This window comes from Shigella flexneri 2a str. 301 (genome assembly GCF_000006925.2).
Taxonomy (GTDB): Bacteria; Pseudomonadota; Gammaproteobacteria; order Enterobacterales; family Enterobacteriaceae; genus ECMA0423.
Genome location: NC_004337.2, coordinates 1,929,503 through 1,986,506 on the forward strand (window position 1 = coordinate 1,929,503; position 57,004 = coordinate 1,986,506).

58 protein-coding genes, 4 tRNA genes, 5 pseudogenes and 13 other annotated features (2 of these 80 cut by a window edge) are annotated in these 57,004 nt (G+C 51.0%); of the genes and pseudogenes, 21 read left to right on the top strand and 46 right to left on the bottom strand.

From position 1 onward, the window contains the following. The 8 genes from SF1889 to SF1896 all read right to left on the bottom strand — a co-directional run. Positions 1–1,962 carry the 5' portion of a tail length tape measure protein gene (locus SF1889; RefSeq protein ID NP_707737.1) on the bottom strand. The gene continues 1,080 nt to the left of window position 1, outside the view, so only the first 1,962 of its 3,042 coding nucleotides appear in the window; its start codon is at positions 1,960–1,962; its stop codon lies beyond the left edge, outside the window. Further along, complete coding sequence (locus SF1890) at positions 1,934–2,209, bottom strand: prophage CP-933K tail protein (protein NP_707738.2); 276 nt, start codon at positions 2,207–2,209, stop codon at positions 1,934–1,936. Before SF1890 ends, SF1889 begins: the two co-directional genes overlap by 29 nt. Before the next feature lie 62 nt (positions 2,210–2,271). Next, positions 2,272–2,658 (bottom strand): prophage CP-933K tail protein, encoded by a 387-nt coding sequence (locus tag SF1891; RefSeq protein ID NP_707739.2) that lies wholly within the window; start codon positions 2,656–2,658, stop codon positions 2,272–2,274. Positions 2,659–2,716: 58 nt separating this feature from the next. Beyond that, positions 2,717–3,457 (bottom strand): prophage CP-933K tail protein, encoded by a 741-nt coding sequence (locus SF1892; protein ID NP_707740.2) that lies wholly within the window; start codon positions 3,455–3,457, stop codon positions 2,717–2,719. Between the two features lie 10 nt (positions 3,458–3,467). Continuing rightward, positions 3,468–3,869 (bottom strand): prophage CP-933K tail protein, encoded by a 402-nt coding sequence (locus tag SF1893; RefSeq protein NP_707741.1) that lies wholly within the window; start codon positions 3,867–3,869, stop codon positions 3,468–3,470. Then, a complete protein-coding gene (locus tag SF1894; RefSeq protein ID NP_707742.1) occupies positions 3,866–4,456 on the bottom strand; it encodes a prophage CP-933K tail protein in 591 nt (196 codons plus the stop codon). The genes SF1893 and SF1894 overlap by 4 nt, the downstream gene beginning before the upstream one ends. Beyond that, positions 4,443–4,814 (bottom strand): tail attachment protein, encoded by a 372-nt coding sequence (locus tag SF1895; protein ID NP_707743.1) that lies wholly within the window; start codon positions 4,812–4,814, stop codon positions 4,443–4,445. Before SF1895 ends, SF1894 begins: the two co-directional genes overlap by 14 nt. 11 nt (positions 4,815–4,825) lie before the next feature. Further along, positions 4,826–5,227: a DNA-packaging protein gene (locus SF1896; RefSeq protein NP_707744.1), complete on the bottom strand. Its 402-nt coding sequence runs from the start codon at positions 5,225–5,227 to the stop codon at positions 4,826–4,828. A gap of 117 nt (positions 5,228–5,344) precedes the next feature. Then, positions 5,345–6,718: a mobile genetic element, on the bottom strand. Between SF1896 and SF1897 the strand changes: the two genes are divergently transcribed. Next, positions 5,491–6,687 carry an insertion sequence element ISSfl2 transposase gene (locus SF1897; RefSeq protein ID NP_707745.1) on the top strand — a complete coding sequence of 399 codons (1,197 nt, stop codon included), beginning with the start codon at positions 5,491–5,493 and terminating at the stop codon, positions 6,685–6,687. It overlaps the preceding feature by 1,197 nt. 668 nt (positions 6,719–7,386) lie before the next feature. On the opposite strand, the gene SF4470 is transcribed toward SF1897, so the two are convergent. The 6 genes from SF4470 to SF1899 all read right to left on the bottom strand — a co-directional run bounded on the left by SF4470 (position 7,387) and on the right by SF1899 (position 8,918). Then, positions 7,387–7,461: transfer RNA gene (locus SF4470), tRNA-Gly, on the bottom strand. A gap of 3 nt (positions 7,462–7,464) precedes the next feature. Next, positions 7,465–7,540, bottom strand: a tRNA-Thr gene (locus SF4471). 2 nt (positions 7,541–7,542) lie between these two features. Beyond that, a tRNA-Arg gene (locus tag SF4472) sits at positions 7,543–7,619 on the bottom strand. A 1-nt stretch (position 7,620) separates the two neighbouring features. Beyond that, a tRNA-Met gene (locus tag SF4473) sits at positions 7,621–7,696 on the bottom strand. A gap of 176 nt (positions 7,697–7,872) precedes the next feature. Continuing rightward, positions 7,873–8,562 carry a Q antiterminator encoded by prophage CP-933P gene (locus SF1898; RefSeq protein NP_707746.2) on the bottom strand — a complete coding sequence of 230 codons (690 nt, stop codon included), beginning with the start codon at positions 8,560–8,562 and terminating at the stop codon, positions 7,873–7,875. Next, the gene (locus SF1899; RefSeq protein ID NP_707747.1) at positions 8,559–8,918 is read right to left on the bottom strand and encodes a crossover junction endodeoxyribonuclease; all 360 of its coding nucleotides are present in this window, start codon (positions 8,916–8,918) and stop codon (positions 8,559–8,561) included. Before SF1899 ends, SF1898 begins: the two co-directional genes overlap by 4 nt. A gap of 139 nt (positions 8,919–9,057) precedes the next feature. Beyond that, positions 9,058–10,320, top strand: a mobile genetic element. Between SF1899 and SF1900 the strand changes: the two genes are divergently transcribed. Next, complete coding sequence (locus tag SF1900; RefSeq protein ID NP_707748.1) at positions 9,122–9,424, top strand: insertion sequence element IS600 transposase; 303 nt, start codon at positions 9,122–9,124, stop codon at positions 9,422–9,424. It overlaps the preceding feature by 303 nt. Further along, positions 9,460–10,278 (top strand): insertion sequence element IS600 protein, encoded by an 819-nt coding sequence (locus tag SF1901; RefSeq protein NP_707749.1) that lies wholly within the window; start codon positions 9,460–9,462, stop codon positions 10,276–10,278. Its footprint lies within the feature at positions 9,058–10,320. Before the next feature lie 455 nt (positions 10,321–10,775). Next, positions 10,776–11,539 (bottom strand) — a mobile genetic element. On the opposite strand, the gene insB (SF1902) is transcribed toward SF1901, so the two are convergent. Beyond that, the gene (insB, locus tag SF1902; RefSeq protein ID NP_707750.2) at positions 10,791–11,294 is read right to left on the bottom strand and encodes an insertion element IS1 protein InsB; all 504 of its coding nucleotides are present in this window, start codon (positions 11,292–11,294) and stop codon (positions 10,791–10,793) included. Its footprint overlaps the feature before it by 504 nt. Before the next feature lie 34 nt (positions 11,540–11,573). Here insB (SF1902) and SF1904 point away from each other — a divergent pair. The 4 genes from SF1904 to SF1906a all read left to right on the top strand — a co-directional run bounded on the left by SF1904 (position 11,574) and on the right by SF1906a (position 14,126). Further along, a complete protein-coding gene (locus tag SF1904; RefSeq protein NP_707752.1) occupies positions 11,574–12,401 on the top strand; it encodes a serine protease in 828 nt (275 codons plus the stop codon). A 43-nt stretch (positions 12,402–12,444) separates the two neighbouring features. Continuing rightward, complete coding sequence (locus tag SF1905) at positions 12,445–13,194, top strand: bacteriophage protein (protein NP_707753.2); 750 nt, start codon at positions 12,445–12,447, stop codon at positions 13,192–13,194. Further along, positions 13,191–13,760 (top strand): bacteriophage protein, encoded by a 570-nt coding sequence (locus SF1906; protein NP_707754.1) that lies wholly within the window; start codon positions 13,191–13,193, stop codon positions 13,758–13,760. Before SF1905 ends, SF1906 begins: the two co-directional genes overlap by 4 nt. Before the next feature lie 123 nt (positions 13,761–13,883). Next, a complete protein-coding gene (locus tag SF1906a; RefSeq protein YP_008439258.1) occupies positions 13,884–14,126 on the top strand; it encodes a hypothetical protein in 243 nt (80 codons plus the stop codon). Positions 14,127–14,448: 322 nt separating this feature from the next. Beyond that, positions 14,449–15,697: a mobile genetic element, on the bottom strand. Here the strand turns inward: SF1906a and SF1907 are convergent. Next, complete coding sequence (locus SF1907; RefSeq protein ID NP_707755.1) at positions 14,457–15,296, bottom strand: insertion sequence element IS911 integrase core domain-containing protein; 840 nt, start codon at positions 15,294–15,296, stop codon at positions 14,457–14,459. Its footprint overlaps the feature before it by 840 nt. Next, positions 15,323–15,661 (bottom strand): insertion sequence element IS911 transposase InsN, encoded by a 339-nt coding sequence (locus SF1908; protein NP_707756.1) that lies wholly within the window; start codon positions 15,659–15,661, stop codon positions 15,323–15,325. Its footprint lies within the feature at positions 14,449–15,697. A 166-nt stretch (positions 15,698–15,863) precedes the next feature. Further along, positions 15,864–16,205: a sequence feature (Similar to Escherichia coli K12 conserved hypothetical protein gi: 1788175 (273 aa). BLAST with identity of 99% in 114 aa. This CDS has been truncated. The sequence has been checked and is believed to be correct.), on the top strand. Between SF1908 and yecE the strand changes: the two are divergent. From yecE to yecP, 4 genes and pseudogenes are all read left to right on the top strand, one after another. Continuing rightward, a pseudogene (gene yecE, locus SF1909) lies at positions 15,864–16,205 on the top strand. (Overlaps the previous feature by 342 nt.) Before the next feature lie 52 nt (positions 16,206–16,257). Next, the gene (yecN, locus tag SF1910; protein NP_707757.2) at positions 16,258–16,653 is read left to right on the top strand and encodes a hypothetical protein; all 396 of its coding nucleotides are present in this window, start codon (positions 16,258–16,260) and stop codon (positions 16,651–16,653) included. Positions 16,654–16,693: 40 nt separating this feature from the next. Beyond that, a complete protein-coding gene (gene yecO / locus SF1911; RefSeq protein ID NP_707758.1) occupies positions 16,694–17,437 on the top strand; it encodes a tRNA cmo(5)U34 methyltransferase in 744 nt (247 codons plus the stop codon). After that, on the top strand, positions 17,434–18,405 hold the full coding sequence (yecP, locus tag SF1912; RefSeq protein ID NP_707759.1) for a tRNA mo(5)U34 methyltransferase: 972 nt from the start codon (positions 17,434–17,436) through the stop codon (positions 18,403–18,405). The genes yecO and yecP overlap by 4 nt, the downstream gene beginning before the upstream one ends. A 164-nt stretch (positions 18,406–18,569) precedes the next feature. Here yecP and bisZ read toward each other — a convergent pair whose 3' ends face one another. The 4 genes from bisZ to yecM all read right to left on the bottom strand — a co-directional run bounded on the left by bisZ (position 18,570) and on the right by yecM (position 23,838). Continuing rightward, a complete protein-coding gene (gene bisZ, locus SF1913) occupies positions 18,570–20,999 on the bottom strand; it encodes a biotin sulfoxide reductase (protein ID NP_707760.2) in 2,430 nt (809 codons plus the stop codon). Between the two features lie 24 nt (positions 21,000–21,023). Beyond that, positions 21,024–22,124: a cytochrome C-type protein gene (gene yecK / locus SF1914; RefSeq protein NP_707761.2), complete on the bottom strand. Its 1,101-nt coding sequence runs from the start codon at positions 22,122–22,124 to the stop codon at positions 21,024–21,026. 387 nt (positions 22,125–22,511) lie between these two features. Continuing rightward, entirely contained in the window at positions 22,512–23,258 is a 747-nt protein-coding gene (gene cutC / locus SF1915) for a copper homeostasis protein (RefSeq protein ID NP_707762.3), read from the bottom strand. A gap of 13 nt (positions 23,259–23,271) precedes the next feature. Beyond that, positions 23,272–23,838: a hypothetical protein gene (yecM, locus tag SF1916; protein NP_707763.2), complete on the bottom strand. Its 567-nt coding sequence runs from the start codon at positions 23,836–23,838 to the stop codon at positions 23,272–23,274. Between the two features lie 215 nt (positions 23,839–24,053). Here yecM and argS point away from each other — a divergent pair, with 215 nt between their 5' ends. Together argS and yecT are read left to right on the top strand one after the other, a co-directional pair. After that, entirely contained in the window at positions 24,054–25,787 is a 1,734-nt protein-coding gene (argS, locus tag SF1917; protein NP_707764.1) for an arginyl-tRNA synthetase, read from the top strand. 176 nt (positions 25,788–25,963) lie between these two features. Then, positions 25,964–26,452, top strand: a complete 489-nt coding sequence (gene yecT, locus SF1918; protein NP_707765.1) for a hypothetical protein — start codon at positions 25,964–25,966, stop codon at positions 26,450–26,452. A gap of 177 nt (positions 26,453–26,629) precedes the next feature. Beyond that, positions 26,630–27,060, bottom strand: a mobile genetic element (partial). Here the strand turns inward: yecT and SF1919 are convergent. The 7 genes and pseudogenes from SF1919 to SF1926 form a co-directional block, all read right to left on the bottom strand. Then, positions 26,672–27,544, bottom strand: a pseudogene (locus SF1919). (Overlaps the previous feature by 389 nt.) Then, positions 27,061–27,921, bottom strand: a mobile genetic element (partial). (Overlaps the previous pseudogene by 484 nt.) Next, on the bottom strand, positions 27,541–27,867 hold the full coding sequence (locus tag SF1921; protein ID NP_707768.1) for an insertion sequence element IS629 protein: 327 nt from the start codon (positions 27,865–27,867) through the stop codon (positions 27,541–27,543). Its footprint overlaps the feature before it by 327 nt. The pseudogene SF1919 and the gene SF1921 overlap by 4 nt, the downstream one beginning before the upstream one ends. After that, positions 27,919–28,257 (bottom strand): flagellar protein FlhE, encoded by a 339-nt coding sequence (gene flhE / locus SF1922; RefSeq protein ID NP_707769.2) that lies wholly within the window; start codon positions 28,255–28,257, stop codon positions 27,919–27,921. Before the next feature lies 1 nt (position 28,258). After that, positions 28,259–30,334: a sequence feature (Similar to Escherichia coli K12 flagellar biosynthesis; possible export of flagellar proteins gi: 1788187 (693 aa). BLAST with identity of 99% in 691 aa. This CDS contains an in-frame stop codon. The sequence has been checked and is believed to be correct.), on the bottom strand. Continuing rightward, positions 28,259–30,334, bottom strand: a pseudogene (gene flhA / locus SF1923). Its footprint overlaps the feature before it by 2,076 nt. Next, positions 30,281–31,474: a flagellar biosynthesis protein FlhB gene (gene flhB / locus SF1924; RefSeq protein NP_707770.1), complete on the bottom strand. Its 1,194-nt coding sequence runs from the start codon at positions 31,472–31,474 to the stop codon at positions 30,281–30,283. The pseudogene flhA and the gene flhB overlap by 54 nt, the downstream one beginning before the upstream one ends. Before the next feature lie 620 nt (positions 31,475–32,094). Next, positions 32,095–33,343, bottom strand: a mobile genetic element. Then, on the bottom strand, positions 32,103–32,942 hold the full coding sequence (locus SF1925; RefSeq protein ID NP_707771.1) for an insertion sequence element IS911 integrase core domain-containing protein: 840 nt from the start codon (positions 32,940–32,942) through the stop codon (positions 32,103–32,105). Its footprint overlaps the feature before it by 840 nt. Continuing rightward, positions 32,969–33,307 (bottom strand): insertion sequence element IS911 transposase InsN, encoded by a 339-nt coding sequence (locus SF1926; protein NP_707772.1) that lies wholly within the window; start codon positions 33,305–33,307, stop codon positions 32,969–32,971. Its footprint lies within the feature at positions 32,095–33,343. Before the next feature lie 68 nt (positions 33,344–33,411). Here SF1926 and SF1927 point away from each other — a divergent pair. Together SF1927 and SF1928 are read left to right on the top strand one after the other, a co-directional pair. After that, on the top strand, positions 33,412–33,807 hold the full coding sequence (locus tag SF1927; RefSeq protein NP_707773.1) for a hypothetical protein: 396 nt from the start codon (positions 33,412–33,414) through the stop codon (positions 33,805–33,807). Continuing rightward, positions 33,795–35,058, top strand: a mobile genetic element. It overlaps the preceding gene by 13 nt. Beyond that, the gene (locus SF1928) at positions 34,197–35,015 is read left to right on the top strand and encodes an insertion sequence element IS600 protein (protein NP_707774.1); all 819 of its coding nucleotides are present in this window, start codon (positions 34,197–34,199) and stop codon (positions 35,013–35,015) included. (Overlaps the previous feature by 819 nt.) Positions 35,059–35,518: 460 nt before the next feature. Here the strand turns inward: SF1928 and cheZ are convergent. The 11 genes from cheZ to flhC all read right to left on the bottom strand — a co-directional run bounded on the left by cheZ (position 35,519) and on the right by flhC (position 46,970). Then, positions 35,519–36,163, bottom strand: a complete 645-nt coding sequence (gene cheZ, locus SF1930; protein ID NP_707776.2) for a chemotaxis regulator CheZ — start codon at positions 36,161–36,163, stop codon at positions 35,519–35,521. A 10-nt stretch (positions 36,164–36,173) separates the two neighbouring features. Next, positions 36,174–36,563, bottom strand: a complete 390-nt coding sequence (gene cheY / locus SF1931; protein ID NP_707777.1) for a chemotaxis regulatory protein CheY — start codon at positions 36,561–36,563, stop codon at positions 36,174–36,176. Positions 36,564–36,577: 14 nt separating this feature from the next. Then, on the bottom strand, positions 36,578–37,627 hold the full coding sequence (gene cheB, locus SF1932; protein NP_707778.1) for a chemotaxis-specific methylesterase: 1,050 nt from the start codon (positions 37,625–37,627) through the stop codon (positions 36,578–36,580). 2 nt (positions 37,628–37,629) lie between these two features. Further along, complete coding sequence (gene cheR, locus SF1933) at positions 37,630–38,490, bottom strand: chemotaxis methyltransferase CheR (RefSeq protein NP_707779.1); 861 nt, start codon at positions 38,488–38,490, stop codon at positions 37,630–37,632. 18 nt (positions 38,491–38,508) lie between these two features. Beyond that, positions 38,509–40,110, bottom strand: coding sequence for a methyl-accepting protein IV (gene tap, locus SF1934; protein NP_707780.2), 1,602 nt, complete (start codon positions 40,108–40,110; stop codon positions 38,509–38,511). Positions 40,111–40,155: 45 nt separating this feature from the next. After that, positions 40,156–41,817 (bottom strand): methyl-accepting chemotaxis protein II, encoded by a 1,662-nt coding sequence (gene tar, locus SF1935; RefSeq protein ID NP_707781.2) that lies wholly within the window; start codon positions 41,815–41,817, stop codon positions 40,156–40,158. Between the two features lie 144 nt (positions 41,818–41,961). Beyond that, positions 41,962–42,465, bottom strand: a complete 504-nt coding sequence (gene cheW / locus SF1936) for a purine-binding chemotaxis protein (RefSeq protein NP_707782.1) — start codon at positions 42,463–42,465, stop codon at positions 41,962–41,964. Positions 42,466–42,485: 20 nt separating this feature from the next. Continuing rightward, positions 42,486–44,450 (bottom strand): chemotaxis protein CheA, encoded by a 1,965-nt coding sequence (cheA, locus tag SF1937; protein ID NP_707783.2) that lies wholly within the window; start codon positions 44,448–44,450, stop codon positions 42,486–42,488. A gap of 4 nt (positions 44,451–44,454) precedes the next feature. Beyond that, positions 44,455–45,381 (bottom strand): flagellar motor protein MotB, encoded by a 927-nt coding sequence (gene motB, locus SF1938; RefSeq protein NP_707784.1) that lies wholly within the window; start codon positions 45,379–45,381, stop codon positions 44,455–44,457. Then, entirely contained in the window at positions 45,378–46,265 is an 888-nt protein-coding gene (gene motA / locus SF1939) for a flagellar motor protein MotA (protein NP_707785.1), read from the bottom strand. Before motA ends, motB begins: the two co-directional genes overlap by 4 nt. Positions 46,266–46,391: 126 nt before the next feature. Next, a complete protein-coding gene (flhC, locus tag SF1940) occupies positions 46,392–46,970 on the bottom strand; it encodes a transcriptional activator FlhC (protein NP_707786.1) in 579 nt (192 codons plus the stop codon). Positions 46,971–47,177: 207 nt separating this feature from the next. Beyond that, positions 47,178–47,945 (top strand) — a mobile genetic element. Here flhC and insA point away from each other — a divergent pair. Next, on the top strand, positions 47,233–47,508 hold the full coding sequence (gene insA / locus SF1941) for an insertion element IS1 protein InsA (protein ID NP_707787.1): 276 nt from the start codon (positions 47,233–47,235) through the stop codon (positions 47,506–47,508). It overlaps the preceding feature by 276 nt. Further along, on the top strand, positions 47,535–47,930 hold the full coding sequence (gene insB, locus SF1942; RefSeq protein NP_707788.1) for an insertion element IS1 protein InsB: 396 nt from the start codon (positions 47,535–47,537) through the stop codon (positions 47,928–47,930). Its footprint lies within the feature at positions 47,178–47,945. Positions 47,946–47,948: 3 nt before the next feature. Then, positions 47,949–48,393 (bottom strand) — a sequence feature (Similar to Escherichia coli K12 trehalose-6-phosphate synthase gi: 1788206 (475 aa). BLAST with identity of 97% in 148 aa. This CDS has been truncated. The sequence has been checked and is believed to be correct.). On the opposite strand, the pseudogene otsA reads toward insB (SF1942), so the two are convergent. From otsA to araF, 5 genes and pseudogenes are all read right to left on the bottom strand, one after another. Further along, a pseudogene (otsA, locus tag SF1943) lies at positions 47,949–48,393 on the bottom strand. Its footprint overlaps the feature before it by 445 nt. After that, complete coding sequence (otsB, locus tag SF1944; RefSeq protein ID NP_707789.2) at positions 48,368–49,168, bottom strand: trehalose-6-phosphate phosphatase; 801 nt, start codon at positions 49,166–49,168, stop codon at positions 48,368–48,370. The pseudogene otsA and the gene otsB overlap by 26 nt, the downstream one beginning before the upstream one ends. Before the next feature lie 166 nt (positions 49,169–49,334). Further along, on the bottom strand, positions 49,335–50,324 hold the full coding sequence (araH, locus tag SF1945) for an L-arabinose transporter permease (protein ID NP_707790.1): 990 nt from the start codon (positions 50,322–50,324) through the stop codon (positions 49,335–49,337). 11 nt (positions 50,325–50,335) lie between these two features. After that, the gene (gene araG / locus SF1946) at positions 50,336–51,850 is read right to left on the bottom strand and encodes an L-arabinose transporter ATP-binding protein (protein ID NP_707791.2); all 1,515 of its coding nucleotides are present in this window, start codon (positions 51,848–51,850) and stop codon (positions 50,336–50,338) included. Positions 51,851–51,919: 69 nt separating this feature from the next. Next, positions 51,920–52,909, bottom strand: a sequence feature (Similar to Escherichia coli K12 L-arabinose-binding periplasmic protein gi: 1788211 (330 aa). BLAST with identity of 97% in 329 aa. This CDS contains an in-frame stop codon. The sequence has been checked and is believed to be correct.). Next, positions 51,920–52,909 (bottom strand): annotated as a pseudogene (gene araF, locus SF1947). It overlaps the preceding feature by 990 nt. A 796-nt stretch (positions 52,910–53,705) precedes the next feature. On the opposite strand from araF, the gene yecI reads away from it, so the two are divergent. After that, positions 53,706–54,209, top strand: coding sequence for a ferritin (gene yecI / locus SF1948; protein ID NP_707792.1), 504 nt, complete (start codon positions 53,706–53,708; stop codon positions 54,207–54,209). A 79-nt stretch (positions 54,210–54,288) separates the two neighbouring features. On the opposite strand, the gene SF1950a is transcribed toward yecI, so the two are convergent. Then, positions 54,289–54,540 carry a hypothetical protein gene (locus SF1950a; RefSeq protein ID YP_008439259.1) on the bottom strand — a complete coding sequence of 84 codons (252 nt, stop codon included), beginning with the start codon at positions 54,538–54,540 and terminating at the stop codon, positions 54,289–54,291. 463 nt (positions 54,541–55,003) lie between these two features. On the opposite strand from SF1950a, the gene SF1950 reads away from it, so the two are divergent. Both SF1950 and ftn read left to right on the top strand, forming a co-directional pair. Next, complete coding sequence (locus SF1950) at positions 55,004–55,327, top strand: hypothetical protein (RefSeq protein ID NP_707794.1); 324 nt, start codon at positions 55,004–55,006, stop codon at positions 55,325–55,327. A 170-nt stretch (positions 55,328–55,497) separates the two neighbouring features. Beyond that, entirely contained in the window at positions 55,498–55,995 is a 498-nt protein-coding gene (gene ftn, locus SF1951) for a ferritin (RefSeq protein NP_707795.2), read from the top strand. Between the two features lie 36 nt (positions 55,996–56,031). Here ftn and yecH read toward each other — a convergent pair whose 3' ends face one another. Next, complete coding sequence (yecH, locus tag SF1952; protein NP_707796.1) at positions 56,032–56,271, bottom strand: hypothetical protein; 240 nt, start codon at positions 56,269–56,271, stop codon at positions 56,032–56,034. Positions 56,272–56,460: 189 nt separating this feature from the next. Here yecH and tyrP point away from each other — a divergent pair, with 189 nt between their 5' ends. Continuing rightward, positions 56,461–57,004, top strand: the beginning of a protein-coding gene (gene tyrP, locus SF1953) for a tyrosine transporter TyrP (RefSeq protein NP_707797.1). It continues 668 nt past the right edge of the window; the window shows 544 of its 1,212 coding nt (coding positions 1–544); it begins with the start codon at positions 56,461–56,463; the stop codon falls past the right edge of the window.

Sequence of the window (57,004 nt, forward strand, 5' to 3'; positions counted from 1 at the left end):
CTGTTTATGCGCTTCAGTCATCCTTTCAGTGGCAATGCCTGCTGACTGTCTGGCAGCAGCAATCTGCCCTTCCACCTGTGCCTGCTGCTGACTGTACTGCAGCAATAACCGGGTGGCCTCATCATTACGGGTTGCCCGTGTATTTTTCTTAATGGCTTTTTCGTAACGTTCATTTTCACGCTGTATCGCCGCATCCCTGACAGCCTGGTCGGCGTACTGCATGGCATTAATACGCGCAATTTCCCGCTGATGTCGTGCAGCTTCCGTTTCATTCATCCGGTTCAGCGCGGCATTTTCAGCATTCCGGCGTTTCTGTTGCTCCTGGTAATTCCGTTCTGCCTGCGCTTTTGCATCCTGCAAATCCTTCCGGCGTTTTTTCTCCTGAAGATCGTTAAGACGCTGCTGATCGTACTCCACCTGTGTGGAGGCGTTTGTCCACGGATATTTTTTCGCGCGCTGAATTTTTTCCTGTAACGCATCAATCTGCGCATCCAGCGAGTCTTCACGACCAATATTCATGGCCGCATCCCAGAACTGCTTCCACCAGTCAGACAAGGTTTGCAGCGTACTACCCAGCGCATTGAGATTATTATCAATATCAGATGTGCGTTTACCGGTTTCCTCTGCCAGCGCAGACATGGCGATCCGGGCCGCATCACTGGACCGCCCCTGCTCCCCAAGGACGCGTATCTGCTCAAGCTGAGTGGCATTCAAAAAATGCAGCGCATTGTCCAGCGCCTTCGCGGCATTTACAGGATCATCCTTCAGCCGCTTAAACTGATTTATGGTATCGCTGACCGACTGGCCAACCGATCGCTCCATCTGTGCGGCAGCTTTCGCCACCATACCAATATCGTTTCCATGAAATGCCCCACTGCCCACCACCTGTGCCAGCGCACCGGCTGCCGCATGTTGCGTGATACCATTCCCGGATATGGCCCGGCTGAGTTTCCACAACTGCCCGACAGTGACACCGGCATAATGTCCCGTCAGCGCCAGCTGACGGTTAAATTTCTCGCCCTCCTTCCGGCCGTCATGCCAGGCTTTACCCAGACCCAGGACCGCCGCGACAAGTCCGCCAATAACGCCGCCAGTCATCATGCCTTTCGGCGACATCAGTGCGCCTGTCCATCCGGCACGGTTAGCCAGCGTTATCCCGGATCCCCTCAGCGCACCAAAATTGCCTCGCGCCATCTGACTGATTAACACCCCCAGCTCCCGCCGGGCTGCCGCACTTTTCAGCCCCAGCGAATGTGTGGCTTTTCCTGCCCGCTCCATTTTGCGGATATACACTTCTGCAGCACTGCTTACCCCCAGCTGAGCCGCCCTGGCGCGAAGCAACTCAGAAGACGACAGATTCTGGCGGGTTGCCTGCTCTTTAAGCTGGCGGATAAACGCCGCTTTCTGCCGGGTGGCCTGTTCCTCTGCCTGCGTCAGGGCACGGGTTTTCGCCGTGATCTCCGAAATCAGCGCCAGATAATCCTGCTGACCAACCCCGCCACTGTTTCTGGCCTGTCGGATCTGCTGCTGAATACGCTGTAATTCCTGAAGCCCCGCACCGGCCTGTTTCACACTGTCAATCTGGCGATAAAAGGCGGCAGCCGCTTTATCCTGCGCCTCCGCCAGTGCCCTGGCCTGCGCCTGTTCCTCGCGCATTTTCTGATTCAGGGCATCCACGCGCAGACGGGTTTGTTCCACCTCACGGGCCATGCGTTCATGAGCCCGTGCATTCTTCTCCACCGTCTGCGCATGGGCTGATGCTGCTGTTGCAGCCGAAGAAGCCGCCTGCATTGTCTGCCGGGCCGCCTGAGTCTGACGCTCCATAAAACGCTGCATACGGGCAGAAGACCGTTCTGCATCGCTGGCTGCACCATTCAGAAGGTTTTTGATACGGGGAATTTCATTTTTAAACTCTGCCGCATCAATCCCCAAATCAATGACCAGGTTGGCTATCTGGTCCATAACGCACACCTCCGGAAATACCTTCCCCAAGATGCATCAGTTCTTCGTCCGTTCGCTCCGGTATCCCGTTCTCTTCCGGTAAAAGGCTGAAATCAGCCACCGCAGCATCGCTGCTGCCGGACACCATTCTCACGATCAATGCCTTCAGCGAGGCAAACTGCGCATCCATCCACACATCACTGAAGCTCTGCATCCGGAAATAATCGCCCCACTCACCAAGCTCAGTGGCCGACATATCCGACAGCATCCGCCGCCAGTCTGCCCGCCGGAACTCCCGGGCAAGCCGCATGACAAACTGCATTTCCCGCGTCAGGACTTTTCCGGCGTCAGCGCCTCATGATCATCATCCCCGGCATTCTCAATGGTCCCCATACCGCTCAGCGACAGAACCCTCTCCGCCCCCGCGCCCAGCGCATCATACGACCATGTTGTCATAATGGATGCGCAAAGCGTCTCAACATCCTGAGACTGCTCAGCATTCCACAGTGAGCGGGAAACCAGCCAGGCATTGATATCCATTCCCATACGCAGAAAAGCAATCTGTCGTTCAGCCTCCGGCAGTTCTCCCTCCTGTGCATCAAACTTTGCCGTTCGCTGCTGAACAAACGTCAGATATTCAATTCTCTGCAGCCCGGACAGCTCACTGAGCACCACGGACTGTTTTTCATAATTAAACGTATCCTGTTTCAGAAACATCATGTTCTCCGGATGCAAAAAGCCCCGGATAACCGGGGCAATGATGAGTATCGTCCTGTTATGGTGCGCTGACGGTCACCGCAGCCACTGCCACAAACTCTCCGTCAGAGGTCATGCCCACGATGCTGACACTGCCCTGCTTCACGCCTTTCACCGTGGCCACAAGCCCGCTCAGGGTCACCGAAGCAGTCTGAGGATCTGACGAATGCACACTGATCGCTTTGTCACTGGCCCCGTCAGGTTTTACTGTAAAGGTCAGTGTGGTGGTTGCTCCCGCTTTGACACTGACAGATGCCGGTGCCACCGTCAGTCCGGTAACACCCACGGTTTCAGTGCCTTCCTCTGCCAGATACGGACGCCCCACACCGCTGATTTTCACAGTGCGGGTCATCACGTCTTTTGAGGCAATGGTTTTACCCAGTGAGCTCAGCCAGCCGCGGAAAACATCAACAGTGCCGTTGGGATATTTGATACGAAACGCGCAGACTTCACCGGAGTCGAACAACTGAACCAGTTTTTTCTGCCCGCTGTCACCCGGACGCCAGGCCAGCGTCGCCGAAGTATCACCAACGGATTTCTGCCCCTGGGTTGTCGTTTTCCAGTCTGCATCTTCATCATCGAGATAAGTGTCATCTTCTGCATCAGCGGTCATTTCGCCAGGTTGCAGATCCTTCACCATCGCAAGACGCAGCCAGTCAGTGTCCGACAAAGGGTTCGCAAACGCATCGCCGTTGCCGGTATACATCCAGAACGTTGTCCCCGCACCTTTCGTCTTTGCCAGTGGATTTGGTGTGGTCATTACCACCTCCTTAATTCGTGTACGTGATCTGGTACGTGATTTCCGCCATCGCCCAGGTAGCCATCTCATTATCACGTTGATAGTTAAAACCGAGTGGGTTCAGGGTGTCGATGAGTCCGGAAAGTGCCGGTACATCATTCAGGGCCGGGAAAATGGTGCTCTCCATCCACATATCCAGCTCTGAATCCGGTGCCTGTGCCCGGATGAAGACGGCAATATGCAGAACAGCCTGCCAGTCATCTTCATCCGTCATTTTTCCGGTGTACTGAGCATCACTCAGCCACACCGCCACGGCAGGCAGTTCCTGCGCATCAATAAATGCCGGAAGCCCGTCAAAAAACGTGGCGCTGTCTCCACACTGTTCCCGAAGGCGTGCCAGCACGCTCTGACGGATTTGTGTGTGTCGGTTCATTTACTCAGATGTAACCTCAGTTGTTGTTTCAGGGCATACCCCAGCTGTTTCGGCATTTCCGCAGCAATGATGCGGTCGCGGGCATCTTCAAATGCCTGTGTCAGCGGTCCGGACAGCGGGATTTTCACTACCTCCACAGGAAGACGATTTTTTCTTAGCCTGCCCTGATGGTCATGCCCTGTTGCAAAACGCGCTTCAGGAAGACACCTCAGAACATGCCAGCGGCCATTCGCCAGTTGCTGAACAAATGCCCCCCGGAAAAAGTATTTTCCCACTCTCAGTCCTTCACCAGCACGCCGCCGTGTTGTGTTCAGTTTGATGGCGGGCAGATTGCCCCGGTTAACGCGGATCCTGGCCGTCATTTTTCCTGACGGACTGGCTTTAAACACCCGGACACGCTGACGTACCAGTTTCAGGGGGATCCCTTTCACCTGGTTATCGCCCGCAACGGTATTCCCGGCAACCTGCCGGGTGGCAACCGAGACCGCTTTCTGTGCCACACGGTTTATCGCCCATGCGCTGGCCTGTGGCACCATACGGGTATCAAGGCTGTTCAGATTGCGGATGGCATTCTCAAGCCCCTTCATAATATCGTCCTGCCCTTACGTTTCCCGGCAGCCCCTCACGCCGCAACCGGATATAACTACATCCGCCATCATCAGGGGTGATACGATCCACACAGAAAGACTCACGACCAATCATCAGCGAATCATTGCGACACAGCCGTAAAATATCTGCTGTTTTCACAAACAGGGATGGTAAAGAGTCTTCAATACGCACACCGCCGGCCACCAGAGAAATATTTTCAGGATCATCAAAAACCCCGGAAATCATGATCCCTTTTAGCCGGCCTGACGTAATGACCGCTCTAATCCCCATATTGCGAATAATGGCCTTGTCTGCGAGATCAAGTGCAACATCAAACAGATTATCGAAATCAGCCACGCTGCCTCCCGTTATTGCATTCTGGCCAGGCCACGTTCTGTCATTCCGGCTGCCACACCGGCAAAGACACGGAACGCCATTCCCGGCGGCACAAATGCCAGAGGTTCATCCCGCGTGGCATGAAGTGCATCGGTATGCAGCGTCACCAGTGCCACGACTGTAACCAGATCATCCATATTCTGAATCACGGTCTCCGGCTGCGCTGATATCACCTCATTTTCATGTCCGGTCAGCGCATTTTCCGGGTGGGCAGACTTATCCCGGATGTCAGTGTCATCCATATTGGCAAGTTCCTCCTCCAGCTCAGCCACACGCTGCGCAATATCTGCTGCGCTTCCCGAGATATCCGGCTCACGTCCCAGCGATGCTGCCAGTTCTCTCAGACGTTTCAGGTTATCGTCTTTCTTTGCCATATCTGTTCCTGTCCGAATAAAAAACGGGAGCCCGCCGTTACTTTATTCGTACCCCTTATAATGGGGTGTTAGCCAGCCAGACCCGGCATGATTACTGCCCCCAGTCGTCCATGATCCGGGGGGTGATGTCACCGGGTCTGGTGGGGCGCTGGTAACCGCTAATAGGGGTCAGGTCAGGCACTTTTGCCGGGACCGTCTGTAACGTGGATGCCGGTACCTGCTCCCCGTGGTTATCTGGTTAACCCATATACAAGGGAGACAGAATGACCGAATCCAGCGATTACGAATCCGTCCAGGTCTTTATCGGCGTTGATGTCGGTAAAGATACGCATCACGCTGTTGCCATTAATCGTTCAGGTAAACGCCTGTTCGATAAAGCATTACCCAACGACGAAAACAAACTCAGGTCGCTAATATCTGACCTGAAACAACATGGTCAGATACTGCTGGTTGTTGATCAGCCAGCTACCATCGGTGCGTTACCTGTCGCCGTTGCCCGCTCAGAAGGAGTCCTTGTCGGATACCTCCCTGGACTGGCCATGCGCCGCATAGCCGACTTACACGCCGGTGAAGCTAAAACTGATGCTCGTGACGCTGCCATCATTGCCGAAGCTGCCCGTACCCTGCCTCACGCGCTACGCACGCTGAAACTGGCTGACGAGCAAATCGCCGAACTCTCCATGCTCTGCGGCTTCGATGATGATCTTGCCGCACAGACAACGCAGGCCAGCAACCGTATCCGCGGCCTTCTGACCCAGATACATCCGGCACCGGAGCGCGTTCTCGGTCCGAGACTTGAGCACCCGGCGGTACTCGATCTTCTCCAGCGATATCCCTCACCAGAAAAACTCGCTTCGCTGGGTGAGAAGAAGCTGGCAGCCCAGCTCTGCAAACTTGCGCCTCGTCTGGGTAAACGCCTTGCAGCAGACATAGCTCAGGCACTGGCCGAACAAACCGTCGTCGTTCCCGGCACGAATGCCGCTGCCGTAGTACTGCCACGTCTGGCACTCCAGCTCATCACGCTGCGTAAGCAAAGAGACGAGGTGGCGCTTGAGGTAGAACAGCGAGTTCTTGCTCACCCTCTTTACCCGGTCCTGACCAGTATGCCCGGAGTCGGTGTCAGGACCGCAGCCAGACTCCTCACCGAGGTCGCCTGCCGCGCCTTCGCCTCTGCCGCACATCTCGCTGCTTATGCTGGCCTTGCGCCGGTAACTCGGCGATCCGGCTCGTCAATACGCGGTGAGCATCCCTCGCGACGGGGTAATAAAGCTCTCAAACGGGCGTTGTTCCTGTCGGCCTTCGCCGCGCTCAGGGATCCGCTCTCCAGGGCTTACTACACCCGCAAAATGAGTCAGGGAAAACGACACAATCAGGTGCTTATCGCCCTGGCGAGACGACGCTGCGACGTTCTGTTCGCCATGATGCGCGACGGGACTTTTTATACCCCGCAGGGGTCATAACATGCTTGACAACTTAATAGGGGCACCCCCCGACAGACCTGTGCTATCGGAAAGAAAAAAGGCCATCAGCAAAACTCTGATGACCTGAATCACCTTTACCAATATTGTATGAAAAAACACGCACGACTAATTGACAATAATTTTCATTTCCATTAAAAAAGATCGCGTAGCATTCTTAATTCATGAGGAACTTTACCCGCCAGCAATCTGAGTAGCGAAAGCTGTTCATCCCCAATGTTTTTGCTGGCGGGTCCTTTTTTCTACGGTCCTCCTCCCCGGAGGGGGGCATTTCATTATTTTTCTAATCGTTACTGGTGAGAAGGCGGAAGAAAAAGCCAGTTCTTCGCCCCTAAATAACAGCATGATTCCAGTCCATGCAAAATCTGATTTCCAGCTCACACATACCGAGCGCTGTACAAAAAACCGCCAGCCAAGGCAGTTAAGAGTGTGTTCCCGGGGTTTGCTTAGAATATTTTGTAAGTTGTCCGAAGAGATATTTACAACACCAGAATGATGAATCATCAGTCCCCTGCCAGAGGTTCACTACGTAACCTGACCGACAATGCACCATTCTGGTGCTGAAAAAAGAGCACTGGAACTGCAACAAAACAACATCACAGAACAGGAGATGGTAAGGAGTCAGACATTCCCACACAATATTGTGTCAGTGCAAATAACAACCTTCGTCTCAAATCTCGCTGGAGCGGGCAGCGGGAATCGAACCCGCATCATCAGCTTGGAAGGCTGAGGTAATAGCCATTATACGATGCCCGCATATGGTGCCGACTACCGGAATCGAACTGGTGACCTACTGATTACAAGTCAGTTGCTCTGCCTGCTGAGCTAAGTCGGCGCTGGCCCACCACCGAGGACTCGAACCTCGGACCGTCAACTTAGAAGGTTGATGCTCTATCCGGATGAGCTAGTGGTGGTTGGTGGCCCTTGCTGGACTTGAACCAGCGACCTGGCGATTATGAGTCGCTCGCTCTCACCACTGAGCTAAAGGGCCGGAGGCAGAATAATAACCATATGTCATCACATCTGCAAACTCATCTGACCACCAGCACGTTTAACGTCCTGTGCCATTTTTCAGGCATAAAAAAACCGCTCGGCGGCGGGTTTTGCTTACTTTACCATCGCGTACAAAATCGGCAAAGTATCAGATTTGCATGAGATATATGCCTTTTAATCTACTTTTGCAATACTTTGCTTTGAAAATGCCGCTTTTTGTTCTGAACGTGTTCTCATCACAAACAATAAAGCCTCACTATCCAGTCGGTGAAAAATGTGTTTCATTACAACCCAGTGACCAGTAAATGTTTTGGACCAGTTTTTGGTTGTTACTCCCGCCAGTAATGCCAGCTCCTGATATTCATAACCTTCCCCACCAAAAAGTTCTGCTTTTACCGCCTGCGCCGCCAGCCAGATTAATTTTTTCAGGCGTTCCTGTGTTTTCTCTGCAATTTTCCTAGTGCCAGAATGAGCCTTAAACTCTTCCCACGCCCAGTGGGTTATGGTGATCTGATACTCCCAGCAAATACTTCCGCTGTAACACCACAACAACCAGGCTTTATAGTGCTCTTCAAGAGACAGAACAGCCCGCCGCCACGATGATGTCGAAAACGCAACCTGACTGACCAGAGGAATTGACGCCCCCTTCGCCAGTGATTGTTTTCCCGGGATTGGTGGATTATCCCGCGTTATCATTTTTCCGGTCACCTCATCGCGGTACCGGATTTTTTTACGCCTGTAACGCCCTGTATCGAACATGGCATTCTCCTGCCAGGCTTCAAGCTGACCTTTTGTCGCCCCACTCAAATCAGCGGTGGCGATAATGAGCTGCTCACGAACAAACTGTAAATACTGGTTATTCATGCACACTCCAGCTCTGTGATTTTTATCCCCAACCGACCACCAGGAACAGGCAGTCCGCGCACAATATTGGTTTCATCAAACTGCTCGTCGTCGATAAGCAACCCCGCATGTGTCAGTGCATCCAGTGGTGCTTTCAGGATATTGTCCAGGTCACGACGCCGCTTATCCGGTGGCTCTGCAATAATCTTTATCGCCAGTCTTCCGGACAGGCTTAATTTCAGTCGCTGCTGACGGACAATAAGCGCCACATCCCGGCGATAACGCTCACCGGCTTTTGATACAAAATATGTGCTGCCACGACGTCGCCAGTAAGTATTCACCGTCGGCGGATAAGGTAAAATAAACTCATGGCGCATCAGCGCAGCACCTCCTGCACCAGCTTTTCAAACTTTCCGACTCTGGTTTCCAGCTCTGCCACACAGTCCACCAGCTCATCTACTGCTTTCTGTGCGCGATGCTTCGCCTGCATCAGTTCCCGAAGCGCGGGTACCATATTGAGGTAGCCTGAGTTTAACGGACACTCCTTCCTGAAATAGAATGGCATCAGAAGGAGCTAATAATGAGCAGAAAAACCCGACGTTACTCTAAAGAGTTCAAAGCCGAAGCTGTCAGAACGGTTCTTGAAAATCAACTTTCGATCAGTGAAGACGCTTCCCGATTATTCCTTCCTGAAGGCACTTTAGGACAATGGGTTACCGCCGCCAGAAAAGGGCTCGGTACTCCTGGTTCCCGCACGGTGGCTGAACTGGAATCTGAAATTCTGCAACTGCGTAAGGCGTTAAATGAAGCTCGCCTTGAGCGAGATATATTAAAAAAAGCAACAGCGTATTTTGCACAGGAGTCGCTGAAAAATACGCGTTAATCGAACAATGGCGACAACAATTTCCCATTGAAGCGATGTGTCAGGTATTTGGTGTATCCAGGAGCGGTTATTACAACTGGGTACAGCATGAACCCTCAGACAGAAAACAAAGTGATGAGCGGCTAAAGCTGGAGATTAAGGTGGCACATATCCGCACTCGCGAAACATATGGAACCCGGCGGCTCCAGACGGAGCTGGCAGAGAATGGCATCATCGTTGGTCGTGACCGACTGGCACGTCTTCGTAAGGAGCTGAGGCTACGCTGTAAGCAGAAACGCAAGTTCAGAGCGACTACGAACCCGAACCACAATCTGCCAGTTGCGCCAAATCTGCTGAACCAGACGTTCGCTCCTACAGCACCAAATCAGGTCTGGGTGGCGGACCTGACGTATGTTGCCACACAGGAGGGATGGTTGTACCTCGCTGGCATCAAAGATGTTTATACGTGTGAAATTGTCGGCTACGCCATGGGAGAGCGCATGACAAAAGAGCTGACAGGTAAAGCCCTGTTTATGGCGCTCAGGAGCCAGCGCCCACCTGCCGGGCTAATCCACCACTCTGATCGAGGTTCACAGTACTGCGCATACGATTACCGGGTCATACAGGAGCAGTTTGGTCTGAAAACATCAATGTCGCGTAAAGGTAACTGTTACGACAACGCTCCGATGGAAAGCTTCTGGGGAACGCTGAAAAATGAGAGCCTGAGCCACTATCGTTTTAATAACCGGGATGAAGCCATCTCAGTAATACGGGAATACATTGAGATTTTCTACAATCGTCAGCGTCGTCACTCTCGTCTGGGGAATATCTCCCCGGCAGCCTTCAGGGAAAAATATCATCAGATGGCTGCTTAAAAAAGAACAAATGGTAGTGTCCGCTATTGCCAGTACACCTCACAACGCCATCCTGACAAGCGTTTTATCTTCAACGGGAATGAGATATGGAAACGTGGAGAATCAACCACAGAGTATACCCGCGCACACCAGCGAACAATCAGACGACTGCGCAGACTCATCGCCAGGAAACAGTATACAGAAAAATGGTTCAGAAAATATGACACATGGAGCGCCGGATATTACGAACTGATGGCAACAAAACCATTCTGACGTAAACGAAATTAACCATGACGCAATTAAATAAGGCAAGCCGAATACATCAGGAGGACCATGAACATTTATTTCAGAATAGTTATATCACTGGCAATTATCGCATGTATTTACGGATTAATCGTTCCGGCCCTCATATCAATGAAGGATACGGTAGCAGTGATTTCTGGCTTTGCTCTGGCGTGTCTGACCCCGCCCTGCATTTATGCCATTTATAAGGGTCTTTCTTTTTCTAAGGATAAAAGGGTAATGACTCCAACTTATTGATAGTGTTTTATGTTCAGATAATGCCCGATGACTTTGTCATGCAGCTCCACCGATTTTGAGAACGACAGCGACTTCCGTCCCAGCCGTGCCAGGTGCTGCCTCAGATTCAGGTTATGCCGCTCAATTCGCTGCGTATATCGCTTGCTGATTACGTGCAGCTTTCCCTTCAGGCGGGATTCATACAGCGGCCAGCCATCCGTCATCCATATCACCACGTCAAAGGGTGACAGCAGGCTCATAAGACGCCCCAGCGTCGCCATAGTGCGTTCACCGAATACGTGCGCAACAACCGTCTTCCGGAGCCTGTCATACGCGTAAAACAGCCAGCGCTGGCGCGATTTAGCCCCGACGTATCCCCACTGTTCGTCCATTTCCGCGCAGACGATGACGTCACTGCCCGGCTGTATGCGCGAGGTTACCGACTGCGGCCTGAGTTTTTTAAATGGCGGAAAATCGTGTTGAGGCCAACGCCCATAATGCGGGCGGTTGCCCGGCATCCAACGCCATTCATGGCCATATCAATGATTTTCTGGTGCGTACCGGGTTGAGAAGCGGTGTAAGTGAACTGCAGTTGCCATGTTTTACGGCAGTGAGAGCAGAGATAGCGCTGATGTCCGGCGGTGCTTTTGCCGTTACGCACCACCCCGTCAGTAGCTGAACAGGAGGGACAGCTGATAGAAACAGAAGCCACTGGAGCACCTCAAAAACACCATCATACACTAAATCAGTAAGTTGGCAGCATCACCTATTCCTGTAGAAAATTAATTGGATAAAAGATGAAAAAAGTTATTCCTGCTTTAGCCCTTGTTCTGCTGACCACCGGACTTGTCGGTTGCGATCGCGTTGAGCCTGGTAATGTTGGCATCAAGGTAAACAAACTGGGCGACGATAAAGGCGTCGGAGAAGTGGTCGGTGTTGGGCGCTACTGGACGGGATGGAACACTGAGGTTTACATCTTCCCGACCTTCAAACAAATGAAGACCTACGATGAGCCATTCAGCTTCCAGATGAGTGACGGTACAACCATCGGCTATCACATCGGCGTGGCCTACAAAGTTGATCCATCCAAAGTTACCACAGTCTTTCAGACCTACCGCAAAGGCGTGGACGACATTACCGACACCGACCTGCGCCAGAAGATAACCGACGCACTCAACCGACTGGCCAGCAAAATGACCACCGACAAATTTATCGACGGCGGCAAGTCTGAGCTGCTGGATGCAGCTCTTAAAGACATTCAGGAAGAAATGACGCCCATCGGTATTCAGGTAATGAGCCTCTCATATGTGGGTAAGCCGGAGTACCCGCCTACTGTTATCGACAGCATTAATGCCAAAGTCACGGCGAACCAGAAAACCCTGCAATGCGAGCAGGAAGTAAAACAGCGCGAAGCGGAAGCCAACATGTTGCGCGCGGAAGCTGCCGGACAGGCAGATGCGATTCGCACAAAAGCCCAGGCCGAAGCCGATGCTATTCGTTTACGCGGTGAAGCTCTGCGCCAGAACCCAAACGTTATGGAGCTGGAAGCCATCAACAAGTGGAACGGTACACTGCCGCAATACATGACCAGCGGTGCCAACACACCATTTATTCAGGTTAAGTAATACATATGCCCGGTATTACACGCCGGGCTGTCTGGAGATAAAAATGAATACTGTAACCATCAACAACAAACAGTTTCCGGTAATCGAATATCGCGGTCAGCGTGTTGTGACGCTGGCGATGATTGATGAAGTCCACCAGCGACCGGAAGGAACCGCGCGTGCAGCATTCAACCGAAACCGTGAGCATTTCATCAGCGGTGTGGATTATGCCGAATTAGGTGCGGACGTAATACGTACGGACCTCCCGGAAGGAACATTCTCTAAATTTGCACCATCGGGGATTGTACTTTTTGAATCAGGTTACCTGATGTTGACGAAGCCATTCAATGACGCCCTTGCCTGGCAGGTTCAGCGCGAACTGGTTAACAGCTACTTCCGCACTCGCACACCGCTAACGGAAATCGAGATGATCGCTGCGATAGCCGCCGACGCTGTTCGTCAACAGAAGCGCCTGAATCATGTGGAAGAACAGCTCGAAACAGTCACAGAAGCGGTGGAAACCATCAAACGCGGAAATATGCGCGCCGGATATGTCGGTTACCGCCAGGTGGTAGCCAAAAGTGGAATGAGTGACACCAAGTGTCGGAATCTGGTGAACGCATATCAAATTCCTACAGACACCCACGAATTCATGACTCCGGACGGTCTGTTGTCTCGCAGGGCTATCGTCGAGCTTGAGCCATTTATGGCGGCGTTCCACCAAATGATGTCAGAGGCTGACCCACGCGGCACACGCTGGTATCACCCGAAGATGGGGCTTTTCCAGGTGATCGGATGGGAGGATAAAGCATGATCATCCAGTCAAAACTTATTCGCGCCGCTCTGGTGTGCGCTGCTAAAAACGACGTTCGTTATTACCTGAACGGTCTTCACATCACGCCGAAACATATTGAGGCAACCAATGGTTCCGTGGCACTGCGCATGGCTCACGGCATCCGGACGAAGAAAAACATCATTGTCCAGTTCGAAGGGGGCGTCCCGGCCAAAGCCGAAACGACAGAGCTGATTTTTAGTAAAGAGCCGATCGCTGTTCATCGCGACCAGTTTCAGCGACGACTGTCCATTACCGGCATTAAACTGGTGGACGGTTGTTTTCCGGATTTGGATCGCATCATTCCGAAAAAGTTTGACCGCTGTACTCACCCGGTGCTCCAGGCGGGTTACCTGAGTTATCCAGAGAAGATGTTTGGTCGTGAGCGTAAATTTATTCCCGTCCAGTTACGTCCCTCCGGTGACGGGCAAGCGGTCAGAATTCAGTTTGATTCCATCATCAACTCAATGTATGGCAATCCTGAATTTGTTGTGATGCCTTGTCGTGATCATGGCGATTTCAACGTGGCTCAGGAGCATCCGGAATGAAAATCGAATACCAGGACGCCGCAGGAGGTGAATCAATGAGCTGGCCTGATGCAATCGTAACTCTGGGGATGGTATTCGCAGTAGCGTTTGTTGTGTACTCGATTTGTCGATGGGGATAACCACATGTTCGCTTTGATTCAACGCGGGCAGATATACACAGACAGAGCCGGATACCCAGTAGAAATTACTCGCAGTACTGAGCACTCAGTGTTCTTTCGGAGGATGGACGGACGTACCGGGCGAGTACGCATCGGTGAATTCAGTAGCCTGTTCGAGCATATTGACCACCTGGAATATCACAAGATTCTGGCTGAAACAGAACAAGAAAAGCACCTGAAGAAATTACGCGCAATGCAAAGGAAGTAAAAAATGAATAAAGCGTTTGAGCTATGGGTCCACCAGCGTTACGGCAACCACTACGACCTGACGCGAGATGTTGACGGTTTCTACTGTCGTGAAATTGTGAAACGAATGTTTGAGGTCTGGTGCCACTGCCGTGGGCTGAGTGTTGTGTGAGGTAATGCATGGGCAATGTGATTCAACTGGCTCCCAATGAATGGGTTTGTGAAAGCGTTCTAATCGCAATTACCGGGCTCAAACCAGGCACAATTCTTCGGACCCGGAAAGAATGCTGGATGGTTGGAAGAGAGTATATTCACGTATCACCAGACGGTAATCCAAAGCCTTCTGAAGTGGTCAACAAAAACTGGCCACCGAGTTAGAGTTTTTCCAGTATCGATTTTCCGATTCGTTTGGGGGTAACCCACCGTTATATTCGTGCGGTCTTAGTGCGCTGTAATATCCAACGATATAGTCCGTTATGGCGTGAGCTGCCTCGCTGAAGCTTACGTAACCCACCACCGGCATCCATTCGTTCTTCAGACTCCTGAAGAAGCGTTCCATTGGGCTGTTATCCCAGCAGTTTCCGCGCCGGCTCATACTCTGTCTGATCTGGTATCGCCACAATAACTGCCGGAACTGCCTGCTCGTATAATGACTGCCCTGATCGCTGTGGAACATCACCCCGCCGGGCTTACCACGGGTTTCCCATGCCATTTCCAGCGCTTTCATGGTGAGCCTGCTGTCCGGCGAGAACGACATGGCCCAGCCCACTGGTTTTCTTGCGAACAGGTCGAGAACAACGGCGAGGTACGCCCAGCGCTTACCCGTCCAGATATAGGTCACATCACCGCACCACACCTGATTTGGCTCGGTCACGGCGAACTGCCTTTCAAGGTAGTTAGGGATAGCAACATGTTCATGACCACCACGTTTATACCGGTGAGTCGGCTGCTGACAGCTGACCAGCCCCAGCTCTTTCATGAGCCTGCCAGCAAGCCAGCGTCCCATCTGGTAGCCTCTCCGGGTTGCCATTGTGGCGATGCTTCTTGCTCCGGCCGAACCGTGGCTGATGCCATGTAGCTCAAGTACCTGACTGCGTAATACAGCCCGTCTGCCGTCTGGTTTTTCAGGACGGTTTTTCCAGTATCTGTAGCTGCTGCGATGAACCCCGAACACATGGCAGAGTGTGACCACAGGATAATGCGCTCTGAGTTTCCCGATTATCGAGAACTGTTCAGGGAGTCTGACATCAAGAGCGCGGTAGCCTTTTTTAATATTTCATTCTCCATTTCAATGCGTTGTAGCTTTTTCCTGAGCTCACGGATTTCAATTTGTTCCGGGGTAATGGGGGAGGCTTTTGGTGTTTTGCCCTGACGCTCATCACGCAGTTGTTTGACCCATCTTGTCATTGTGGAAAGGCCAACATCCATAGCTTTGGCGGCATCTGCCACCGTGTATTTCTGGTCAACAACCAGTTGAGCGGATTCGCGTTTAAACTCTGCGCTAAAATTTCTTTTTTTCATTGGAGCACCTGTGTTGTTCTGAGGTGAGCATATCACCTCTGTTCAGGTGGCCAAATTCAGTGTGCCACTTCACCCATAATGGGCTTTTAATCCTATCGTTTATTGCTTGCATAGTAGAATCTAACCATCCATCACTCATAGCTAACCCTCGGAAATCTTACATTTCTGTCTATCATAACCACTAGCATCACCTTTAGGAACCATCTGAAACGGGAGGTGTATTTAGACCTTGCTAATCTTAGACAGCCGCCCGGTTCATGCATCACGTCCACACAGTGAAGCTATTCGCGACGCTCAACGAAAAAAACCTAAAGTTCCGGTACATGCTGTACTGACGGCGACAAATCCGCTGATCCGTTTTATCGGTAGTGATGATATGACGCAAAACCGGGAATTATTTCAGGTCTGGTTACAAAAATTAGCGCAGTGGCATCAGACCACTACGCCTTATCTTTTTTTACATACGCCAGATATTGCCCAGGCCCCGGAACTGGTACATACCCTGTGGGAAGACTTACGTAAAACGCTTCCAGAGATCGGAGCAGTTCCGGCTATTCCACAGCAATCTTCTCTTTTCTGAATTTGCCACCTATCATAGACAGGTGCCATCGGCCATTTTAAAGGGAGTTTGTATGGTAAGCGCGCTATATGCCGTTTTAAGTGCGTTGTTATTAATGAAGTTCTCTTTTGATGTCGTTCGCCTGCGAATGCAGTACCGCGTTGCCTATGGTGACGGTGGTTTTAGCGAACTGCAAAGCGCTATTTGCATTCATGGTAACGCGGTGGAATATATTCCCATCGCGATTGTGCTGATGCTGTTTATGGAAATGAATGGCGCAGAAACCTGGATGGTGCATATTTGCGGCATCGTTTTGCTTGCTGGTCGTCTGATGCATTATTACGGTTTTCATCACCGTCTGTTTCGCTGGCGACGTTCCGGCATGAGCGCCACCTGGTGTGCGCTGTTGCTGATGGTGCTGGCGAATCTTTGGTATATGCCCTGGGAGTTGGTTTTCTCCCTGCGTTAGCGCACAATACGCCACTTTCTTTTTCCCGGATTTTTACGTTATGTCTCACCGCGACACGCTATTTTCTGCCCCTATCGCCAGACTGGGCGACTGGACCTTTGATGAACGGGTCGCTGAAGTCTTCCCGGATATGATCCAGCGTTCCGTTCCCGGCTATTCCAATATTATTTCCATGATTGGTATGTTAGCCGAGCGCTTCGTTCAACCTGGTACGCAGGTTTACGATCTGGGTTGTTCTCTGGGCGCGGCGACGCTCTCGGTGCGTCGCAACATTCATCATGATAATTGCAAAATTATTGCCATCGACAACTCCCCGGCGATGATTGAACGCTGCCGTCGTCATATTGACGCCTATAAAGCCCCTACGCCAGTAGACGTCATTGAAGGTGATATTCGCGATATCGCCATTGAAAACGCATCGATGGTGGTGCTGAATTTTACCCTGCAATTCCTGGAACCTTCCGAGCGCCAGGCATTACTGGATAAAATTTATCAAGGACTGAACCCGGGCGGCGCGCTGGTGCTTTCGGAAAAATTCAGTTTCGAAGATGCCAAAGTTGGTGAACTGTTGTTCAACATGCACCACGACTTTAAACGTGCCAACGGTTACAGCGAACTGGAGATCAGCCAGAAGCGCAGCATGCTGGAAAACGTGATGCTGACCGATTCCGTGGAAACCCATAAAGCACGCCTGCATAAAGCCGGTTTTGAGCATAGCGAGCTGTGGTTCCAGTGCTTTAACTTTGGTTCACTGGTGGCATTAAAAGCAGAGGACGCTGCATGATCGACTTTGGTAACTTTTATTCTCTGATTGCCAAAAATCATCTTTCACACTGGCTCGAAACGCTGCCCGCGCAGATTGCTAACTGGCAGCGCGAGCAGCAGCACGGGCTGTTTAAGCAGTGGTCCAACACGGTGGAATTTCTGCCTGAAATTAAACCGTATCGTCTGGATTTATTGCATAGCGTAACCGCCGAAAGCGAAGAGCCACTGAGCACCGGGCAAATTAAACGCATTGAAACGCTTATGCGGAACCTGATGCCATGGCGCAAAGGGCCGTTCTCACTGTATGGCGTCAACATCGATACCGAATGGTGTTCCGACTGGAAATGGGATCGTGTTCTGCCCCATCTTTCTGATTTAACCGGACGCACCATTCTGGATGTCGGCTGCGGCAGCGGTTATCACATGTGGCGCATGATTGGCGCAGGCGCGCACCTCGCGGTGGGGATCGACCCTACGCAACTGTTTCTGTGCCAGTTTGAAGCGGTGCGTAAACTACTGGGTAACGATCAGCGCGCACATTTGTTACCGTTAGGTATTGAACAGCTTCCGGCACTGAAAGCCTTTGATACCGTCTTTTCGATGGGCGTGCTTTACCATCGCCGTTCGCCGCTGGAGCATCTCTGGCAGTTGAAAGATCAACTGGTGAATGAGGGTGAACTGGTGCTGGAAACGCTGGTTATTGATGGCGATGAGAACACGGTGCTGGTACCAGGCGATCGTTACGCGCAAATGCGTAATGTCTATTTCATCCCTTCCGCGCTGGCGCTGAAAAACTGGCTGAAGAAGTGTGGTTTTGTAGATATCCGCATTGTGGATGTGTGCGTTACCACTACTGAAGAGCAGCGACGCACTGAATGGATGGTTACCGAATCTCTGTCCGATTTCCTCGACCCACATGATCCGAGTAAGACAGTTGAAGGTTATCCTGCGCCTAAACGCGCGGTGCTGATTGCGCGCAAGCCGTAAAGGTCTGGTATTACTGCCGGATGCGGCGTGAACGCCTTATCCGGCCTACAAACCCTTGCTAATTCAATCTATTGCAGGGACTATGTAGGCCTGATAAGCATAGCGCATCAGGCAGTTTTACGTTTGCATAACCTCAGCGCCCGTTTCCGGGCGCTATTCACTTCTTACGCCTGAACAGCAGGCTTATCAAATGCCGTTAACTTCGGTGCGTTACCCGTATATTTTTCGATATACACCAGCGCAGAGTTACCGGCACAGGCATTTGCCCGCTGCGAGCTGGGGATATCCGCCGTTAACACGTTCGCACTGCCGTTTTTACACAAGCCGTTTTCCAGATCTGGCCATGCACCTTCATGCACGCATACCACGCCTTTTTTGATCCCGTCAGTCACCACCGCGCCTGTCAAAATCTGACCACGTTTGTTCCAGACACGCACCAGATCGCCATTCGCAATACCAAATCGAGCAGCATCTTCGGTGTGAATAGTGATCGGTTCACGATCGGCAACCGCATATTTTTTACGCAGTTCCGCATAGTTAAGCTGACTGTGTAAACGGTGTGCCGGATGTGCGGTCAGAAGCTGCAACTGCTTCTCGTCGGCGGTACCCTTCCACTCATCAGGCGCAAGCCAGGTTGGGTGTGCCGGGCAATCCTTATAGCCAAATTTTTCCAGCGTTTTGGAGTAAATCTCAATTTTGCCGCTTGGCGTACCCAGCGCATTTTTCACCGGATCGGCGCGGAAATCACCATAACGAACGTACTGTTCGTTCTTCTCGCTGCGGCGCATTTCGATCAGTTTATTTTGCTGCCAGAAGGCATTAAACATTGGCATAGTGACGCGTTGCGCACGGGCCCCTTTCTGAGCGGCATCATAGAAAAATTTCAGCCACGCCATTTCATCTTTACCTTCGGTATAGATCTCTTTTCCGCCAGGTTTGAGTAATTCCGCAAGATCGGCAAACACGTCAAAATCGTTACGCGCTTCAAATTGCGGAGCAACAGCCTGCTTCATCGGCACAATATGCTGGTTGCTGTAATCACCGGTCATCGTCAAGTCATTGCGCTCAAACGATGTGGTGATCGGTAATACGATATCTGCGTGTTTGGCTGCTGCGGTCCAGTAGCATTCAGAAACGACGATCATCTCCGGTTTCTGCCAGGCTTTGATCAGACGATTAGTATCCTGGTGATGGGTAAAGTTACCGCCACCCGCCCACCAGATCATTTTGATATTCGGATACGTTTGTTCTTTACCGTTATGCTGATATTTGCCGCCAGGATTTTCCAGCGCATCGACGATACGGGCAACAGGAATCGCCGTCATTCCGCCATCATCAGCGGCCTCGCTGGCCTGTCCGGCAATCGCCGCAGACATTTCCGGCAGCACGCCGCCAACACGCGTCGGGTTGCCACCATTGGAGTAATGATAAGAGAAACCAAAACCGCCGCCCGGTGTACCAATCTGCCCTAACATCGCCGCCAGCGTCACCAGCATCCAGTGTTTCTGTTCACCATATTGCTGGCGCTGAATTCCCCAGCCTGCCATCAGCATTGTGCGATTCGCCGCCATCAGTTCAGCGAGTTTGACTATCTGCGCTTCCGGTACGCCAGTAATTTCCGCCGTCCAGACCGCGCTCTTCGGCGTATTATCGCTCTTACCTGTCAGATACTCTTCAAACTGCGGATACCCGGTAGTGTATTTTTCAAGGAACACTTTATCGTGTTTGCCTTGTGTCATCAGGGTATGCGCAATCCCTAACATCAGTGCCACGTCGGTGCCCATATTCGGCGCGATCCAGGTGGCATTATCGCCAAAGAATTCGATGGTTTCGGAGCGGATAGGATCAATGGCAATCACTGGTTTGCCAGATTTTTTCAGCTGATGGAAGTATTCCAGCCCTTGCTCATCGGTACTGCTCCAGGCAATTTTTAAGGTATTCAGCGGGTTCATTCCCCACAGCACCACAACCTGGCTGTTTTCCAGAATCAGCGGCCAGGAGGCCTGCTGTTCATACACCTCTACAGAACCGACCACATGCGGCATGATCACCTGTGCTGCCCCGGTTGAATAATCGCCGCTATGCCCGGAATAACCGCCCGCCAGGTTCATATAACGTTGCAGTAAGGTTTGCGCTTTATGCAACACGCCAGAAGAGCGCCAGCCGTAAGATCCGGCAAAAATGGCCGATGGTCCGTTAGCTTTACGAATACGCTCATGTTGCTCATGAATCAGTTTTAATGCCTGTTCCCAGCTCACCTGTACATAGGTATCTTCGCCACGACCTTTCGCCGGTTGCAGTGGATTGTCGAGATAGCTTTTTCTCACCATCGGATGCTGAATACGCGCCGTGGTGTGTACCTGATCCGCCGCCGTAGACTGTAAGGAGTTCGGTATGGTTTTCGCCAGCGCGCCTGTCGAAGAAACAATCTTGCCGTCCTTCACTTCTACGCTCATCGCTCCCCAACGTCCCGCGGTGAGGATTTTACCGCCCTTCTCTTCTGCCCATGCGGGGAGCGGTGCTGCCGATGTCACCACCAGCGCTCCAGCGGCAATACCGCTGTGTTTAATAAATTCACGTCTTGTTAATGCCATAACTTCCTCCCTGATCAACGAGGATCACTGTTTCTCGGTAATATCTTTGGCGTTGTACTGGAAATACCGCGTTAAAATGTCCGGTTCGTTTTCGCTCATGCTGGTTCGTGCCCCCATTCCTTTGGCAATGGACGGCCACGCATTGACGGTGTAATGGTCGGCGGCAATAGAGGCATGACAACCAGCGCAATAGGTATCGTCAAGTTTTTCAGCGTATTGCCATAGCGGTTTACGGTCCGCTAATGCGGGATCGGTAAGCGCACCCTGTAAAGACGCCTGACGCCATTGATTGCCGTATTCGTCAGCCTGCCATTCCCCGTTTACCGTGAGCGCCTTGATACCTTCTTCACTTAATGTGGCTAGCGCCAGCCGTTGACCTGCCGCCAGGTAGAGCGTGTTTTCACTGCCCTGCATTTGATAACCCTGCAACAGAACGATCGGCTGTTTGCCACTGGCATCAACGACGGTGAGATCGGTACCAGGATTCACGGTAGCCAGCTCGCCTATGCGAGAAGTTTTGAAAGGATAAATATGTGCGCCATTAGTCACTGAAGTAGCGGCCTGACTTTCCAGCTCATGCGCCGCGTTGTCATCCATTTTTATTTCTGGCGGAAAATGGGCAATGCCTTTATGACAATCGATACAGGTTTCGCCGCCCTTTTGTGCTTTGTTATGCATTTTCTGCGCAGATTCACTTTGCGAGGCAATATCCATGGCATCAAAAGAATGGCAACTACGGCACGTTGCAGAGTCAGTTGCTTTTAATTCTTTCCATACTGTTTCGGCCATTTCCTGGCGATGAGTTTCGAACTTATCGTCACTGTCTATTTTGCCGCTAACAAATTCATGATAAATATCTTTAGATGCTTTTAATTTAGCAAATAAATAATCCATCCCTGACTTTGGAATATGGCAATCGGCACATTCCGCACGTATCCCTTTCTGGTTCGAAAAGTGGACAGTTCCCTGATATTCCTCAAAAGGTTTACTCATCGAGTGGCAGGAAAGGCAAAATGCTGTATCCGACGTTTTATGTAAGGCTTTTTGCGCCAGCAATAACCCGCCGCCACCAACCACAACCGCTATCAGCAAAAACAATAACCCAATGCGTTTTTTCCCTCGCATAGATTCCTCTAAATAAATTCCAGAACACCGAAATCATTGTATAATTAAATACACAACGAATTAACCGCTTGCATAACTCGGCACAACACTGCCTGAAATAATCGATAAAGAATATGATTTATTACAATGTAATCATTAATTGCTAAGGAATAACCCAGTTGCTATTTAGAATATATATTTATCAGTTTTAGCAATTTAAATCCCATAATCAATGTGAATATAAAAAATATTTTTAGCACAACGCTATGCGCACTGTCACCCGCTCAACAGATCACGGTTATCGTTCGTTTTTTATACTGCTCAGGGATAAAAAAAGGCCCCTGTTGAAATTGCAGGGGCCTGGTACGAGCAAGCATCATATTGGGCGACATGATGCAACGGTAAAAATCATTTGGCCTGATGGCGTTCAATGATTCCTTTCATTTCAGCAACCGCCGCCCCGTCTACGATATAACGCGAATACTCGTCCGCGTGTTCATCTGATGACATGGACAATCCTTGATTACGATAACGCATCGGTGAGGCTTGCCACGCTCCCGCGGAGCTATGGACTTCCAGCACTCCGGCATCGAGGAAGTGGTGCAGGTTTTCTGCACGGACTCCTGCTCCAGCCATAATGATTGGAGCATCACGATGGGCAATAAGTTCCATAATTTTTGATAAACCTTGCAGTGCGTCTGATTTTTGCCCTGATGTCAGTACCCGGGCAATGCCCAATTCCGCAAGATTATTGAGTGTATATAAAGGGTTAGCGCACATATCGAAGGCGCGATGAAAAGTCACTGCCAGCGGACCGGCAGCAGCCATTATTTTTTCCATTCGTGGCATATCGACATTCCCGTCAACATCGAGAACGCCCGTCACCAGTCCAGGAAAACCTAATTCGCGGACCGTGCGCACATCCTCAAGAATGGCGGCAAACTCACCGTCGCTGTAGCAAAAATCACCACCGCGTGGGCGAATTATCGGATGCACAGGGATCGTCACCCGCTGGCGCACGGATTTCAGTACCCCCAACGACGGCGTTAAGCCCCCCTCTTTTGGGGCTGCGCATAATTCAACTCTGTCTGCGCCGTTTTGCTGCGCCGTTAGTGCACATTCCATGCTGTAACAGCAAATTTCCAGTAATGCCATTTTTGCTCCTTAATTACGCTGACTGCTCGCTGGCAACGATCTCTTCAATGGACCACGGATGAAACTTAATAGTTGTTTTGCCATCGGTGACCGCCAGCGTCGGATTCGGTAATCGCTCATGCTCACCTTTTGGTGAACTGGTTTTAACTGAGATCCCCGGTAGGCTGAGTCCTTCATCAGAAAGCAATGCCAGCGCACGGGCATTCAGCGTTTCTGGATCACCCGGCAGAACGATTTCAATATGTTCCCAACCTTCGTGTGGGTAACGTTTTTCCCCGGGCCACGGTAGCTCCACATTGGAAAACTGCCAGTGCGCAACCTGTACCGGTTCATGCAATTTAAACAGACAAATCGGTCTGCCATTGATCATTTTTTCTGACAAAAGCTCGCCACACTGTTCAAAACCGCGACGCCAGCGCTCAGCGGTGACGTTTTGATGGCAACGCAAAGAAATGTGATCGGCAGTCAGCGGAGTGATATCCAACCCCAGACGGCGGGAAAGTTCATCTAATGCGTGGGTAAATCGCGGTAAATCCGATGCAATATCCTGCAGCTCGTCGATAGATTGCCAGTTCGCCATAATCACTCTTCGTCTTTCAGTAAAAGCGTTAATTTACCCTGTTGCCCTGTGCCAACCAACCGCTGATTTCACGCCGCTTCTGATGCAATAGTGAAAACGGCAATACGCCACGCGCACGTTGCTGACGAAAACAGCCATTTGCAGTATACTCCCGCCCTAATTTCTTTAACTGGTGCGGGCAATTTTTGCTCGCTTCATCAATGTAAGGTATTCCGGTGAATATTCAGGCTCTTCTCTCAGAAAAAGTCCGTCAGGCCATGATTGCGGCAGGCGCGCCTGCGGATTGCGAACCGCAGATTCGTCAGTCAGCAAAAGTTCAGTTCGGCGACTATCAGGCTAACGGCATGATGGCAGTTGCTAAAAAACTGGGTATGGCACCGCGACAATTAGCAGAGCAGGTGCTGACTCATCTGGATCTTAACGGTATCGCCAGCAAAGTTGAGATCGCCGGTCCAGGCTTTATCAACATTTTCCTTGATCCGGCATTCCTGGCTGAACATGTTCAGCAGGCGCTGGCGTCCGATCGTCTCGGTGTTGCTACGCCAGAAAAACAGACCATTGTGGTTGACTACTCTGCGCCAAACGTGGCGAAAGAGATGCACGTCGGTCACCTGCGCTCTACCATTATTGGTGACACAGCAGTGCGTACTCTGGAGTTCCTCGGTCACAAAGTGATTCGCGCAAACCACGTCGGCGACTGGGGCACTCAGTTCGGTATGCTGATTGCATGGCTGGAAAAGCAGCAGCAGGAAAACGCCGGTGAAATGGAGCTGGCTGACCTTGAAGGTTTCTACCGCGATGCGAAAAAGCATTACGACGAAGATGAAGAGTTTGCCGAGCGTGCACGTAACTACGTGGTAAAACTGCAAAGCGGTGACGAATATTTCCGCGAGATGTGGCGCAAACTGGTCGACATCACCATGACGCAGAACCAGATCACTTACGATCGTCTCAACGTGACGCTGACCCGTGATGACGTGATGGGCGAAAGCCTCTACAACCCAATGCTGCCAGGAATTGTGGCGGATCTCAAAGCCAAAGGTCTGGCAGTAGAAAGCGAAGGGGCGACCGTCGTATTCCTTGATGTGTTTAAAAACAAGGAAGGCGAACCGATGGGCGTGATCATTCAGAAGAAAGATGGCGGCTATCTCTACACCACCACTGATATCGCCTGTGCGAAATATCGTTATGAAACACTGCATGCCGATCGCGTGCTGTATTACATCGACTCCCGTCAGCATCAACACCTGATGCAGGCATGGGCGATCGTCCGTAAAGCAGGCTATGTACCGGAATCCGTACCGCTGGAACACCACATGTTCGGCATGATGCTGGGTAAAGACGGCAAACCGTTCAAAACCCGCGCGGGTGGTACCGTGAAACTGGCAGACCTGCTGGATGAAGCCCTGGAGCGTGCACGTCGTCTGGTGGCAGAAAAGAACCCGGATATGCCAGCTGACGAGCTGGAAAAACTGGCTAACGCGGTTGGTATTGGTGCGGTGAAATATGCGGATCTCTCCAAAAACCGCACCACGGACTACATCTTCGACTGGGACAACATGCTGGCGTTTGAGGGTAATACCGCGCCATACATGCAGTATGCTTACACGCGTGTATTGTCCGTGTTCCGTAAAGCAGAAATTAACGAAGAGCAACTGGCTGCAGCTCCGGTAATCATCCGTGAAGATCGTGAAGCGCAACTGGCAGCTCGCCTGCTGCAGTTTGAAGAAACCCTCACCGTGGTTGCCCGTGAAGGCACGCCGCATGTAATGTGTGCTTACCTGTACGATCTGGCCGGTCTGTTCTCTGGCTTCTACGAGCACTGCCCGATCCTCAGCGCAGAAAACGAAGAAGTGCGTAACAGCCGTCTGAAACTGGCACAACTGACAGCGAAGACGCTGAAGCTGGGTCTGGATACGCTGGGTATTGAGACTGTAGAGCGTATGTAATCGATTTTTCGTGAGAGTGAAGCCTGATCAGGGTTAGCCGATCAGGCTTTTTTATTGCCATCTAAATGTATTCTGAAAACGGACATGCCATTGTTTTCTCACTGTTGAGTAAGAGGCCAGAAGCGTAATATCCAGGCCCAGGAAAACGATAACGGTTCAATTTAAGGAATACCGAAGTGTTTAAATTTCTTGTATTAACATTAGGCATTATCTCTTGCCAGGCTTACGCAGAAGATACGGTTATAGTAAACGACCATGACACTTCAGCCATCAAAGATTGTTGGCAAAAAAATTCAGATGATGATACTGACATTAACGTGATCAAATCATGCCTGCGACAAGAATACAATCTCGTCGATGCGCAATTAAATAAAGCCTATGGTGAAGCTTATCGTTATATAGAACAAGTGCCACGCACAGGTGCAAAAAAACTTGATACTGAACAACTTAACTTGCTTAAAAAATCACAGCGAGCCTGGCTGGATTTTAGGGACAAAGAATGTGAATTAATCCTTTCAAATGAGGATGTTCAGGATTTAAGTGACCCCTATTCTGAATCAGAATGGCTATCATGTATGATCATACAGACCAATACGCGAACTCGCCAGTTGCAGCTATACCGTAACTCTGAAGATTTTTATCCAAGCCCTTTGACAAGAGGATAATTCACATCTTTTTGGCATGTTTTGTTGCAAGCTATTCCTGATAAATGATTGCAACAAAACATCCAGCCTTTTGACTGAGTTATTAAACATACTCGCGAGCGCGTAATTTTTTGTCTTTCAGCGATAATTCACAATCACTTCATTCCGTTGTACCTTTAGCGGTGGAATTAACCGCCCTGAACCGCCCCGGGTTTCCTGGAGAGTGTTTTATCTGTGAACTCAGGCTGCCAGATCATCGTTTCCGATGGAAGCATAATAAGCTTTTTCTGCTTCTGCCGGAGGAGTATGGCCCAGCCTTTCCAGCAATCGTCGATTGTTATACCAGTCCACCCACGTGAGTGTGGCCAGTTCCACTTCTGCACGGTTTTTCCAGCTCTTACGGTGTATTACCTCCGCTTTGTAAAGACCATTGATGCTCTCCGCCATCGCGTTGTCATACGAGTCGCCTGTACTTCCTGTTGATGCCAGTAATCCGGCTTCCTTAAGCCGCTGTGTGTAGGCCAGCGATACATACTGAGAACCTTTATCACTGTGATGGACCGTGCCGGACGGTCGACGGGCCCATAACGCCTGCTCCAGTGCATCCAGCACGAATGTCGTTTCCATGGCACCCCACGATGTATCCGGCAAACACATCAATGATGAACGCCACATAGACGAAGCCCCGCCATGTGCTGACGTAAGTAAAATCAGCCACCCACAGCTGGTCAGGTCGTTCTGCCACGAACTGACGGTTTACGCGGTCGCCTGCGGCAACGGCTTTCCGGCTGATGGTCGTACGGACCTTTTTACCCCGGAGAACACCGGCAAGTCCCATAACCGCCATGAGACGTGCCACAGTGCATCTGGCCACTCTGATACCTTCCCGTAACAACTGACGCCAGACTTTACACCGTATACCTTGTGATTTTCATCGTATACGCGCTGTATCTCTTTCTTCAGCCAGTCATCGCGCTGCGCACGGGCACTGCGTTTATCCGGATGATGTCGCTGTTGCTGACAGTGGTAATACGTTGACGGGGCAATATGCAGTTCGCTGCATAGCGGTCCGCCCCCGTACTGCTCACGCAGCTTATCCAGCAGTGGCATCATTTTTTCCAGAGGCGGTCGAACTCCGCCTTTGCAAAATAAGCGGAAGCCAGGCGAAGGATATTGTTACTGCGGCGCAGTTCACGATTTTCACGCTCCGGCTCTTTCAGACGCTGACGTTCAGCGGTGGTGAGCCCTCCATCACCGCCCCCGGTATCCCGCTCATGCTGGCGAACCCAGACACGCAGAGTCTCCGGCGTACAGCCAATCTTTGGGGCAATGGAACAAATTGTCGCCCATTGTGAGTCATATTCGCCCTGACTTTCCAGAACCATACGGACTGCCCGTTGACGGACTTCGGGGGAAAAACGAGTATTTTTAGTCATCCTGTTTACCTCTTTCTCAGGAAGTTTAGTCTCCAGGATTCCCGGGGCGGTTCACCCACCGCCTGGCACTTCCCAGATAAATCGCAACGGTTCTGCTGCCGCTATACCGGAAAAGGCCACGGTGGTACCGCTCTGCCCCTCTAATTCGACACAACGAGATTGCGAACACAAGCGAACCCGCAGTCCTGCAGGTGTCGGGCCGATAAGCTGATAACGCCACGCCACCAGCGTCATCAATCCTGAAGCAGGTTGTCGCGCAGAAAGAGGTGCAGACGACATCGACTCACCGCGATGATTTAGCGTAATTCCGACACTACTTGCCTGCCACATCCCCTCCCCGGCGGCTTGCACCAGCAGCGGAAACAATAATATCGCTAATAAGGTTCTCATCATTTACCGCCAATTGTCGCCGTCATGCGGATATGTCGGTTATCAGACAGTTCCAGATTCGACAGGACCACTAACTGCGGCAAGCTGCGGCGCAGGAAGCGAGACAATAATGGTCGCAGCGCGTGGTTCACCAACAATACTGGCGGCGCACCCAGCATCTCCTGACGGGATAGAGCTTCCTGAGTTTGCGCCAGTAAACGATCCGCCAGCCCTGGCTCCAGTCCTCCCCCGCCCTGCAGCGCCTGTAGTAACAAACGTTCCAGCGGTGTATCGAGGCCAATAACATGGACTTCATCTTTGCCAGGAAACCACTGCTGGGTAATCGCCCGTCCCAACGCCACGCGCACGACGGCGCTTAATTCATGTGGATCGCTTTGGATGGGCGCATGTTCCGCCAGCGTTTCGAGAATGGTGCGCATATCGCGAATCGGTACTTTTTCATCGAGGAGATTTTGCAGCACTTTATGCAGTGTGGTGAGCGTGACGACGCCAGGAACGAGATCTTCCGTCAGCTTTGGCATCTCCTGGGCGACGCGATCCAACAGCTGTTGCGCCTCCTGACGACCAAACAGCTCTGCGGCATGCTGGCTAATGAGGTGGTTAAGATGCGTTGCTACCACCGTGCTGGCCTCAACCACTGTGTACCCCTGAATCTGCGCCTGTTCTTTTAGCGCACTTTCAATCCAGATAGCATTCAGGCCAAATGCCGGATCGACGGTCGCCTCACCAGGTAACGTCCCGGCAGCGGTTCCAGGGTTAATCGCCAGCCAGCGCCCCGGATAAGCATCACCACTGCCAATCTCCACGCCTTTCATCAAAATGCGATAGCGGGCAGGTTGCAGATCCATATTGTCGCGAATGTGCACCACTGGCGGCAGAAATCCCATCTCCTGGGCAAATTTCTTGCGGATACTGCGTATACGGCCCAACAACTCACCATCCTGCTGGAAATCGACCATCGGGATCAGTCGATAACCCACTTCCATTCCCAGAGAATCTTCCAGTTGTACATCGTTCCACGTCGCTTCGACAACGGTATTATTCTCTGCCATTTTTACCGGTTTGGGTTCGGCAGGCGCTTTTTGTTCGCGTCCGCGTATCCACCAGGCCAGCCCCAGCAATCCGGCAGTGAACAGCAAAAATACCAGGTTCGGCATTCCAGGCACCAGGCCGAGTAAACCGAGCACGGCGGCGCTTAACAACATAACGCTTGGGTTACTGAAAAGCTGATTCACCATCTGCTCGCCAACATCCTGATCGGTGCTGACACGCGTAACGATGCCCCCCGCGGCGGTAGAAATCACCAGCGCCGGAATTTGTGCCACCAGACCGTCGCCAATGGTCAATAGCGTATAACTTTCCGCCGCGTGTCCCATGCTCATGCCAGTTGCAGCACGCCGACCAGCAACCCGCCGACAACGTTAATGACCATGATGAGGATCCCGGCAATGGCATCGCCGCGAACAAACTTACTTGCCCCGTCCATTGAGCCGTAAAAATCGGCTTCCTGAGTCACTTCGGAGCGGCGTTTTTTCGCCTCATCTTCACCAATCAATCCAGCGTTAAGGTCGGCGTCAATCGCCATCTGCTTACCCGGCATACCATCGAGAACAAAGCGCGCACCCACTTCTGCTATACGCCCGGCACCTTTGGTAATGACCATAAAGTTGATGATCACGAGAATGACAAACACCACGATACCGATAGCGAAATTGCCACCAACGAGGAAGTGACCGAACGCTTCGACCACCTTCCCAGCCGCCGCCGCGCCGGTATGCCCTTCCATCAAAATGATACGGGTTGAAGCCACGTTAAGTGCCAGACGCAACAACATAGTAAACAACAGAATGGTCGGAAACGCAGCAAACTCAAGCGTGCGCTGGGTAAACATCGCCACCAGCAACACCATGATCGACAAGGCAATATTGAAGGTAAACAACAGGTCGAGTATGAATGCGGGCAGTGGCAGCACCATCATCGACAAGATCAACAGGATCAAAATCGGTCCGGCAAGGATCTGCCATTATGTCGATTTCAGGTTTGCGGGCAGGCGCAGCATCGCGGCCAGATTACTCATGGGTCGGTTTCTCGTTAATAAAATCCAGGGCTGCCGGCACCGGAAGATGAGTAGGTGTACAGGGCGCTGTCCACCAGCCAGACGCCAGCGTTTCAGTTGCCAGACCCAGGCCAGCACTTCCGCCACCGCGGCGTACAGTTGACCCGGGATTTGTTGACCAATCTCCGCATGTCGATACAGCGCTCGCGCCAGCGGCGGCGCTTCAAGCGTCGGGACGTTATTTTCAGCGCCAATTTCACGAATGCGCAGCGCGACCAGCCCTGCACCTTTAGCGACCACTTTCGGTGCGCTCATTTTGTTTTCGTCATACTGCAACGCTACCGAATAGTGGGTCGGGTTATTGACAATGACATCCGCTTTCGGCACATCGGCCATCATCCGACGCCGTGCGGCAGCTCGCTGCATCTGACAGATCCGTCCTTTAACATGGGGGTCGCCTTCGCTTTGTTTGAACTCATCACGAATATCCTGCCGCGACATTCGCAGCTTTTTCAGGTGGCTGAAGATTTGGAAAAAGACGTCAAATCCCACCATTGGAATGACACCAAGCACCACCAGCAGTGCGCATAGCCCTACCAAATCCATCGCATTACCCATGGCGGTAATCGGTGACTCGGCCATTAAGCGCATCATCTGCGGCCAGTGATGCCAGAGAAAAAACCCCGTCACGCTGCCAACCAGGATGGTTTTCAAAATTGCCTTAAGCAACTCCGCGCTAGTCTGTGCCGAGAATATCCGTTTAATGCCCGGTAGCGGGTTGAGTTTGGAAAACTTCGGCTGCAAGGATTTGCCGCTAAATACCAGCCCCCCCAGCATAACCGGAGAAATGAGCGCCACCAGCACCACGCCGCTAATCAGCGGTAGCAGCGCCAGCATGGCTTCTCTGATCAGCAGAATAATTTGCCCGAGGATCAGATTCGGGTCTTTGATAATACTGTGATCAAAATGCAGCCCAGCGGAGAGCATGCCCGACAATCGACGGGCCAGCGACACACCGCCAAACCAGATAACACTAACGCCCACCAGCAAAATCAGCAGTGAGGTCAGTTCACGGGAACGCGGGATTTGCCCCTCTTCCCGCGCTTTTTCTAGTCGGTGAGGTGTGGGGGCTTCTGTTTTGTCGTCGCTCTCGTCAGACACGTCGCCAATCCTGGAAAGAGTATTAAGCGTAAATGATGCCAGAGCGCAAAGCGTTCAATGGTTTAAGTAAGGGGCAAAACAGGCGGGATTTAGGGCGTTTATGCAAAAATAGGTTCAGTTGCAGAACGTTTTGCGAACCATTTTCCAGTTCTGATATTTAGCCATTTAGCCTATAGAATCGCACTCCGCCTCTCTGTTAGTTTGCTAATAATTAAATTATTACAAAGGTGATCAAATGGAATGGCAACAATTGCTTAACTGCAACCGTCGGAAAGATAATCTAAAAAAAACCAACATAGCATTTTTACATCCCCTTGCTAGCGGAAGACAAGAGATCGAGCGGGATTACGACCGATTACTTTTTGCTGCACCAACTCGTCGGCTTGCGGATAAAACACAAGTTTTCCCGTTAGATCAAAATGACAGCATACGGACGAGGCTGACTCATTCTCACGAAGTAGCAAACTTTGCTCGCGGGATAGGAATGAGGCTCGCTTTCGAGATGAAGGAGCACATCTTTGGCGAAATACCCACGGGGATTGTCGTTGAACGCGACGTTCCTGCTCTGTTAGCAGCGATCGGACTGGCACACGATCTCGGTAATCCACCATTTGGGCATCTGAAGTGGTCAACAAAAACTGGCCACCGAGTTAGAGTTTTTCCAGTATCGATTTTCCGATTCGTTTGGGGGTAACCCACCGTTATATTCGTGCGGTCTTAGTGCGCTGTAATATCCAACGATATAGTCCGTTATGGCGTGAGCTGCCTCGCTGAAGCTTACGTAACCCACCACCGGCATCCATTCGTTCTTCAGACTCCTGAAGAAGCGTTCCATTGGGCTGTTATCCCAGCAGTTTCCGCGCCGGCTCATACTCTGTCTGATCTGGTATCGCCACAATAACTGCCGGAACTGCCTGCTCGTATAATGACTGCCCTGATCGCTGTGGAACATCACCCCGCCGGGCTTACCACGGGTTTCCCATGCCATTTCCAGCGCTTTCATGGTGAGCCTGCTGTCCGGCGAGAACGACATGGCCCAGCCCACTGGTTTTCTTGCGAACAGGTCGAGAACAACGGCGAGGTACGCCCAGCGCTTACCCGTCCAGATATAGGTCACATCACCGCACCACACCTGATTTGGCTCGGTCACGGCGAACTGCCTTTCAAGGTAGTTAGGGATAGCAACATGTTCATGACCACCACGTTTATACCGGTGAGTCGGCTGCTGACAGCTGACCAGCCCCAGCTCTTTCATGAGCCTGCCAGCAAGCCAGCGTCCCATCTGGTAGCCTCTCCGGGTTGCCATTGTGGCGATGCTTCTTGCTCCGGCCGAACCGTGGCTGATGCCATGTAGCTCAAGTACCTGACTGCGTAATACAGCCCGTCTGCCGTCTGGTTTTTCAGGACGGTTTTTCCAGTATCTGTAGCTGCTGCGATGAACCCCGAACACATGGCAGAGTGTGACCACAGGATAATGCGCTCTGAGTTTCCCGATTATCGAGAACTGTTCAGGGAGTCTGACATCAAGAGCGCGGTAGCCTTTTTTAATATTTCATTCTCCATTTCAATGCGTTGTAGCTTTTTCCTGAGCTCACGGATTTCAATTTGTTCCGGGGTAATGGGGGAGGCTTTTGGTGTTTTGCCCTGACGCTCATCACGCAGTTGTTTGACCCATCTTGTCATTGTGGAAAGGCCAACATCCATAGCTTTGGCGGCATCTGCCACCGTGTATTTCTGGTCAACAACCAGTTGAGCGGATTCGCGTTTAAACTCTGCGCTAAAATTTCTTTTTTTCATTGGAGCACCTGTGTTGTTCTGAGGTGAGCATATCACCTCTGTTCAGGTGGCCAAATTCAGTGTGCCACTTCATACCGACGCAATCTCAGGCATGACGGATAGTTATTTAATGCGCCTTCACGATGAGCTAAAATCACTGTATGAATGTGGTCTCAAACACCCAACTGCTTGAACAGCGTATCGCCGATTTTTTTACGCTTAGTGATGAGCATAAGAAAGCCAGAGTATTACTTGATACTCTGGCCTGTTCCTGTCCGGCCAGGATTTTTGGCGGGATGGTGCGTGACTTAGGCTTGTATGGCGTCGATGGATTCTCTTCAGACCTTGATATCGTCATCGGTCGCTCCCGTGAGGAACTCTTCCAGACATTGGCTGAACTGCCCGTCAAACAACTGCGTTTTAATAAGTTTGGTGGGATCCGTTTTCGTTATCACGACTTCGAATTTGATATCTGGAACCTCAATGAGACATGGGCATTCCAGGAAAAACTTATATTTTGTGAGGATGAATCAAGTCTGTTAAATGAGGTAGCCTGAGTTTAACGGACACTCCTTCCTGAAATAGAATGGCATCAGAAGGAGCTAATAATGAGCAGAAAAACCCAACGTTACTCTAAATAGTTCAAAGCCGAAGCTGTCAGAACGGTTCTTGAAAATCAACTTTCGATCAGTGAAGGCGCTTCCCGATTATCCCTTCCTGAAGGCACTTTAGGACAATGGGTTACCGCCGCCAGAAAAGGGCTCGGTACTCCTGGTTCCCGCACGGTGGCTGAACTGGAATCTGAAATTCTGCAACTGCGTAAGGCGTTAAATGAAGCTCGCCTTGAGCGAGATATATTAAAAAAAGCAACAGCGTATTTTGCACAGGAGTCGCTGAAAAATACGCGTTAATCGAACAATGGCGACAACAATTTCCCATTGAAGCGATGTGTCAGGTATTTGGTGTATCCAGGAGCGGTTATTACAACTGGGTACAGCATGAACCCTCAGACAGAAAACAAAGTGATGAGCGGCTAAAACTGGAGATTAAGGTGGCACATATCCGCACTCGCGAAACATATGGAACCCGGCGGCTCCAGACGGAGCTGGCAGAGAATGGCATCATCGTTGGTCGTGACCGACTGGCACGTCTTCGTAAGGAGCTGAGGCTACGCTGTAAGCAGAAACGCAAGTTCAGAGCGACTACGAACCCGAACCACAATCTGCCAGTTGCGCCAAATCTGCTGAACCAGACGTTCGCTCCTACAGCACCAAATCAGGTCTGGGTGGCGGACCTGACGTATGTTGCCACACAGGAGGGATGGTTGTACCTCGCTGGCATCAAAGATGTTTATACGTGCGAAATTGTCGGCTACGCCATGGGAGAGCGCATGACAAAAGAGCTGACAGGTAAAGCCCTGTTTATGGCGCTCAGGAGCCAGCGCCCACCTGCCGGGCTAATCCACTACTCTGATCGAGGTTCACAGTACTGCGCATACGATTACCGGGTCATACAGGAGCAGTCTGGTCTGAAAACATCAATGTCGCGTAAAGGTAACTGTTACGACAACGCTCCGATGGAAAGCTTCTGGGGAACGCTGAAAAATGAGAGCCTGAGCCACTATCGTTTTAATAACCGGGATGAAGCCATCTCAGTAATACGGGAATACATTGAGATTTTCTACAATCGTCAGCGTCGTCACTCTCGTCTGGGGAATATCTCCCCGGCAGCCTTCAGGGAAAAATATCATCAGATGGCTGCTTAAAAAAAGAACAAATGGTAGTGTCCGCTATTGCCAGTACACCTCAAAACACTACGCTAATGAGTTGGGATGCCGTGCTCTATGATCTACGTAGTGAAAAAATTATCAGTAAAGATAATTACTTGACCGACTTAAACCGCAGACATCTTGAACTTGTTCTTCATACTAACCCCAATCCAAGCGGTTCGGTAACGAAGATTTTACGCACTATTTTTACTAAGCAGGTAAAGAGTTTAGGGCCGGAACTCTGTCATTTCTTGCACCATGAACTGACGAAAAAACGTTATGAAGTATGGCATCACTACGATGTACTGCACTACCAGTCATCGTCATTTTCTCGTTCACAATTTAATGCATTGATAAATTTACTGGCGCAACAATCACGCTTCGCTGATCTAAAATTATCAAACTACAAATAACCATCCTCCACGTACTCCCTGAACGATACCCGCCACCCTGCTATCGGCTTGGCATCATCGCGCAGGCCGAAGTTCAGGCAATACAAATCAAAATCCAAGACTATCCAACAAATCGTCCACCTGATCCTGACTGGCTACCACGCCGGCTTTGCTGGTATCGACCTGAGGTCCATTAAGCAAACTCTGGTTTTCACGTTTTGGACGCGACTCCTGTTCCGGGATGTTTTCCAACAGCACCATCAGCAACTGGCGTTCGATCTCCTGAATGACATCCATCATCCGCTTAATAACCTGCCCGGTGAGATCCTGAAAATCCTGCGCCATCATGATTTCCAGCAGTTGCGCGTTAGTAAAGCTGGTATGCGCGGGTACATCTGCCAGAAATTGTCGTGTATCTGTTACCAGTTCACGGGCGTCGGCAAGGTCAATCGGATCGGCAAACCAGTCATCCCAACGTTGGGTTAACGCTTTTGCTGATTTCTCCATTTGATCCTGATGCGGTTGTGACGCCTCAACACTGTTCAGCGCCCGCTCCGCAGCCTGGGCGGTCATCTGCACAACATAGTACAAACGATCGCGCGCATCGGGGATGGCTTCCGCCGCTTCGGCAATGGCCTGAACCAGCCCCAGTTCCCGCAAACTGTCGCGCAGCATATGCGTCAGGCTGCCGATGCGCGCAATGATATCGCCAGCTGAATGCTCGTCAGCAGGTTTGATTGATGGTTGCATCATAGTCGCATCCTCACATGCCCAGTTTCTCAAAGATTTTGTTGAGTTTTTCCTCCAGCGTCGCGGCGGTAAATGGCTTCACCACATAGCCACTGGCCCCCGCTTGCGCCGCAGCAATGATGTTCTCTTTCTTCGCTTCTGCAGTCACCATTAACACTGGCAATGCCGACATCGCGCCATCCGCACGAATTGTTTTCAGCAATTCCAGGCCATCCATATTGGGCATGTTCCAGTCGGAGATAACAAATCCATAACCGCCTGCCTGCAACTTATTGAGAGCGTCGACACCATCTTCCGCTTCCTCAACATTATTGAATCCCAGCTCTTTCAGCAGGTTACGCACTATGCGTCGCATGGTGGAAAAGTCATCCACAACCAAAAATTTAAGTTCTTTATCCGCCATTTCACACTCCTGATTTAAATACGTATCGCCTGTCCGGCACTAATTGTTGCCAACATTTGCTGGCTTACCTGGCTAAGATCGACCACTTCGCAGACACCACCCATATTGATGGCCTCGCGCGGCATGCCGAACACCACGCAACTTGCTTCGTTTTGCGCAAGGGTCCATGCCCCCGCCTGACGCATCGCCAACATTCCCGCCGCGCCGTCGTTGCCCATACCGGTCAGGATCACCCCAACCGCATTACGCCCCGCCTGTTTGGCGACAGAATGGAACAACACATCTACCGAAGGCCGATGACGGTTAACCGCCGGGCCGTCGTGAATTTTGATTTGATAATTTGCGCCACTACGCGCCAGTTCCATATGCCGATCGCCCGGCGCAATATAGGCATGCCCCGGCAAGACACGTTCTCCGTCTTCGGCTTCTTTAACCCCGATCTGGCAAAGCTTATTAAGTCTGTCGGCAAAAGAGCGGGTGAAACCGGGCGGCATATGTTGGGTAATTAACAATGCCGGGCTGGAAAGCGGCAACGGTTGCAGTACGTGACGAATTGCCTCAGTTCCACCCGTTGAAGCACCAATCGCAATCAGTTTTTCAGAACTCAACAACGGCCCTGCCTTCAGCGTTGTCGGTGCTGACAATGGCTTATGTGCTGCAAGGCTCGCCTTTGCTGCCGTACGCACCTTTTCAGCAATCATTTCGCTATACGCCAGCATTCCTTCGCGAATACCCAGTTGCGGTTTGGTGACAAAATCTATTGCCCCCAGCTCCAGCGCGCGCAGCGTGACTTCTGATCCTTTGCCGGTCAAGGAAGAAACCATCACAACGGGCATTGGACGCAAACGCATTAATTTTTCGAGGAAATCCAGTCCGTCCATCCGCGGCATTTCAACATCCAGCGTCAGCACATCGGGATTGAATTTCTTAATCAAGTCACGCGCAACCAGCGGATCAGGCGCGGTCGCCACCATTTCCATGTCGCTATGGCTGTTGATGATTTCTGTCATGATCTGGCGCATCAGTGCCGAATCATCGACAGATAACACCCTGATTTTGCTCATCGTTAATCCTTACTTAGCGCATACACCGTCTGACCACGCAGCGTGAAGCGGCGCTCGAGGTGGCTAAAGTTTTCAGAGTGACCCGCAAACAGCAATCCGTCGGGTTTAAGGAGCGGAACAAAGCGGCGCAAAATCTCCTGCTGGGTAGTTTGATCGAAGTAGATCATGACGTTACGACAGAAGATCGCATCAAACGGCCCCGGCACGGTGTACTGTTTCGCCAGTAAATTCAGCGGGGCAAAATCAACATAGTTCGCCAGCTCCTGACGCACGCGTACCAGCCCTTCATGCGGTCCCGTCCCTCGCATGAAATACCGTTGCAGTTGCTGCGGCGTCAGGTTTTTCAACTCTTCATGGCGATAGATACCGCTTCTGGCTTTTTCCAGCACTTCGGTGTCGATATCACTGGCAAACACTTTCCAGCGTCCGGGCACGGTGCCCAATGTGTCAGCCAGAGTCATCGCAATGCTGTACGGCTCTTCGCCGGTCGAAGCCGCCGCGCTCCATACGCGATCCTCGCCAGAACGGCGACGTGCGTGATCCGCGAGCAGAGGGAAATGATGAGCCTCACGGAAAAATGCCGTCAGATTCGTGGTCAGCGAATTGATAAACGCCTGCCACTCACCGCTGTGCTGATTAGATTCCAGCAAGTTCAGATAATGACCGAAATCCGTCAGTCCCAGAGAACGCAAACGACGAACCAGTCGGTTGTAAACCATGTCGCGTTTATGGTCAGCCAGAACGATCCCGGCTCGTTGATAGATCAATTGACTTATCCGCCGAAAATGCGCGTCGGAAAGCGCCAGGCGCTCGGTCATCTGTAACAATAAAGACGTTTGCCCACAGGGCAGAGATGAAGTCATAGCGCCTTCTCAATCACTTCAGGATACCACTGGCGCAATTTGTAACTGCGCCGACTCATGTCGTGCTACTTCATGTTCTTCAAGGGTAAATACCGCCACACGCGACGAAAGATGGTCGGCCTGATTCGCCAGTTGTTCCGTTGCCACCGCCGCTTCTTCTACCAGCGAGGAGTTCTGCTGAGTCACCTGATCCATCTGGCTGACAGCCTGTGCAACCTGCTCAATCCCCCGCCGTTGTTCTTCCGACGCCGAAGCAATTTCTCCCATAATGTCGTTCACGCGGGTCACCGAACTGACAATATCGGTCATGGTCGCGGCGGCGTTATTCACCAGTTTCGAACCCTGCTGGACACGATTGACTGACTCTTCGATCAGCCCTTTGATCTCTTTTGCTGCCTGCGCGCTACGGCTGGCAAGATTGCGCACTTCACCTGCCACTACCGCAAAACCACGCCCCTGCTCTCCGGCGCGAGCCGCTTCCACTGCCGCATTCAGGGCCAGAATATTGGTCTGGAAAGCAATTCCGTCGATAACGCTGATAATGTCGCCAATTTTTTGCGAGCTGGTGGCGATCTCCTGCATGGTGTGAGTCATGGTACTGACCTGAACACCGCCCGCCTGCGCCGTTGTCGCGGCATTTTTTGCCAGTTCCGACGCCTGTCGTGCGTTATCGGCGTTTTGCCCTACCGTGGCGGTTAATTGCTCCATACTGGCGGCCGTTTGTGCCAGCGATGCCGCCTGCTGTTCGGTACGACTTGAGAGATCGTTATTGCCTGCGACAATCTCCGCGATCCCAATGTGCATCTCATGGCTTCCCTTACGCACATCACTCACCGTCCCACGCAAAGCCTGCTGCATGGTCTTCAGGCTGGCAAAAATGGCGGTGATCTCATTACGACCATATACCGCAATCGGACGCGCCAGATTACCCGCAGCAATGCTGTCAAAATGGCTACCGATAATGGCCAGTGGTTGAACAATCATCTTGCGCGTCCACCACAGCGCACTGCTGATGTAGATCGCCGCAACAATAATCATGCTGATAAACACCAGCGCCGAAATCTGATAGTTACGCTGGCTTTGCGCACTGGCGGCTTCCAGCACATGGTTGATCTCCAGCTGCCAGGCCTCAAAGTTAACGTCAAACGCATTCTGTGATCCCTGCACCGGCGCAGTGAGGAAATCCGAAAGTTGATTACTTTCAAGCCAGGTCGCCTGATGTTCGAGATCGTTGTGCCAGCGGGCAAAACTTTTCTCCGTCTCTTTTTGCAATGCCCTGACGTGCTCGTTGCCCGCAGTCATCGCCATAAAACTTTTAAACAGCGTGGTGGATTGCGTCAGACTGGCGCGCGCCGTCGTCATCAACGTTTTAATGTCATCCGCCGGATAGCTAAGCGCTGTCAGAGTGCCTGCTTTGTTCAGCGCGGTACTGGCCTGTAACATTACCGCCCGAGTTTGCGCTAATGCCGCACGTTGCTGATTGCTCTGCTCGCCGTGATTCAGTCGTTGCAAATCGTCGCGAAATGCCCAAAAAGACATGCCGTTACTGCCAATCTGCAAGATCCCGCAGAGAATCAAAATTAAAAACAGCGTGGTCGAAATTCGAATACGATTAAACATCAACGCTCCCCATCAGGCGGCAATGACCGCGTTAGTAAAAACTCGTCAAAATGTTTCCCAGTTTGGATCTTGTTCAGTAATTCGCAGTCGTGGCTGTGCCGGTGGTTGCTCACTGGCAGGACGGGATGGTGTTTGCGGTTTATTGGTGAGTGGGCTGGCTGCCAGACGGAACGCGGAAACCGCTTGCGTTAAACGACTCGCCTGTTCTTCCAGCGCAGCTGCGGCGGCAGCTGATTCCTGCACCAGCGATGCGTTCTGTTGCGTGACGCGATCCATTTCCGAAACCGCCAATGCGACTTGATCGATGCCACGGCTCTGTTCATCCGATGCCGATGCAATCTCGCCCATAATGTCAGTCACGCGAGTGACAGCATTGACGATATTGTTCATTGTTTCCCCGGCGCTTTCGACCAGCACCGAACCGGTATCAATGCGCGAGACGGAGTCTTCAATGAGGGCTTTGATCTCTTTTGCCGCCAGGGCGCTGCGACTGGCAAGATTACGCACTTCACCCGCCACCACGGCAAAACCACGGCCCTGTTCACCCGCACGCGCGGCTTCAACCGCGGCATTCAGCGCGAGGATATTAGTCTGGAAGGCAATACCGTCGATAACGCTGATAATGTCGGCAATTTTCTTCGAACTATCGGCGATCTCATGCATCGTTTTCACTACGCCATCCACCACTTTGCCGCCGTGCTGGGCGGTGTCGGAGGCACTTTGCGCCAGTTGCGAGGCCTGGCGGGCGTTATCGGCGTTTTGCTTCACTGTCGCGGTGAGCTGCTCCATGCTGGCGGCAGTTTCTTCCAGCGCGGATGCCTGCTGTTCAGTACGGGAGGAAAGATCGGTGTTGCCCGCCGCAATTTCACGGGTACCGGCATAGATGGCATCTGAACCTTCGCGGACATGAGTGACGGTGTCAGTCAAAGAGCGTTGCATATGTGAAACGCTCTGCGCCAGGTCACCCATTTCACTGCGCCCGTCAATGGTCAGGGTATTCGCCAGGTTACCACCGGCGATTTCGCAAATGTGAGCAATAATTTTTGCCAGCGGAGTAAGCAACATACGGCGAATGCCGTACCACGCCACCAGCAGAATCAATACCACCACCAGCGCGATAACCGCCAGTTGCCACTGGGCAAATCGGTAATCATCTGCGTTGTCAGTGACGATATCGCGATACAGTTTTTCACTGCTGAGGGCGTACTGAGCAAACGCTTCGCCCATTGCATTTTGCATTCCCTGGGTTGGCTGAGCGAAATAAGCTCCAGTATTGCCATAATCAAGATAATCAATCAGTTCAGTTAACGCTGTGTAATAGTTTTTATATTTTTCATCAAAATTACGGCTGGTAGCGACCATTTCAGGTAACGGTGCCATGCTTTTGAATTTTTTATAATGCGTCGCGGCCTGGGCCAATGTTTTCCTGGCGCTATCGAGCAATTCAACTTTGGCGTTACTTTGTTGATTGGAGGAATCCATCATCATCCGCACCGCTGAACGACTCAGGTTAATGCGCGTTTGCAGCATTAAATCCCAGGTTGACGTCAGCTCGCCCTGCTGTTCCCGTAATTGATTGGAAACCACAAAGCTCTTCTGGCTATGGTGAAGGGAAGAAAAAAACAAACTGCCGGAAATAAGCTGTAACAGTGCGAATACCCCCAGCACCATTACCAACAGCGTGACTACGCGGATACGGTTAATCATAAGGCACCTTCCTGAAAACAAGTTGATCTCGTTATCGGCAAGAAGGGGGGAAACTTTATTGCTGATGCCACCCGCCGCGAAATTGAAATAAAAAACCCGATGCGCAGATCATCGGGTTCATTTCAATTGAGGAAATCGGGAGAATTACGCCACTTCTGACGCCGCGCTATCTAACAGCGCCATCTCTTCGCTGTTCAGCAGTTTTTCGATGTTCACCAGAATCAACATACGGTCGCCCAGTGCGCCCAGTCCAGTGAGATATTCTGTTGAAAGCGTCACGGCAAACTCTGGTGCCGGACGAATTTGCTCCGCCGTCAATGAAAGCACGTCTGAAACGCCGTCAACCACGATGCCGACCACCCGCTGTCCGAGATTCAGGACGATAACTACCGTGTTGTCGTTATAGTCCACATCCACCTGGCTGAACTTAATTCGTAAGTCAACAATCGGCACAATAACGCCGCGCAGATTCGTGACGCCTTTGATAAACGCTGGCGTGTTCGCAATCCGTGTTACCTGATCGTAGCCACGGATCTCCTGCACTTTCAGGATATCAATACCGTACTCTTCATCACCAAGGGTAAATACCAGAAATTCCTGGCCTGACGGCTCGCTGGCCAGCTTTGTTACATTCGTCATACCGGTCATATTGTTACCTTTTTACTCATTCAGGCGGCGGTGTTCGCCATACGTTGTTCGCGGTTTATCGCCTGCAAGGCGGAGACATCAACAATCAGTGCCACGCTGCCGTCGCCAAGAATGGTCGCAGCAGAAATGCCGGGGACTTTGCGATAGTTACTTTCAAGGTTTTTAACCACAACCTGGTGTTGACCAATTAATTGATCCACCAGCAAGGCGTAGCGGCGACCGCCACTTTGTAAGATCACCACAATTCCCTGGGTGGCTTCGGTTTTCGCGCCCGCGACGTTGAACACTTTCCACAGTTCGACGATGGGCAGATATTCACCCCGCACTTCCAGCACCCGCTCGCCGCCGGCCAGTGGATGGAGATCGGCTTCACGGGGTTGCAGTGATTCCATAACAGCATTCAGCGGCAGAATGAAAACTTCATCCGCAACGCGTACGGACATGCCGTCGAGGATGGCCAGCGTCAGCGGCAGTAAAATGCGGATCGTAGTGCCAGTACCCTGCTTCGACTGGATTTCGACATGACCGCCCATCTCCTGGATATTACGTTTAACGACGTCCATGCCGACGCCGCGCCCGGAGACGTCGGTGACCTGCTCTGCCGTGGAGAAGCCTGGTGCAAATATCAGCATTGCAACTTCGTCGTCGCTCATGTTTTCGCTGACAGTCAAACCTTGCGAGGCCGCTTTTGCCAGAATTCGCTCACGGTTTAGCCCCGCCCCATCGTCGGTCACTTCAATGCAAATGTTGCCGCCCTGATGTTCGGCAGACAGAATTAAATTTCCGACGCTGTTTTTACCTGCGGCGAGCCGTTTTTCTGGCAGTTCAATACCGTGATCGAGGCTATTGCGTACCAGGTGGGTCAGCGGGTCGATAATGCGTTCTATCAGGCTCTTGTCGAGCTCGGTGGAACTGCCCACCAGCGTCAGTTCTACCTGCTTGCCGAGTTTTCCCGCCAGATCACGCACCAGCCGGGGATAGCGACTAAAGACATATTCCATCGGCATCATGCGAATCGACATCACTGATTCCTGCAAATCACGGGCGTTACGTTGTAACTGCCCCATGCTGGTAATCAAATCACCATGATTAACCGGGTCCAGTTCGCTGGAACGCTGGGCAAGCATGGACTGGGTGATAACCAGCTCGCCGACGAGGTTAATTAATTGATCAACCTTTTCTACCGCTACACGGATGCTGGTGGATTCACTGCTGCGCGTCGTTTTTTCCCGCTCCACGCGGCCGGTTGGCGCTTGTTCGGCTGCCAGTTTAAGCACAGGTGGGGTAGCTATTTTTGGCGAAACTTCTACTGTTTCAAAGGTAATCTGATCGGCTTCAATCACAAAACAGAGTACCGCTGTGATGTCATCTTCGGCGATATCGCCCGGTAATATTGCCGAGAGAGAATCCGCCCCTTTCACCACGTCATTTAACGTTGTCAGATGCCCCAGCTCTTCTTCCAGCAGGTCGACTTCGCCGGCCTTCAGGCGCGAAAGGATAATTCGTCGCGGCAACTGACTGCGACTTTGCTCATCTTGCGGTTCACTTTTGGCAACCACACTTAATCGGGTCACTGCGGATGGCGTTTCGCCTTTCGCTTCTAATGCCAGTTGACGCAAGGCCTGGCAGATATAATCGTAGCTGGCGGCATCCGGCTCTTGCGACTGTTTATAAGCGTCGAGCTGTTCTTGCATGATGTCCTTCGTTTCCAAAAACAGATTGATAATGTCGGTGTTGAGTTGCATCTCACCTCGTCTGGCTTCATCGAGCAGGTTTTCCATCAGATGCGTGGTTTCCTGCAAAACGCTGAAGCCAAAAGTTCCTGCCCCTCCTTTGATCGAGTGGGCAGCCCGAAAGATGGCATTCAATTGTTCGGCATCTGGCGCTTCCGGCTGCAAAACCAGCAGATGCTGCTCCATATCAGCCAACAGTTCGTCCGCTTCATCAAAAAATGTCTGATAAAAATCGCTTATATCGATGCTCACGCTGTCACCTCGGTTCGGCTGATGGCATTGTGGGAACACTGACCTGTGGTGCAACCTCAGGTTTTTCTAGGGCGCTTACTGGCTCATTCTGGCTTTCGGCGTTTTCATGCAAAATGGCCTGTTCGGCTTGTTTGTTCAGTACCAACAGGCTGATGCGACGGTTGACGGCATCATCAGGTCCGCGATCGCTTAAGCGCATCGTTGCCGCCATGCCGACGACACGTAACACTTTGCCGCTATCCAACCCTCCGACCATCAGTTCGCGGCGGGATGCATTGGCCCGATCGGCAGAAAGCTCCCAGTTGCTGTAACCTTTCTCACCGCTGGCGTAGGGAAAATCATCGGTATGACCTGAAAGGCTAATACGGTTGGGAATACCGTTCAGCACAGGCGCGATGGCGCGCAGAATGTCGCGCATATAGGGTTCGACATCGGCACTGCCGGTTCTAAACATCGGGCGATTCTGGCTATCGATGATCTGAATACGTAGACCTTCCTGGACCAGATCGATTTTGAGATGGAGACGTAACGCCCGCAGTTTCGGATCGGACTCTATCAACTGGTCGAGATCACCCCGCAATTTCCGCAATCGACTTTGCTCCATGCGTTTTTTCAGCTCTTCGATGTTCGGCTGCTTATTCACTTCCCCCTGGCTTTGGGTGTAATCATCACCACCGCCGGGAATTGGGCTTTCACTATTGGAAATGCGATCGCCGCCCGTAACCGCTGTCGCCAGTGGAGTCCGGAAGTACTCCGCAATCTGAATCAACTCTTTTGGGCTGGAGATGGAGATCAGCCACATCACCAGAAAAAAGGCCATCATCGCAGTCATAAAGTCGGCATAAGCAATCTTCCACGATCCATGTGCTGCCCCGTGGCTTTTGGCTTTGCGTCGTTTGACGACAATAATCGGATGCGCTTGATTCTTCATGCTTCCTCGGTTGTCGTCTGTTGTTGCGGATTTTTCACCGCACGCACATGCTCTTCCAGTTCAATAAACGACGGACGTTCGCTGGAATAGAGCGTTTTGCGACCAAACTCAACGGCGATAGGCGGTGCGTAACCGTTCAGATTAGAAAGCAGAGTGACTTTGACGCACTGCATCATTTTGCTGGTTTCGGCGCTTTTCTGACGTAAAACACTCGCTAGTGGGGAAATAAATCCGTAAGCCAATAAAATACCGAGGAAAGTCCCCACCATCGCATGTGCGATAAGCGCCCCCAGCTCGGCGGCAGGACGATCGGCTGAACCTAACGCGTGAACGCCCCCCATTACAGCCGCGACAATACCAAACGCCGGAAGTGAGTCCCCGACCAGCGCCAGACTGTTCGCCGGGACTTCTGCCTCGCTTTCGTGCGTCTCAATCTCTTCATCCATCAGGGCTTCGATTTCGAAGGTGTTCATGTGACCGCTGATAATCAGGCGCAGATAATCGACGATAAAATCAAGCATGACGCTATCCGCGAGGATGCGTGGGTAGCTGGCGAAGATCTCGCTCTCACGGGGATTTTCAATATCACGTTCCAGCGAAAACATCCCCATCTGCCGCGATTTCGCCATCAACCGATAAAGCAGAGCCAGCAGATCCATATACATTGCTTTGGTGTATTTGGAGCGACGAAACAGCAACGGCAGCGCTTTCAGCGTGCCTTTAATCGCTTTGCCATTATTGCCGACGATAAACGACCCAATCCCTGCACCGGCAATAATCACCAGTTCAGCGGGTTGATAGAGTGCTCCAAGGCTTCCACCGGTCATCAAATAACCGCCGAAAACTGTACCGAGAACAACCAGGTAACCTAATAAGATAAGCACGACATCATCCTTCCACTGTTGACCATGACAGGATGTTCAGTCGTCAGGCGTTAACGCGCGATTGGGGAAAAAAAAAGCAGCGGTACGTCGTTACCGCTGCTGGAATGTTGCGCCACACCGTATCAGTTAAACAGCCTGTACTCTCTGTTCATCCAGCAGTTGTGGGATAATATCGGCAGGATTCTGGGAAAGTTTACGTCTTTTTACTGCCCGGGATGGCGGTTGACATAAGCTGCAGGCAAAGCTGCCAACAGGCTGGTGAGCGTGGGTAATAAAATTGCCGCCGCAGCAGTTGCAGCTGGAAAGTTGCAGTAATCCACTTTCAACAAACCGCACCAATGTCCAGGCACGGGTTAATGCCAGCAGTGGTCCTTCTTCTGCTTGTGGGCACTGTTCAAGGTATAAACGGTAGGCTTTGATCACCGCATCGACGCCATTACACAAACCGGTTTTCAGTAAAAACTGCCATGCATTACAGAACATCGAAGCATGAACGTTTTGTTCCCAGGTCATAAACCAGTCGGTTGAGAATGGCAGCATGCCTTTCGGCGGTGGGCTTCCGCGCAGTTCTTTATAAAGTTTTATCAGGCGTCCGCGACTTAACTGTGTTTCGCTTTCCAGCATCTGCAAACGAGCGCCCAGGGTGATCAATTCCATTGCCAGCTGAATATCCCGCGCTTCCTGAACAATGCTTTTTTCACTCATGATCAGGCCCTTTTCTTGCGCAGCGCTTCTTCAGGCTGGTTAACATCATTCAGCAAGCGTGTTGAGAGCATGATGCCGGTATGAATTTGCTGGAGATCGTCAACGCGGGAATCTTGCGTCAACTGAGTAATCGTCTGGTGGCTGTCAAAACGGAAGTGACAAACCAGCTGATTGGTTTCTGCCAGCTTAACCATTTGCGGAAGAGTCGGTAATGCTGCCAACTTACTGATTTAGTGTATGATGGTGATTTTAAGGTGCTTGCGTGGCTTCCATTTCCATCAGATGTCCTTCCTGCTCCGCTACTGAAGGCGTGGTGCGTAACGGCAAAAGCACTGCCGGACATCAGCGCTATCTCTGCTCTCATTGCCGTAAAACATGGCAACTACAGTTCACTTACACCGCCTCTCAGCCCGGTACGCACCAGAAAATCATTGATATGGCCATGAATGGCGTCGGATGTCGCGCCAGTGCACGCATTATGGGCGTTGGCCTCAACACGGTTTTACGTCACTTAAAAAACTCAGGCCGCAGTCGGTAACCTCGCGCATACAACCGGGCAGTGATGTGATTGTCTGCGCTGAAATGGACGAACATTGGGGCTACGTCGGTGCTAAATCACGTCAGCGCTGGCTGTTTTACGCGTATGACAGGATACGGAGGACGGTTGTGGCGCACGTCTTCGGGGAACGCACTCTGGCCACACTGGAGCGTCTTCTGAGCCTGCTGTCGGCCTTTGAGGTCGTGGTATGGATGACGGATGGCTGGCCGCTGTATGAATCACGCCTGAAGGGAAAGCTGCACGTTATCAGCAAGCGTTACACTCAGCGCATTGAGCGACATAATCTGAATCTGAGACAACATCTGGCAAGGCTGGGACGGAAGTCACTGTCGTTCTCAAAATCGGTGGAGCTGCATGACAAGGTCATCGGGCATTATCTGAACATAAAACACTATCAGTAAGTTGGAGTCATTACCAAAAAACCAATGCGATTATTCACCCCACGTTTGCGTAATTCATGCGCAAAGGGCAACAGGTGATAATCGTGGATCCAGATAATGTCATCGTCTTGCAACAGCGGCAGTAATTTATCTGCCAGCAACGCATTTACGCGTAGATAGCCGTCCCAGGCAGGACGCTGAAATTGCACCAGATCGAGCCGATAATGAAAAGCGGGCCAGAGAACGGCATTGGAGAATTGGTTGTAGTATTCGTCAAGGTCCTGTTCGCTGAGGTTAAAAGAGGCCCACGTAATGTTACCTTTTTTAGCGGCTGATCCTCATTCCCTGTTTCACCACTCCAGCCAAACCACAGTCCGCCTGCGGCTTTCAGTGCCCCCAGTATGCCAACGGCAAGGCCACCGGCACTGGCGGCGTGCTCGTCTGGTGGTGCAATCCGGTTAGATACTACGACTAAACGACTCATAGTCATCACTCCTGTTATTTTCTCTTTTTTGTTGTAATGCGGCGGTTATCATTTCAAGCCAGCTCCAGACATCCGGCACACCCGCCAGTCGCCATGATGCCTGAGTTGCACCTGTGCCAATTTTTACTGACATTCCGCCCAGTCGGTTAACGACTGCGAAGCCAGATTCATCGGTTAAATCATCGCCCAGAAATACGGGCGTTCGCCCGATAAAAGGAGCTTCCTGCATAAAGGCTGCAATCGCTTCACCTTTACTGGTACCTCTCGGTTTGATCTCGACAACACACTTTCCCTGCTGTAACGCCATTTGTGGCCAGATCTGAGTAATACGTTGCGCTAATGTCATTAATGCGTCTTCATGCTGCGGAGCCTGACGATAATGCAGCGCAAAAGCCATCCCTTTCGCCTCCAGCTCCGCGCCGGGATACTGAGCGATGACCGTATGCAGTTGCACGCTAATATCACGCGCAATCGCATCCGGCAGATGAACGATATGTGTTTTACCATTGATGTCACGGCGCTCCGCCCCATGCACGCCCGCTAACGGGAAGCGATAAGGTTTTGCCAGTGCGTCAAGCTCCACCATTGAGCGCCCTGATATCAATGCCAATGCACCATCACTTGCGGTTGCCAGTAGCTGTAGTCCTTGCAGAATATTGTCAGGCACGACGACCTGATCGGGATGCGGTTTGATTTCCGCCAGCGTTCCATCAAGATCAAAAAACCAGGCATATTTCGCGGATAGTTCAGGGGTTTCGGTTAACGGTTCTGTCACCCGGCTCTCCTCCTTCTCTTTTCTTATTGTGTTGCGCAGACCGCGCTTTACAGACATGTAAGTATAGACAGTGTGACGGAGGTCGCCATTTGCAACGAAGAACAGCCAACCGTTGTGGCGGCTGGCTGTGGTGGGAAAAAACGTTAAGTTGTTGTGGAAAAAAGCATCAGACAGTGCGCTTCGCTTTTTGCTTGTAACGGTCGAAGATCACCGCTGCCAGCAGGATTAAGCCGCGAACCACGTACTGCGCGAAAGGAGAAATATTAAGCAGGTTCATGGCGTTTTCCACGGTGCCTAAAATTAAGATACCCGCCACCACATATGAGATTTTTCCGATGCCACCTTTCAGAGAAACGCCACCTAAAACGCAGGCGGAGATAACAATAAGCTCATAACCAATCGACGTCATTGGCTGCCCACTAGTCATACGTGAAGCCAGAATAATTCCGGCTATCGCAGATACCAGGCCAGAGAGAACAAAGATAATAATTTTGGTGCGAACAACCGGTACACCCGCCAGACGCGCAGCCTCTTCGTTCCCGCCAATCGCCAGGGTATTACGACCAAAGGTGGTTTTATTCAGCAGCAAACCAAAGATAATCAGACACGCGACGGTGAGCCAGATTGGCGCAGGCAGACCGAACCAGTTAGCGTAACCAAGGGCAAAGAAGCTTTCATCTTCGATACCGACCGCTTTACCGTCTGAAATGATGTACGCCAGACCTCGAACAATCTGCATCGTTGCCAGTGTCGTGATCAGAGCATTTATTTTCAGTTTGGCGATAACAAAGCCATTGACCAGGCCACAGAGAACGCCCAGCAACAAACCCGCTGCCACGCCAATCCACAGGCTTTCAGTCAGGTTGATAACCACCGCCGTGGTGACACCCGCACAGGCAATTACGGAGGCGACAGAAAGGTCAAAGTCACCGGAAGCAAGGCAGAACAACATGCCACACGCCACCATCCCCGACATGGAAATTGCCAGGCCCAACCCTTTCATATTAATGAAGGTGGCAAAATTTGGGACAAAAATGGCACAGGCGATAAAGAGCACCGCAAACACCACCAGCATGCCGTACTGATCCCAGATACGCCCGAAGCTGAATGACGACTTAGGTGCGCCAGACCCCGATGTAGAAACAGAAGACATCATACTCTCCTTACTCAGGCAACTGCCTGGCTGACTTTAGGCATCGCAAGGCTCAGTGCCTGACGCTCATCTGCCTGCTCGTGTAACAATTCACCGGCGATTTCGCCTTCCCGCATCACCACAATCCGGTCGGCAACGCCGAGGACTTCAGGTAAGTCGCTGGAGGCAAACAGCACCGCCACGCCCTGCGCCGCCAGCGCATAAATTACGTTATATATTTCGTGCTTAGCGCCAACATCAATGCCGCGCGTAGGTTCATCCAGCAAAATGACCTTCATCTCTTCCGATAACCAGCGGCCCAGAATGGCTTTTTGCTGATTTCCGCCTGAGAGATTCATGATCAGTTGCTCCGCGCCCGGCGTTTTGATGTTGAGCGAACGAATGTGCTGATCGGCATTGTTTTCTTCCCAACTGTTGTTGATTACACAACCGCCGAGCACATGTTTGCGTCTGGCACTGATGTTGATATTGTCGCGAACGGAGTGCACGGGAATAATGCCTTCCGCTTTGCGAGCTTCCGGGCAGAGCATCATGCCTGCGGCAATGGCGTGGCTCGGTTTACGAATATCGATCGGCTGTTGGTCGATATAAACCTGACCGGCGGTGATTTGCGTCCCGCCAAACAAGCCTTTCATTAATTCGCTACGCCCCGCCCCTACCAGACCAAACAGCCCAACAATTTCACCACTGCGAACCGCCAGACTTATTGGCGTACGCACGCCTAGTGCTTTCACAGCATCAAGACGCAGGCGCTCCTCGCCATAACTACGAGGTTGCCAGCCGTAGATATCGCCAATGTCGCGCCCGACCATCGCCTGCACCAGCGCGTCGTGGTCAACCTGCTGCATATCGGTAAAGGTTTTGACATAACGTCCATCTTTAAAGACAGTGATGGCATCGCTGAGGGCAAATATTTCTTCCATACGGTGAGAAACGTATAAGATCACCCGCCCCTCTTTTCGCAGTTCACGAATAACGCGGAAAAGATTGCCGATTTCGCGGGCAGAAAGGGAGCTGGTTGGCTCATCAAAGGCGATAATTTTAGCGTTACGCGCCAGCGCTTTGGCGATTTCAACCATCTGCCACTGACCAATGGCGAGATATTTCAGCGGCGTGTCCGGGTCAATATCCATACCAAGATGTTTAAGTTGTAAACCCGCCTCATAATTCAGCAATGAGCGATTCACAATGCCGCCTTTATGCGGCAGCTGGCCGAGATAGATGTTTTCCGCGACGGTCATTTCCGGCACGAGATGCAGTTCCTGGTAAATAATCGCCACACCCGCGTTAAGTGCTGCGGTCGTGTCGGAAAAGGACATTTCCTGCCCATTAATCACTACAGAACCCGTGGTTGGCGCATAGTTGCCGCTGAGGATTTTTAAGAGAGTTGATTTTCCTGCGCCATTTTCACCCATCAACGCATGAACCTGACCGGCATAGCAGTCAAAACTAATATCCGTCAGCGCCTTAACGCCGGGAAACGTTTTACCGATGCCGCGAAATGAGAGATACGGGGTAGACTGTTGCATAACGTCTCCGTGAATCACTGGTCGTTCACACCCCCTCTGCATCATGCAGAGGGGAATTTTTCCGGCAAATTACTTACCGCCTAAACCTTTTTTCTCCAGTTCTTCTTTAAAGTTGTCACGCGTGATCAGTACCACGTCTGTAACTTCGGTAAATTTTGGCGTTTCAACGTCTTTTGCTACCCAGTTGTAAAGCATTTCGCTGGATTTATAGCCATGTACGTCCGGGCTTGGCAGCAGGGAACCGTAGAAGCCGGTTGCCTGTGCTTTAGACAGTTCGCTTACTGCATCCACACCGTTAATACCAATACCGATGATATCGGCTGCTTTAAAGCCCTGACCTTCGGTTGCACGTACGCCGCCAAGTACGGTGCTGTCGTTCATACCGACGATCAGCCAATGTTTAACTTCCGGATGTTGAACCAGCATTGAGTTGGCAGCGTCAAATGCCCCCGGGATGTCGTTAGATTTGGTAGGTACCTGATAAATTTGTTTTTCCGGGAATCCTGCAGCTTTCAGTGCGTCCATAGAACCCGTTGTACGGCGGCGGGCGGTATCCAGTTCGTTGGCGGTAATCGCCATCACTGCGCTTTCTTTGACATCCCAGCCACGTTTCTGCATCTCTTTATACAGTTCCTAGCCCTGACGTTCGCCAATTTTAGTCGCCGCCATCATCACCAGAGGAACGGTATCCATTGGCTTACCTTTGGCGTTAACAAACTGGTCATCCACTGCAATGACTTTCATATCGTAGCCACGCGCTTTCGCGACGATGGCAGAGCCGAGTTTCGGGTCCGGAGTACAAATAACGAAACCTTTTGCGCCACTGGCTGCCAGGCTGTCGATCGCGTTCAATGTTTTTTCGCCATCCGGCACGGCAATCTTAATAACCTCAAACCCTAAATCCTTCCCGGCTTTATCGGCAAACTTCCATTCGGTCTGGAACCACGGCTCTTCCGGTTGCTTCACCAGAAAACCGAGCTTCAGGTTCTCCGCCATAGCGGATTGTGACATAACGGCTGCCAGACCAATGGCTGCCAGGGCTTTAGTAAATTTGTGCATGGTTCTCTCCAGCTTTAGTGTCGTTTTGTGTAGGGCAAAAACGAATGACATTCGTTAAATTAATCGGAAAACAAAGCATTACCTTTTATCTAAAAGATAAGTGACCGTGTTGACATAGTTTTAGCGAGAAATTAATTCTCCATAGGAGAGCAATATCACATCGCAGAATTACAGTGAGAACGTGCATAAATTTAGCGGGAAAAGACATAAGGAAAAGCCAATTTGTCAGACAAATTGTTGAATGCACAGCAGATTAATCCATAAGATTAGCCTGGAAATCCTTGTTGTCTTCGGTACCCATGCGGGATGTCTTCTTTTTAACCAGTCAATAGGCCGCATTACCTGGCGTTGAGTTTTTGAAATGGTGTAATAACCACAACTCAAAGATGTGGAAAATGCGCGTCATTCATTTCGCCATTAATTATCACTGTGCTCATTAATTAACAGAACACGTATAATGAGAGCCATCTCGCAAAAATGAAAAAACGTTTTATAAAATCATCACTTCATCATGAATTCAAATTCATCGATTAATATCAACAAGATACAAAAAGCACTATCATTAAAATTCATTGCATTTACATTGATTTCACCAATGAAATGTAAAAATATATAAACTTGATGATTTAAGCATTTTCTTATAACCGTTCAGACGTTATTCTTATTTCAGATCATCGTCAGAATTGACTCCACGATCACATTTCGGACCGGCAGAAAGGAATTATTCTGCAAACAGTAATTATGGTGTTTTGATTTATCTTGCACCTCTCCACTTCTGGATATAAGGATATTAGGTATGGCAACCGCTGGAATGCTTCTCAAACTCAACTCTCAAATGAACCGCGAGTTTTACGCATCCAATCTCTACCTTCACCTGAGTAACTGGTGTTCTGAACAGAGTCTGAACGGCACCGCCACTTTCCTTCGCGCCCAGGCACAGAGTAATGTGACCCAAATGATGCGCATGTTTAACTTTATGAAGAGTGTCGGCGCTACCCCCATCGTTAAAGCCATTGATGTTCCAGGTGAAAAACTGAACTCTCTGGAAGAACTGTTCCAAAAAACGATGGAAGAATACGAGCAACGTTCAAGCACTCTGGCGCAGTTAGCCGATGAAGCGAAAGAACTGAATGATGATTCAACCGTCAATTTCCTGCGCGATCTGGAAAAAGAACAGCAGCATGATGGCCTGTTGCTGCAAACCATTCTTGATGAAGTGCGCAGTGCGAAACTTGCGGGTATGTGCCCTGTGCAGACCGACCAACATGTTCTGAATGTCGTGTCACACCAGCTGCATTGATCATACATCGGCGCTAATACATTGCGCCGATGAAGTTTTTGAGAAACCGCTGCCTCATCTGTTTGAAGCAGCGGTTTTTTTAATGGGATTCACCCTGTGGGGTAAACTTGAGTTCAATCAGCGCGATGGCTTTTTGGATTGCCCGCATGGTGACCGGGTCTGCGGCAGCGGGATGATGAGTAAAGTCGATATTCTTCAGCTGACTGGACATTTTTTCACGAACTTCAACGGGCGCGATTACATCGAGAACATCCAGAATTTGTTTGATAACCAACTGGCAAGCTACCACATCAGAAACCAGTTCCTGATCGGCATTCAGCGGCTGGGACATCGTAAACTCCTGATAGCATTTTGAAAGCCGTTATAGTAGCGGCTTCACATCTTCAGCGATAGTCACATCCACCGTCATCAGGACACAAAAAAACCTGCCGGAGCAGGTTTTTTGTTATCGGAACATATTGCCTGGCGGTACGTCTTTGAACGTCTTGCAATAGTTATTGAACATACTTTTCAGGATTTTGCGCAGTTTCATCGCGGCACTCCGACCATTTGTTATACAGGTGTTATTGTCTTTGCGCTTATAATATGACAACCATCACAAAAATCAATCTTTATGTGATACAAATCACATAAATACCCCTTTAATGTTATAAAAATGATAATCAAAAAACAGCCCCCCTATTTCTGACACCTACAGATGGCAAGAAATAGCGCCTGCCAGGCGTCTTTTCCGGCCATTGTCGCAGCGCTGTAACGCGTAAAATAGTGCTTTCTCTTACTCTTCTGGCTGGACCATGAGACTTCTGATTCTGACTCTTTCATTAATAACGCTGGCGGGGTGTACGGTTACTCGCCAGGCCCATGTGAGCGAAGTTGACGCGGCAACAGGTATTGTACGGTTGGTTTATGACCAGGCTTTTTTGCAGCATGCCCATACCGATCGTTATGTCAGTCGCGGGATCGCCGATCGCGCATGCCAGCAGGAAGGCTATACCCACGCGATCCCCTTTGGTCAGCCAGTAGGCAACTGTAGCCTTTTTGCGGGTTCCTTATGTTTGAATACGGAATTCACTTTGTCATATCAGTGCCATCATTCCGCCTTCCCTGTCTTTCTCTAAATATTTTAATCAGCGAGGGGATCTTCGCTGATTAAAGAAATAGCGGTAATGCGTTTTATTCCCATTCGTATTTTTAATAATTGAAGTTTATATTTTACCTTTTGCAAATAATAAAATAACAAATTATAGTGACGCCACAGCAACAAATATAACCTTTGTGGAGCACTATCATGCTGAAACCAGAAATGATTGAAAAACTTAATGAGCAGATGAACCTGGAACTGTACTCTTCACTGCTTTATCAGCAAATGAGCGCCTGGTGCAGCTATCATACCTTCGAAGGTGCTGCCGCGTTCCTGCGCCGTCACGCCCAGGAAGAGATGACGCATATGCAGCGTCTGTTTGATTACCTGACTGATACCGGCAATTTACCGCGTATTAATACCGTTGAATCTCCGTTTGCTGAATATTCCTCACTTGATGAATTATTCCAGGAAACCTATAAACACGAACAATTAATCACCCAGAAAATTAACGAACTGGCTCATGCTGCAATGACCAATCAGGACTACCCAACATTTAATTTCCTGCAGTGGTATGTTTCTGAGCAGCATGAAGAAGAGAAACTGTTCAAATCGATTATTGATAAATTAAGCCTGGCAGGCAAAAGCGGCGAAGGTCTGTATTTTATCGACAAAGAACTCTCTACCCTCGACACACAAAACTAATGCTCTCCGGCGGCAGGTTTCTGCCGCCGTTTCAAATCAGTGACGGCAAATCTTACTCTGATCGGTCGAAAAACCTTCTTCTGAAGGTATAAATTTGCCTTTTGCTGCCAGAAACGCTACCAGCTCTCCCGCTGTCACCCCTTCTGCCGAGCACGTGTGAAAACGTGCCTGTTCACCAAAACGCGCTTTAATCGCAGCTTCCAGACTGGCATGCGTATATTGCTCGCCTGATTCAATCATCATATTTAACACTTCATGACCGTGAATAGAGTCCATCGTTCCTCCTCAAAAAAAGCCTAGCGTAGCGATTACCGCTTATGAAGACTTTGCGCCAGCGCAGGACTGAATGCTTTTATTGTACATTTATATTTACACAATATGTAACGTCGGTTTGACGAAGCAGCCGTTATGCCTTAACCTGCGCCGCAGATATCACTCATAAAGATCGTCAGGACAGAAGAAAGCGTGAAAAACAGAACCCTGGGAAGTGTTTTTATCGTGGCGGGAACCACAATTGGCGCAGGCATGCTGGCAATGCCGCTGGCTGCGGCCGGTGTTGGTTTTAGCGTTACGTTAATCTTGTTGATTGGGCTTTGGGCGTTGATGTGCTACACGGCGCTATTACTGCTGGAGGTGTACCAGCATGTTCCGGCAGATACCGGTCTGGGCACGCTGGCAAAACGCTATCTGGGACGCTACGGTCAATGGCTGACAGGCTTCAGTATGATGTTCTTAATGTATGCTCTGACTGCAGCATACATCAGCGGTGCCGGTGAATTGTTGGCCTCCAGCATCAGCGACTGGACAGGTATTTCAATGTCGGCAACCGCTGGCGTGCTGTTGTTCACTTTTGTTGCCGGTGGCGTGGTTTGTGTTGGAACATCGCTGGTCGATTTATTTAACCGTTTTCTGTTCAGCGCCAAAATTATTTTTCTGGTGGTGATGCTGGTATTGCTGCTACCGCATATTCACAAAGTGAATCTTTTAACCCTGCCGTTGCAACAGGGGC

What these genes read in the sequence shown, in the direction of transcription:
- SF1890 (NP_707738.2), bottom strand. Translation starts at nt 2,209, where the DNA reads ATGCTGTCGGATATGTCGGCCACTGAGCTTGGTGAGTGGGGCGATTAT.
- SF1891 (NP_707739.2), bottom strand. Translation starts at nt 2,658, where the DNA reads ATGTTTCTGAAACAGGATACGTTTAATTATGAAAAACAGTCCGTGGTG.
- SF1892 (NP_707740.2), bottom strand. Translation starts at nt 3,457, where the DNA reads ATGACCACACCAAATCCACTGGCAAAGACGAAAGGTGCGGGGACAACG.
- SF1893 (NP_707741.1), bottom strand. Translation starts at nt 3,869, where the DNA reads ATGAACCGACACACACAAATCCGTCAGAGCGTGCTGGCACGCCTTCGG.
- SF1894 (NP_707742.1), bottom strand. Translation starts at nt 4,456, where the DNA reads ATGAAGGGGCTTGAGAATGCCATCCGCAATCTGAACAGCCTTGATACC.
- SF1896 (NP_707744.1), bottom strand. Translation starts at nt 5,227, where the DNA reads ATGGCAAAGAAAGACGATAACCTGAAACGTCTGAGAGAACTGGCAGCA.
- SF1897 (NP_707745.1), top strand. Translation starts at nt 5,491, where the DNA reads ATGACCGAATCCAGCGATTACGAATCCGTCCAGGTCTTTATCGGCGTT.
- SF1898 (NP_707746.2), bottom strand. Translation starts at nt 8,562, where the DNA reads ATGAATAACCAGTATTTACAGTTTGTTCGTGAGCAGCTCATTATCGCC.
- SF1899 (NP_707747.1), bottom strand. Translation starts at nt 8,918, where the DNA reads ATGCGCCATGAGTTTATTTTACCTTATCCGCCGACGGTGAATACTTAC.
- SF1900 (NP_707748.1), top strand. Translation starts at nt 9,122, where the DNA reads ATGAGCAGAAAAACCCGACGTTACTCTAAAGAGTTCAAAGCCGAAGCT.
- SF1901 (NP_707749.1), top strand. Translation starts at nt 9,460, where the DNA reads ATGTGTCAGGTATTTGGTGTATCCAGGAGCGGTTATTACAACTGGGTA.
- insB (NP_707750.2), bottom strand. Translation starts at nt 11,294, where the DNA reads ATGCCGGGCAACCGCCCGCATTATGGGCGTTGGCCTCAACACGATTTT.
- SF1904 (NP_707752.1), top strand. Translation starts at nt 11,574, where the DNA reads ATGAAAAAAGTTATTCCTGCTTTAGCCCTTGTTCTGCTGACCACCGGA.
- SF1905 (NP_707753.2), top strand. Translation starts at nt 12,445, where the DNA reads ATGAATACTGTAACCATCAACAACAAACAGTTTCCGGTAATCGAATAT.
- SF1906 (NP_707754.1), top strand. Translation starts at nt 13,191, where the DNA reads ATGATCATCCAGTCAAAACTTATTCGCGCCGCTCTGGTGTGCGCTGCT.
- SF1906a (YP_008439258.1), top strand. Translation starts at nt 13,884, where the DNA reads ATGTTCGCTTTGATTCAACGCGGGCAGATATACACAGACAGAGCCGGA.
- yecN (NP_707757.2), top strand. Translation starts at nt 16,258, where the DNA reads ATGGTAAGCGCGCTATATGCCGTTTTAAGTGCGTTGTTATTAATGAAG.
- yecO (NP_707758.1), top strand. Translation starts at nt 16,694, where the DNA reads ATGTCTCACCGCGACACGCTATTTTCTGCCCCTATCGCCAGACTGGGC.
- yecP (NP_707759.1), top strand. Translation starts at nt 17,434, where the DNA reads ATGATCGACTTTGGTAACTTTTATTCTCTGATTGCCAAAAATCATCTT.
- bisZ (NP_707760.2), bottom strand. Translation starts at nt 20,999, where the DNA reads ATGGCATTAACAAGACGTGAATTTATTAAACACAGCGGTATTGCCGCT.
- yecK (NP_707761.2), bottom strand. Translation starts at nt 22,124, where the DNA reads ATGCGAGGGAAAAAACGCATTGGGTTATTGTTTTTGCTGATAGCGGTT.
- cutC (NP_707762.3), bottom strand. Translation starts at nt 23,258, where the DNA reads ATGGCATTACTGGAAATTTGCTGTTACAGCATGGAATGTGCACTAACG.
- yecM (NP_707763.2), bottom strand. Translation starts at nt 23,838, where the DNA reads ATGGCGAACTGGCAATCTATCGACGAGCTGCAGGATATTGCATCGGAT.
- SF1921 (NP_707768.1), bottom strand. Translation starts at nt 27,867, where the DNA reads ATGACTAAAAATACTCGTTTTTCCCCCGAAGTCCGTCAACGGGCAGTC.
- flhE (NP_707769.2), bottom strand. Translation starts at nt 28,257, where the DNA reads ATGAGAACCTTATTAGCGATATTATTGTTTCCGCTGCTGGTGCAAGCC.
- SF1927 (NP_707773.1), top strand. Translation starts at nt 33,412, where the DNA reads ATGAATGTGGTCTCAAACACCCAACTGCTTGAACAGCGTATCGCCGAT.
- SF1928 (NP_707774.1), top strand. Translation starts at nt 34,197, where the DNA reads ATGTGTCAGGTATTTGGTGTATCCAGGAGCGGTTATTACAACTGGGTA.
- cheZ (NP_707776.2), bottom strand. Translation starts at nt 36,163, where the DNA reads ATGATGCAACCATCAATCAAACCTGCTGACGAGCATTCAGCTGGCGAT.
- cheY (NP_707777.1), bottom strand. Translation starts at nt 36,563, where the DNA reads ATGGCGGATAAAGAACTTAAATTTTTGGTTGTGGATGACTTTTCCACC.
- cheB (NP_707778.1), bottom strand. Translation starts at nt 37,627, where the DNA reads ATGAGCAAAATCAGGGTGTTATCTGTCGATGATTCGGCACTGATGCGC.
- cheR (NP_707779.1), bottom strand. Translation starts at nt 38,490, where the DNA reads ATGACTTCATCTCTGCCCTGTGGGCAAACGTCTTTATTGTTACAGATG.
- tap (NP_707780.2), bottom strand. Translation starts at nt 40,110, where the DNA reads ATGTTTAATCGTATTCGAATTTCGACCACGCTGTTTTTAATTTTGATT.
- tar (NP_707781.2), bottom strand. Translation starts at nt 41,817, where the DNA reads ATGATTAACCGTATCCGCGTAGTCACGCTGTTGGTAATGGTGCTGGGG.
- cheW (NP_707782.1), bottom strand. Translation starts at nt 42,465, where the DNA reads ATGACCGGTATGACGAATGTAACAAAGCTGGCCAGCGAGCCGTCAGGC.
- motB (NP_707784.1), bottom strand. Translation starts at nt 45,381, where the DNA reads ATGAAGAATCAAGCGCATCCGATTATTGTCGTCAAACGACGCAAAGCC.
- flhC (NP_707786.1), bottom strand. Translation starts at nt 46,970, where the DNA reads ATGAGTGAAAAAAGCATTGTTCAGGAAGCGCGGGATATTCAGCTGGCA.
- araH (NP_707790.1), bottom strand. Translation starts at nt 50,324, where the DNA reads ATGATGTCTTCTGTTTCTACATCGGGGTCTGGCGCACCTAAGTCGTCA.
- araG (NP_707791.2), bottom strand. Translation starts at nt 51,850, where the DNA reads ATGCAACAGTCTACCCCGTATCTCTCATTTCGCGGCATCGGTAAAACG.
- yecI (NP_707792.1), top strand. Translation starts at nt 53,706, where the DNA reads ATGGCAACCGCTGGAATGCTTCTCAAACTCAACTCTCAAATGAACCGC.
- SF1950a (YP_008439259.1), bottom strand. Translation starts at nt 54,540, where the DNA reads ATGTCCCAGCCGCTGAATGCCGATCAGGAACTGGTTTCTGATGTGGTA.
- SF1950 (NP_707794.1), top strand. Translation starts at nt 55,004, where the DNA reads ATGAGACTTCTGATTCTGACTCTTTCATTAATAACGCTGGCGGGGTGT.
- ftn (NP_707795.2), top strand. Translation starts at nt 55,498, where the DNA reads ATGCTGAAACCAGAAATGATTGAAAAACTTAATGAGCAGATGAACCTG.
- yecH (NP_707796.1), bottom strand. Translation starts at nt 56,271, where the DNA reads ATGGACTCTATTCACGGTCATGAAGTGTTAAATATGATGATTGAATCA.